48 protein-coding genes and 1 other RNA gene (1 of these 49 cut by a window edge) are annotated in these 44,809 nt (G+C 62.5%); 16 read left to right on the forward strand and 33 right to left on the reverse strand.

The window, feature by feature from the left end; genetic code table 11:
- The 4 genes in view from NKH99_RS19020 to mraZ are tightly spaced (at most 14 nt apart) and all read right to left on the reverse strand, a layout consistent with a single transcriptional unit that may run on beyond the window.
- Positions 1-191, reverse strand: the beginning of a protein-coding gene (locus NKH99_RS19020; protein ID WP_352524267.1) for a peptidoglycan D,D-transpeptidase FtsI family protein. The gene continues 1,537 nt to the left of window position 1, outside the view; the window shows 191 of its 1,728 coding nt (coding positions 1-191); it begins with the start codon at positions 189-191; its stop codon lies off the left edge, out of view.
- Between the two features lie 14 nt (positions 192-205).
- On the reverse strand, positions 206-583 hold the full coding sequence (gene ftsL / locus NKH99_RS19025; protein ID WP_023676771.1) for a cell division protein FtsL: 378 nt from the start codon (positions 581-583) through the stop codon (positions 206-208).
- Positions 584-587: 4 nt separating this feature from the next.
- Positions 588-1,619, reverse strand: a complete 1,032-nt coding sequence (gene rsmH, locus NKH99_RS19030) for a 16S rRNA (cytosine(1402)-N(4))-methyltransferase RsmH (protein ID WP_352767741.1) — start codon at positions 1,617-1,619, stop codon at positions 588-590.
- Positions 1,616-2,074 carry a division/cell wall cluster transcriptional repressor MraZ gene (gene mraZ / locus NKH99_RS19035; protein WP_254818997.1) on the reverse strand — a complete coding sequence of 153 codons (459 nt, stop codon included), beginning with the start codon at positions 2,072-2,074 and terminating at the stop codon, positions 1,616-1,618. The genes rsmH and mraZ overlap by 4 nt, the downstream gene beginning before the upstream one ends.
- A gap of 405 nt (positions 2,075-2,479) precedes the next feature.
- On the opposite strand from mraZ, the gene NKH99_RS19040 reads away from it, so the two are divergent.
- Positions 2,480-3,595 (forward strand): cystathionine gamma-lyase, encoded by a 1,116-nt coding sequence (locus tag NKH99_RS19040; protein ID WP_353014994.1) that lies wholly within the window; start codon positions 2,480-2,482, stop codon positions 3,593-3,595.
- A gap of 8 nt (positions 3,596-3,603) precedes the next feature.
- Here the strand turns inward: NKH99_RS19040 and NKH99_RS19045 are convergent, their stop codons facing one another.
- The 7 genes from NKH99_RS19045 to NKH99_RS19075 form a co-directional block, all read right to left on the reverse strand.
- Positions 3,604-3,897 carry a type II toxin-antitoxin system RelE/ParE family toxin gene (locus tag NKH99_RS19045; protein ID WP_352501067.1) on the reverse strand — a complete coding sequence of 98 codons (294 nt, stop codon included), beginning with the start codon at positions 3,895-3,897 and terminating at the stop codon, positions 3,604-3,606.
- The gene (locus NKH99_RS19050) at positions 3,894-4,175 is read right to left on the reverse strand and encodes a type II toxin-antitoxin system ParD family antitoxin (RefSeq protein ID WP_352767738.1); all 282 of its coding nucleotides are present in this window, start codon (positions 4,173-4,175) and stop codon (positions 3,894-3,896) included. Before NKH99_RS19050 ends, NKH99_RS19045 begins: the two co-directional genes overlap by 4 nt.
- A gap of 152 nt (positions 4,176-4,327) precedes the next feature.
- An RNA gene (rnpB, locus tag NKH99_RS19055) (RNase P RNA component class A) lies at positions 4,328-4,726 on the reverse strand.
- 59 nt (positions 4,727-4,785) lie between these two features.
- Positions 4,786-5,535: a lytic transglycosylase domain-containing protein gene (locus NKH99_RS19060; protein WP_352471549.1), complete on the reverse strand. Its 750-nt coding sequence runs from the start codon at positions 5,533-5,535 to the stop codon at positions 4,786-4,788.
- 184 nt (positions 5,536-5,719) lie between these two features.
- Positions 5,720-6,487, reverse strand: coding sequence for an N-acetylmuramoyl-L-alanine amidase (locus NKH99_RS19065; RefSeq protein WP_352767736.1), 768 nt, complete (start codon positions 6,485-6,487; stop codon positions 5,720-5,722).
- Positions 6,484-7,203, reverse strand: a complete 720-nt coding sequence (locus NKH99_RS19070) for a TerB family tellurite resistance protein (RefSeq protein ID WP_352471547.1) — start codon at positions 7,201-7,203, stop codon at positions 6,484-6,486. The genes NKH99_RS19065 and NKH99_RS19070 overlap by 4 nt, the downstream gene beginning before the upstream one ends.
- Positions 7,204-7,400: 197 nt before the next feature.
- Positions 7,401-7,607 carry a hypothetical protein gene (locus NKH99_RS19075; RefSeq protein WP_352778751.1) on the reverse strand — a complete coding sequence of 69 codons (207 nt, stop codon included), beginning with the start codon at positions 7,605-7,607 and terminating at the stop codon, positions 7,401-7,403.
- A 182-nt stretch (positions 7,608-7,789) separates the two neighbouring features.
- Here NKH99_RS19075 and NKH99_RS19080 point away from each other — a divergent pair, with 182 nt between their 5' ends.
- The 5 genes from NKH99_RS19080 (at position 7,790) to NKH99_RS19100 (ending at position 14,464) form a co-directional block, all read left to right on the forward strand.
- Entirely contained in the window at positions 7,790-11,710 is a 3,921-nt protein-coding gene (locus NKH99_RS19080) for a hydantoinase B/oxoprolinase family protein (RefSeq protein ID WP_353014996.1), read from the forward strand.
- A gap of 82 nt (positions 11,711-11,792) precedes the next feature.
- Positions 11,793-13,040 (forward strand): BtaA family protein, encoded by a 1,248-nt coding sequence (locus NKH99_RS19085; RefSeq protein ID WP_353014998.1) that lies wholly within the window; start codon positions 11,793-11,795, stop codon positions 13,038-13,040.
- A complete protein-coding gene (locus NKH99_RS19090) occupies positions 13,037-13,702 on the forward strand; it encodes a class I SAM-dependent methyltransferase (protein ID WP_352978138.1) in 666 nt (221 codons plus the stop codon). The genes NKH99_RS19085 and NKH99_RS19090 overlap by 4 nt, the downstream gene beginning before the upstream one ends.
- A 138-nt stretch (positions 13,703-13,840) precedes the next feature.
- The gene (locus NKH99_RS19095; RefSeq protein WP_353015001.1) at positions 13,841-14,143 is read left to right on the forward strand and encodes a type II toxin-antitoxin system RelE/ParE family toxin; all 303 of its coding nucleotides are present in this window, start codon (positions 13,841-13,843) and stop codon (positions 14,141-14,143) included.
- A 12-nt stretch (positions 14,144-14,155) separates the two neighbouring features.
- Complete coding sequence (locus tag NKH99_RS19100; protein WP_352453138.1) at positions 14,156-14,464, forward strand: HigA family addiction module antitoxin; 309 nt, start codon at positions 14,156-14,158, stop codon at positions 14,462-14,464.
- 24 nt (positions 14,465-14,488) lie between these two features.
- Here NKH99_RS19100 and NKH99_RS19105 read toward each other — a convergent pair whose 3' ends face one another.
- Positions 14,489-15,868 carry a serine hydrolase domain-containing protein gene (locus NKH99_RS19105; protein ID WP_353015003.1) on the reverse strand — a complete coding sequence of 460 codons (1,380 nt, stop codon included), beginning with the start codon at positions 15,866-15,868 and terminating at the stop codon, positions 14,489-14,491.
- A 405-nt stretch (positions 15,869-16,273) separates the two neighbouring features.
- On the opposite strand from NKH99_RS19105, the gene NKH99_RS19110 reads away from it, so the two are divergent.
- The gene (locus NKH99_RS19110; RefSeq protein WP_502898549.1) at positions 16,274-17,071 is read left to right on the forward strand and encodes a glycoside hydrolase family 25 protein; all 798 of its coding nucleotides are present in this window, start codon (positions 16,274-16,276) and stop codon (positions 17,069-17,071) included.
- Between the two features lie 80 nt (positions 17,072-17,151).
- Positions 17,152-18,324 (forward strand): lytic murein transglycosylase, encoded by a 1,173-nt coding sequence (locus tag NKH99_RS19115; RefSeq protein WP_352471540.1) that lies wholly within the window; start codon positions 17,152-17,154, stop codon positions 18,322-18,324.
- Between the two features lie 128 nt (positions 18,325-18,452).
- Here NKH99_RS19115 and NKH99_RS19120 read toward each other — a convergent pair whose 3' ends face one another.
- A complete protein-coding gene (locus tag NKH99_RS19120) occupies positions 18,453-19,673 on the reverse strand; it encodes an alanine racemase (RefSeq protein ID WP_353015005.1) in 1,221 nt (406 codons plus the stop codon).
- A 225-nt stretch (positions 19,674-19,898) separates the two neighbouring features.
- Here NKH99_RS19120 and NKH99_RS19125 point away from each other — a divergent pair, with 225 nt between their 5' ends.
- On the forward strand, positions 19,899-20,816 hold the full coding sequence (locus NKH99_RS19125) for a DMT family transporter (protein ID WP_352501075.1): 918 nt from the start codon (positions 19,899-19,901) through the stop codon (positions 20,814-20,816).
- A 36-nt stretch (positions 20,817-20,852) separates the two neighbouring features.
- On the opposite strand, the gene NKH99_RS19130 is transcribed toward NKH99_RS19125, so the two are convergent.
- From NKH99_RS19130 to NKH99_RS19145, 4 genes are all read right to left on the reverse strand, one after another.
- Entirely contained in the window at positions 20,853-21,542 is a 690-nt protein-coding gene (locus NKH99_RS19130) for an RES family NAD+ phosphorylase (RefSeq protein WP_352471536.1), read from the reverse strand.
- On the reverse strand, positions 21,543-21,980 hold the full coding sequence (locus NKH99_RS19135; protein WP_353015007.1) for an antitoxin Xre/MbcA/ParS toxin-binding domain-containing protein: 438 nt from the start codon (positions 21,978-21,980) through the stop codon (positions 21,543-21,545).
- 594 nt (positions 21,981-22,574) lie between these two features.
- Entirely contained in the window at positions 22,575-23,492 is a 918-nt protein-coding gene (metF, locus tag NKH99_RS19140) for a methylenetetrahydrofolate reductase [NAD(P)H] (RefSeq protein WP_023676795.1), read from the reverse strand.
- The gene (locus tag NKH99_RS19145) at positions 23,492-24,514 is read right to left on the reverse strand and encodes an ArsR/SmtB family transcription factor (protein WP_023676796.1); all 1,023 of its coding nucleotides are present in this window, start codon (positions 24,512-24,514) and stop codon (positions 23,492-23,494) included. The genes metF and NKH99_RS19145 overlap by 1 nt, the downstream gene beginning before the upstream one ends.
- 124 nt (positions 24,515-24,638) lie before the next feature.
- Between NKH99_RS19145 and tsaA the strand changes: the two genes are divergently transcribed.
- Both tsaA and NKH99_RS19155 read left to right on the forward strand, forming a co-directional pair.
- Entirely contained in the window at positions 24,639-25,175 is a 537-nt protein-coding gene (gene tsaA, locus NKH99_RS19150) for a tRNA (N6-threonylcarbamoyladenosine(37)-N6)-methyltransferase TrmO (protein ID WP_353015009.1), read from the forward strand.
- Complete coding sequence (locus NKH99_RS19155; RefSeq protein WP_352456194.1) at positions 25,175-25,486, forward strand: DUF2293 domain-containing protein; 312 nt, start codon at positions 25,175-25,177, stop codon at positions 25,484-25,486. The genes tsaA and NKH99_RS19155 overlap by 1 nt, the downstream gene beginning before the upstream one ends.
- A gap of 288 nt (positions 25,487-25,774) precedes the next feature.
- On the opposite strand, the gene NKH99_RS19160 is transcribed toward NKH99_RS19155, so the two are convergent.
- Complete coding sequence (locus tag NKH99_RS19160) at positions 25,775-26,392, reverse strand: MOSC domain-containing protein (protein WP_353015011.1); 618 nt, start codon at positions 26,390-26,392, stop codon at positions 25,775-25,777.
- Positions 26,393-26,599: 207 nt separating this feature from the next.
- Between NKH99_RS19160 and NKH99_RS19165 the strand changes: the two genes are divergently transcribed.
- Positions 26,600-27,166 (forward strand): methyltransferase family protein, encoded by a 567-nt coding sequence (locus NKH99_RS19165; RefSeq protein ID WP_353015013.1) that lies wholly within the window; start codon positions 26,600-26,602, stop codon positions 27,164-27,166.
- Between the two features lie 84 nt (positions 27,167-27,250).
- On the opposite strand, the gene NKH99_RS19170 is transcribed toward NKH99_RS19165, so the two are convergent.
- From NKH99_RS19170 to NKH99_RS19200, 7 genes are all read right to left on the reverse strand, one after another.
- Positions 27,251-28,372 (reverse strand): beta-ketoacyl-ACP synthase III, encoded by a 1,122-nt coding sequence (locus NKH99_RS19170; protein WP_353015015.1) that lies wholly within the window; start codon positions 28,370-28,372, stop codon positions 27,251-27,253.
- A gap of 121 nt (positions 28,373-28,493) precedes the next feature.
- Complete coding sequence (locus tag NKH99_RS19175) at positions 28,494-28,829, reverse strand: hypothetical protein (protein ID WP_352970816.1); 336 nt, start codon at positions 28,827-28,829, stop codon at positions 28,494-28,496.
- 108 nt (positions 28,830-28,937) lie between these two features.
- A complete protein-coding gene (gene tam / locus NKH99_RS19180) occupies positions 28,938-29,729 on the reverse strand; it encodes a trans-aconitate 2-methyltransferase (RefSeq protein WP_353015017.1) in 792 nt (263 codons plus the stop codon).
- Positions 29,726-29,989: a type II toxin-antitoxin system RelE family toxin gene (locus NKH99_RS19185; RefSeq protein WP_352471644.1), complete on the reverse strand. Its 264-nt coding sequence runs from the start codon at positions 29,987-29,989 to the stop codon at positions 29,726-29,728. The genes tam and NKH99_RS19185 overlap by 4 nt, the downstream gene beginning before the upstream one ends.
- A 2-nt stretch (positions 29,990-29,991) precedes the next feature.
- Positions 29,992-30,225 carry a type II toxin-antitoxin system RelB family antitoxin gene (gene relB, locus NKH99_RS19190; protein ID WP_353015019.1) on the reverse strand — a complete coding sequence of 78 codons (234 nt, stop codon included), beginning with the start codon at positions 30,223-30,225 and terminating at the stop codon, positions 29,992-29,994.
- Positions 30,226-30,283: 58 nt separating this feature from the next.
- On the reverse strand, positions 30,284-31,933 hold the full coding sequence (gene ettA, locus NKH99_RS19195; RefSeq protein ID WP_352453385.1) for an energy-dependent translational throttle protein EttA: 1,650 nt from the start codon (positions 31,931-31,933) through the stop codon (positions 30,284-30,286).
- A 284-nt stretch (positions 31,934-32,217) separates the two neighbouring features.
- Positions 32,218-32,400, reverse strand: a complete 183-nt coding sequence (locus NKH99_RS19200) for a hypothetical protein (protein ID WP_198023548.1) — start codon at positions 32,398-32,400, stop codon at positions 32,218-32,220.
- Here NKH99_RS19200 and NKH99_RS19205 point away from each other — a divergent pair.
- Positions 32,329-33,573, forward strand: coding sequence for a GGDEF domain-containing protein (locus NKH99_RS19205; RefSeq protein WP_352709723.1), 1,245 nt, complete (start codon positions 32,329-32,331; stop codon positions 33,571-33,573). The two genes, NKH99_RS19200 and NKH99_RS19205, sit on opposite strands and share 72 nt — an antisense overlap.
- Before the next feature lie 27 nt (positions 33,574-33,600).
- Here the strand turns inward: NKH99_RS19205 and NKH99_RS19210 are convergent, their stop codons facing one another.
- From NKH99_RS19210 to NKH99_RS19225, 4 genes are all read right to left on the reverse strand, one after another.
- A complete protein-coding gene (locus tag NKH99_RS19210; protein ID WP_352851534.1) occupies positions 33,601-34,215 on the reverse strand; it encodes a hypothetical protein in 615 nt (204 codons plus the stop codon).
- Positions 34,216-34,288: 73 nt separating this feature from the next.
- Positions 34,289-35,302: a ribonuclease T2 family protein gene (locus NKH99_RS19215; RefSeq protein WP_353015020.1), complete on the reverse strand. Its 1,014-nt coding sequence runs from the start codon at positions 35,300-35,302 to the stop codon at positions 34,289-34,291.
- Positions 35,303-35,422: 120 nt separating this feature from the next.
- The gene (locus tag NKH99_RS19220) at positions 35,423-35,872 is read right to left on the reverse strand and encodes a MarR family winged helix-turn-helix transcriptional regulator (RefSeq protein ID WP_353015022.1); all 450 of its coding nucleotides are present in this window, start codon (positions 35,870-35,872) and stop codon (positions 35,423-35,425) included.
- Positions 35,869-36,654 (reverse strand): alpha/beta fold hydrolase, encoded by a 786-nt coding sequence (locus tag NKH99_RS19225; RefSeq protein ID WP_352614290.1) that lies wholly within the window; start codon positions 36,652-36,654, stop codon positions 35,869-35,871. Before NKH99_RS19225 ends, NKH99_RS19220 begins: the two co-directional genes overlap by 4 nt.
- A gap of 268 nt (positions 36,655-36,922) precedes the next feature.
- Between NKH99_RS19225 and NKH99_RS19230 the strand changes: the two genes are divergently transcribed.
- The 3 genes from NKH99_RS19230 to NKH99_RS19240 all read left to right on the forward strand — a co-directional run bounded on the left by NKH99_RS19230 (position 36,923) and on the right by NKH99_RS19240 (position 40,758).
- The gene (locus NKH99_RS19230) at positions 36,923-37,858 is read left to right on the forward strand and encodes an alpha/beta fold hydrolase (RefSeq protein ID WP_353015023.1); all 936 of its coding nucleotides are present in this window, start codon (positions 36,923-36,925) and stop codon (positions 37,856-37,858) included.
- 78 nt (positions 37,859-37,936) lie between these two features.
- On the forward strand, positions 37,937-39,112 hold the full coding sequence (locus NKH99_RS19235; protein ID WP_352571797.1) for a CaiB/BaiF CoA transferase family protein: 1,176 nt from the start codon (positions 37,937-37,939) through the stop codon (positions 39,110-39,112).
- Entirely contained in the window at positions 39,109-40,758 is a 1,650-nt protein-coding gene (locus NKH99_RS19240) for a thiamine pyrophosphate-binding protein (protein ID WP_353015025.1), read from the forward strand. Before NKH99_RS19235 ends, NKH99_RS19240 begins: the two co-directional genes overlap by 4 nt.
- 40 nt (positions 40,759-40,798) lie before the next feature.
- On the opposite strand, the gene NKH99_RS19245 is transcribed toward NKH99_RS19240, so the two are convergent.
- From NKH99_RS19245 to NKH99_RS19260, 4 genes are all read right to left on the reverse strand, one after another.
- Positions 40,799-41,242: a CHRD domain-containing protein gene (locus NKH99_RS19245; protein WP_352471512.1), complete on the reverse strand. Its 444-nt coding sequence runs from the start codon at positions 41,240-41,242 to the stop codon at positions 40,799-40,801.
- Between the two features lie 147 nt (positions 41,243-41,389).
- Positions 41,390-42,361: an ABC transporter substrate-binding protein gene (locus tag NKH99_RS19250; protein WP_353015026.1), complete on the reverse strand. Its 972-nt coding sequence runs from the start codon at positions 42,359-42,361 to the stop codon at positions 41,390-41,392.
- 40 nt (positions 42,362-42,401) lie between these two features.
- Positions 42,402-43,538, reverse strand: a complete 1,137-nt coding sequence (locus tag NKH99_RS19255; protein ID WP_353015028.1) for an ABC transporter permease — start codon at positions 43,536-43,538, stop codon at positions 42,402-42,404.
- A complete protein-coding gene (locus NKH99_RS19260; RefSeq protein ID WP_352501094.1) occupies positions 43,535-44,413 on the reverse strand; it encodes an ABC transporter permease in 879 nt (292 codons plus the stop codon). The genes NKH99_RS19255 and NKH99_RS19260 overlap by 4 nt, the downstream gene beginning before the upstream one ends.
- Positions 44,414-44,809: the final 396 nt, after the last annotated feature.

Here is a 44,809-nt window from a genome sequence, read left to right on the forward strand (position 1 = left end):
AAACCCAGATAGACCAGCCGCCCGGCAATGGTCGAATAGATGCCGAAGAACACTGCCATCGTCATGACGATGCGGGTCCTGCCCTTGCCACCGGTCGCCTTGCGGGCACCTTCGACCACGATTGATCCGCCTGCACCGGGCTTCGAACCGCGCTTCAGCAGCCTGCCAATCTTTGGAAATCTGGCAGCCATTGGAAATCCGGTGATCATTGGACGATGCCTCCGGTCACCACGGGATCCTTGCCGCCGATATCGGCCATGCCGCCCAGCCGCTGCGATGAAAGGTCCTCGATGTTGACGGGTTTCGCCGGCAGATCGTCCAGCCCGACGATCTGCCGCGCATTGACCGGCTCGAGTCCGAGTTGCGATTTGTAGATTTCGGTGAGCTTCTGCAGGCGCGACGGCTGGGTGAGCAGGCTCCAGTCCGCCTTGAGCAGGTCGATCGTGTCCTCCTCATAACGGATCTGCGCCTGGATCTTGTGCACTGCCGCCAGTTGCTCCTCGGCCTCGCGCTTGGTCTTGTAGGTCAGGGCAGCCGCTGAAACCATGACGGCGATCAGGACTATGTCGCTGGTACGAAACACGTGCTCACCTCTCTCCCGGTCGATCGGCGCCGGGAAGCTTTGGGCCAGGCAGTTTTGGCAGGCCGAAAATCGAAAAATCGCCGGCGCGCGCCGGCGCCTCTGTACGGATCGCAGCGCGCAGCCTTGCCGAGCGCGCCCGCGGATTTGCCGTTATCTCGGCATCGCCAGGCGTTACGCCGCCGCCCTTCTTGGTGAAGGTGGCGGTGCGCGCCTGCGCCTCGGGCAGGTGCCGCGATCCGGTCGCTGAATCGGCTCTGTCGGCGATGAAGCGCTTGACGATGCGGTCCTCCAGGGAATGGAAGGTCACCACGACAAGCCGCCCGCCCGGTTTCAGCACGCGCTCTGCGGCAAACAGTGCCTTGGCCAGTTCACCGAGTTCGTCATTGACGAAGATGCGCAGCGCCTGGAAAACGCGGGTGGCCGGATGGATCTTGTCCTTTGGCGCGCGACCGATATGCGTCTCGATGGCATCGGCAAGATCGAGCGTGCGCTCGAAGCGGCGTTTTTCGCGACGGCTCTCGATCATGCGGGCGATGCGCCCGGCATGGCGTTCCTCGCCGAGAAAACCGAAGATGCGGGCAAGATCGCCCACCTTGAAGGTGTTGACGACGTCGGCGGCGCTCAGGCCCGCCTGCGCCATGCGCATGTCGAGCGGCCCATCGGCCCGGAACGAAAAGCCGCGCTCCGGCTGGTCGATCTGCATGGAGGAGATGCCGATGTCGAGCACGACGCCATCGGCACTTTCAACCTGTTCGTCGAGCGTCGAGAACGGTGCCTGGACAAGCCTGAGCTTGCCGCCGGACTGCTGTTCAAGGGCCCGCCCCGCCGCGATCGCATCCGGATCGCGGTCGATGGCGACGACCGAGGCTCCGCTTGCCAGAATGGCCTTCGTGTAGCCGCCGGCACCGAACGTGCCGTCGACGATCACCTCGCCTTTTGTCGGCGCCAGCGCCTCCAGAACTTCGGCAAGGAGGACCGGAATGTGACGGGCTGGTCCGCCAGCGGCATGAACTTCATCGCCGTCGCCCGCCATCATTCCGGCCGCTCCCCGGGCTTCGTCCCCTGCCGAAGTTGCAAAAGCCGGGCGCGTGCTTCCGTCCCATAGGCGCTGAGCCGTCCCGGCTCCCAGATCTGAAAGAAATTGCCGCGGCCAACGAAGGCCACTTCCGCTGAAATGCCGGTATGCTCGCGAATGAAATCGCTCATCGTGATACGGCCGTCCTGGTCGAGCTTCAGAAACGTTCCATCGCCATGGCAGAAGAACGACATGTCGTCCGCCGTCTGCAGGAACGGGTCTTCCTGGGCGATACGCTGCTCGTAGCGATCGAGCAGGTCGAGCCCACCGACATCCATCGCCGGGCGATCCAGGCAGCGTAGCGCATAAAGTTCCGAATAGCCGCGTTTCTGCACAACGGCACGGAAATGCGCCGGCACGGACACCCGTCCCTTCGCATCGATCCTGTTCACCGCGTTCGACAGAAACCGGTCCATTACGCGTTACGGCCGCTTGCGCCGCCGCACCCCTCTGCATCTTCCTGTCCGCGCCGCCCCAGCCCGGTCGGCGTCCAAAACCCACTTCGTTATAACGGGCGAACGCAGGCAAACGCGCAGCCGCCGCGGCTGCCCGATTGGCGTACGCTTCACCCTGACACGAAACGAAGGCTTGAGTATCGGAATGGGATATCATGGGGTGTTATGGGCGTCAACGGGAACAGTCTTCAAAACGCGCCTGCCACGACTGGGGAGAGCAGCTTTGACGGCACTCCCGTCTTTATCGTCTATTAAGCCTAACGAAGCGTTTAGAGCCGTGTGGCCCAACCGGAGCCGGCTTGCTGCGGATCGCTGCCGCGCATAGCCTCGGCATGTCCTTTTCCGGTCAGTAACGAGGTTGAAACCATGTCCGAAACAGCCAAGTCACGCGCCGCGGCACTTCCCCATCTGCGCCGCGGCGGGCTGGCCAAGGGCGACCCGATCCCCTTGCCCCTGACCATGGCCGCCATCTTTCATGCGCCCGGCGACGCCACCGGCTATGATCAATATGGCCGCTTCAGCAATCCAACCTGGGATGCGGTCGAGCACATGCTGGCGCATCTGGAAGACGCCCCATGCGTCGCCTTTCCCTCGGGGATGGCTGCCATCTCGGCGGTATTTTTCGGCCTGCTCAAAGCCGGCGACCGTATCCTGCTGCCGTCCGACGGCTATCACACGACGAGAGCGCTGGCAGAGCGCTTCCTCAAGTCCTTCGACGTCACTTACGATGTCCGGCCGACGTCGAGCTTCCTCGACGGCGGCTTCGACGGATACCGGCTTGCCTTCGTCGAAACGCCCGCCAACCCGGGACTGGATATATGCGACATCGCAGCCGTCGCCGAAGCCGTGCACAAAGCGGGTGCGGGGCTTGTGGTCGACAACACGACGATGACGCCTTTCGGCCAGCGCCCGCTCGATCTCGGCGCAGACATCGTCATTGCCGCCGACACCAAGGCACCAAACGGCCATTCCGATGTGCTGTTCGGCCATGTCGCCAGCCGCGACGCGGACATTATCTCGAGGGTGACCGACTGGCGCGAGACGTCGGGCGCCATCCCCGGGCCGTTCGAGGCATGGCTGGTGCATCGCGGCCTCGAAACGCTGGACGTGCGCTTCGACCGCATGTGCGCTTCCGCCGAAATGATAGCGCGACGGCTGAAAAACCATCGCGCGATCAGCGGCTTGCGCTTTCCGGGACTGGAGAGCGATCCATCGCACAATCTTGCCCGCGCCCAGATGGAGCGCTTCGGCTTTCTCATCTCGTTCGTGCTCGCCTCGGAGGACAAGGCCGAGGATTTCATCAACAATTGCGCCTTGATGCAGGCTGCGACATCGTTCGGCGGCGTGCACACTTCGGCGGAACGGCGATCAAAAAGGGGAGATGCCGTTCCGCCCGGCTTCGTTCGCCTGTCGGTCGGCTGCGAGCCGGTGGAAGAGCTTTGGCAGGCGATCGAGGCGTCGCTAGACGCAATCGGTGGCTGAATCGGCAATCACGAATTCAGATCGTCGGCATCAATCTTGCGCCGGCCGTGCAGCACGCGAACGATTTCGATCGCCTCTTCACTGACGCGGTACAGGGTGAGGTATTCGCCGACGATCAGGTGACGGATTCCGGTTGCGATGTCTTCGCGCGGCGCACCTGAGAAGGGGTGCAGGGTCAGCAAATCCCACCGCCTTTGCAAGAGATCCACGAGCCGAACCGCCGCATTTGGATTCTGTTCGGCAATGTAGTCGCCGATGGCTTCGAGGTCGATCAATGCCTGAGGAAGCAGGCGGTATTTCACTCCTCAAGGCCTTTGGTTCCGGCCATTTTCAGATATTTGGCGCGCAGCCGTTCCATGATTGGCGGCCCGTCCAGCCCCGGCCCGCTGTCGATCCCTTCCTGCACCAGCTTGCGCAATTCCTCGACCGTGTAGCCGAGCAGGTCGCGCCGGTCCTTCCATTGCCGCAGCGCGTCGCGGATCACCTCGCTCGCCGAGGCATATTCGCCGGCGGCGACCGCGTCGTCGACCGCCGCCGCCAATTCCGGCGACAGCGTGATGCTGCGTTTATCGACTCCCATGACGCGTTCCTCAGTACCGCCATCCAAATGGTACGATTAAATCGCACCATTTTCAAGAAACGCCGCGCTCGATTGCGGGCGAAAATTGAATCAACGGCTGCGCCCGAAGACGCAACCTGCTGATATCAGGAGATTTCCTTTTATCGGGGAAAACTGCCAGCTGGCCTGTAAGCCGGGTTCTGTATGGCCCTCGCCCCTTACGCGGCGAGAACGTGGCGGCCATTCATCTTGGGCGCATGTTGCCATACGCCTCACGCAACCTACCCGGACGGTGAGCCGGAAACAGCCCTCGAGGGTTTCCCCTCGCACCGCCCCTATTCGGTCTTGCTCCCGGTGGGGTTTACCGTGCCGCTCCTGTTGCCAGTCGCGCGGTGGGCTCTTACCCCACCCTTTCACCCTTGCCACGATTGGATCGTGGCGGTTTGCTTTCTGTGGCACTTTCCCTGGGGTCGCCCCCGCCGGCCATTAACCGGCACCGTGTCTCCATGGAGCCCGGACTTTCCTCACCCGCAGCCTTTCGGCTTCGCGGGTGCGGCCGCCCGGCCAGCTGGCAAGGCGTATAAAGGGGTTCAGGCCCGAAAACGCAAACGAAAAAGCAAGTTGTCGCTTGTCAGGCGGGCGCTCCAAGTGCAGCCAGCTGGACCTTGACCTTGCCGCAATAGGCTGCGGACACCGGGTTCATCCGTGTGGCGGCATGGCCGGCATTGTATTTCAGGATCGTGCCGCAGGTCGTGCCGCCGCCGAGATCCCGCGCCATGGCGAGGTACTTCATGCCGTATTTGATGTTGGTATCTGGATCATAGAGGCCCTGAACCGAACCGCTATAGCCCATCATCCGCGCCGTCGCCGGCTTGATCTGCATCAGGCCGATCTCGCCGGCGCTGCCGACCTGGTTCGGTTGGTAGTTGCTTTCGATCTTGATGACGGCGTTGGCGAGCGACACCGGGACGCCATAGCTGGCGGCATAACGCGCAATGATCGCCGAATACTGTCCGCTGGCGCCGACTACCACCGCCTGAGGCGCTGGCCTGCTCTTCGGAGCGACTGACGCCGTTGCCATGTGGTCGATGCTTTTGCGGTTACGCTTCACATAGTGTTTTGAGATTGTCTTTCTTGCAGCGGTTGGCTTTTTCGCAGGGGCCGGCTTTTTCGTCCTTACCGCAGTTGCTTGTTCCACTTTTGCGGTGGCGGTCTTCTCTACTTTTGCACCACGGGTGGCTTTCGGCACGGCGGTTTTGCCGGCTGCGGCACTGAAGCCCTGATCGGCCCGCTGGCTCAGCGGTGCGCTGTTTGCCGCACTGAAGGCAAAAGTCATTACGCCGGCAGCAATGGCTGCCGTTAAAACGGTCAATTTCTGCATGTGATCCTGTTCTGTTTGATCTGCACAAAGAACTTCGCGCAGATACCCTCAATCAACATCGGAACATTTGGGGGGATAGACGTCCGACAATCTGTACGGATCGCCTTTGACGACGGAATTGGCGCCAAAGAAGGCGACGCAAGTCACTTTGAGTAACAGATTGTAATTTTTAAGCTGCAAAAGATTATTTGAGAGAGGCTATCCTTACGGAAGCGAGCAGCCTTTCCAGCGTGCGGATCGTCGATCCATCAGCCATGCCATCGACCAGGCGCTGCCGGAAATGCCGCTGAAATGCCTCTACCACGATTTCGGTCTGCCGATCGAAGGCGCCGGTGATCTCGACGCCATAACCATAGAGCGCCAGCATCGACTGCAGCGCCTCTACCTCGGCGCCGGTATCGCCTGGCTTCAGCACGGCGCCGCGCCGGATCGGTGCTGCCGGCACAACATGGCCGATACCGACGGCAAACAAGGCCTTCCATGGAAATTTCTCGCCTGGATCGACCTTGCGCCCCGGTGCCACGTCGGAATGGGCAAGCACCCGCTGCGCCGGAATGGAATGGCGCTCGATGATGCCGGCGCACAGGCCGATCACCGCACCGATCTGCGGTTTTGCAAAGTTGCGATAGCCGAGCGTATGCCCCGGATTGACGATCTCGATGCCGATCGAACAGGAGTTGATGTCGCTCTGTTCGAACCACGAGCTCTTGCCGGCATGCCAGGCGCGGTCGCTTTCCCTTACCATCTGAACAATGCGGCCGTCCTCATGGACCAGGTAGTGCGACGAGACCTCGCTTGCCGGATCGCACAACCATGCCTCGGCACCGGCGCCGGTAGCCATGCCGGTGTAGTGCAGCACGATCATATCGGGTCCGAGCGTCCCGCGCCGTGGTCCGAAATTCGGCGATACCCTGACCTCGGCGCTCGGCTCATCGGGCGGAAAGCCGCTCATGCGTGCCGCAGGCCTCGCTCGATCATTTCATAGGCCGCGTTGATCGCCGCCAGCCTGGTCGTCGCGATCTTGATGAATTCCTGCGGCAGGCCGCGTGCGATCAGCCGGTCCGGATGATTGTCGGAGACCAGCTTGCGGTAGCGCCTGCGGACCTCCTCGAACGGCTTCCCGCGCTCGATGCCGAGCACAACATAGGGATCGGCGGCACCCAGATCGACATGCCGGGCCAGGATGCTCTGGTAATGCGCCTCATCGATGCGGAATATCTCGGCGATGCGATGCAGGAATTCGCCCTCGCGCTCATGCACCAGCCCGTCGGCCTTGGCGATGTGGAACAGCCCGTCGAGTATATCCTCGAGCATCAGGCAGTTCGAATGGCCCGAACCGCAAAGCTGCGCCATCCGCTCGGCATAGGTCTCGAAACCGGCAATGTCGCGTTTGGCCAAATCGTAGAGCCGCGCCACATTGCGCCTCTGTTCCTTCGGCACCTCGAATATTTCCTGGAAGGCGCGCACCTCGTCTTGCGTGACGATGCCGTCTGCCTTGGCCATCTTGGCCGACAGGGCGATCATCGCCACCGAGAAGGCGACGCGCCGGCGCAGATCGGCATCGCCGGAGAAAACCGTGCGCACGGCCTCGACCACTTCGGCGACGCCTGACGACGCTGAAGATGAAACGCGTGTGACGAAGTCGCCAAGGCGGTCCCAAATCGACATGGGGGCTTCATAGGACCAACCACCCATCGCTATCAAGCCAAGACAGTGCCGCAGGGGCTGGCCCAATCGATTTGACGCAATGCCTGAGGCGGCTGGCGCCAGCGCTCACGTCGTCGCACTCGGCCGCCAGGCGCTGGTATCGTAAGCAGCAGAAAGGCCGGCCTGTGAGGCCAGCCTTTCCTTGGTTGTCACATTGACTACTGAGCCGGAGCAGCCGGCGCAGGCGCCGGAGCCGGAGCCGGCTCGGCAGGCTTGTTGGCGTCAGGAGCAGCCGGCTTCATCGTCTGGTCGGATGCCGGCGGGTTGGTGCTCTGCGTCGTGGTGTTGTCGGTGCCGCTGTTGCTGCAGGCGGCAAGGCCAAGCAACGCAAGCGCCGACACCGACGCAAGAATGAGTTTGTTCATGGTATCTCTCCTCTAATCACGCCTCCGTTACCGGCGGCGGTCGAGGACACAATGCGTAAGCTGCGCATGAGTTTCGTAACGTTGCATTTCTGCCTGTAACATATTCCAATCATTTGACGATTGCCGGTCAGGGCCTCGCAAGCTAACAGATCGAACAGGGAAAAATCCCGGGAGCCGCCGCAGTGACTGCAAAATGGGATTTCTGGATCGACCGTGGCGGCACCTTCACCGACGTAATCGGCCGTGACCCGGAAGGCGCGCTGCACCCGCGCAAGCTGCTGTCCGAGAATCCCGAAGCCTATGCCGATGCTGCCATCCATGGCATTCGCGAGCTGCTCGGCGTCCAACCCGGCGCTCCAATCCCCTCCGCTCTGATCGGCGATGTCAAGATGGGCACCACGGTTGCCACCAATGCGCTTCTCGAGCGCAAGGGCGACCGTGTGCTGCTGCTCATCACCAAAGGCTTCCGCGATGCGCTGAGGATTGCCTATCAGGCCAGGCCCGATATCTTTGCCAAGCAGATCATCCTTCCCGAACAGCTCTATGAGCGTGTCGTCGAGATCGACGAAAGGGTTCGCGCCGACGGCAGTGTCGAGCGCCTGCTCGACATTGCTTCCGTACGCCCGGCTATTGAGCAAGCCAAGGCGGACGGCATCGATGCGGTCGCGATCGTCTTCATGCATGCCTGGAAACATCCCGATCACGAAAAGGCAGTTGCGAAGGTCTGCAGAAAACTCGGATTTTCGCAGGTCTCGGTCAGTCACGAGGTCTCGCCGCTGATCAAGCTGGTCGGCCGCGGCGACACCACCGTGGTCGACGCCTATCTGTCGCCGATCCTGGCTAGGTATGTGCAAAGGGTTGCCGGTGAGCTGGGCGTGGCTCCAATCTCCCCCCTCGTCGTGGGGGAGATGTCGGCGAAGCCGACAGAGGGGGGCGCTGTCCCGCCAGCATCTCAGCATCTTAGTGACGCCAATCATGACACAAAGCACCCTACGGCGCCCCCCTCTGCCCTGCCGGGCATCTCCCCCACAGGGGGGGAGATCGGCCAATCTCCTCGCCTCATGTTCATGATGTCGTCGGGCGGCCTCACCGCCGCCGACATGTTCCAGGGCAAGGACGCGCTGTTGTCCGGCCCGGCCGGCGGTGTCGTCGGCATGGTTGAGACCGCAAAACTCGCCGGTTTCGGCAAAGTCATAGGCTTCGACATGGGCGGCACCTCCACCGATGTCGCCCATTACGATGGTGACTACGAGCGCGCCTTCGACACCGAGGTCGCCGGCGTGCGTATCCGCGCGCCGATGATGCGCATCCACACCGTTGCTGCAGGCGGCGGCTCGATCCTCCATTACGAGGCCGGCCGCTTTCGCGCCGGGCCGGATTCGGCCGGCGCCAATCCCGGCCCGGCCGCCTATAGGCGCGGCGGCCCGTTGGCCGTCACTGACGCCAATGTCATGCTGGGCAAGCTGCAGCCCGAGTTCTTCCCGGCTATTTTTGGACCGGGCCAGGACGAACCGCTCGACGTCCAGACTGTTCGCGAAAAATTCACCGCACTTGCCGCCGAGATCGGCGACGGCCGCTCGCCGGAAACCGTCGCCGAAGGGTTCATCACCATCGCCGTCGAAAACATGGCCAACGCCATCAAGAAGATTTCGGTGCAGCGCGGCTACGATGTCACCGAATACCTCCTGAACTGCTTCGGCGGTGCCGGCGGCCAGCACGCTTGCCTGGTCGCCGATGCGCTCGGCATGGAGGCGGTGCTGATCCATCCCTTCTCAGGCCTGCTCTCGGCATACGGCATCGGCCTATCCTCTGTATTTGCGTCACGCCAGCAGGCGCTGCTGAAGCCGCTGGCGGACAATTCCGGGCCGGCGATCGATGAACTCATCGCAACGCTGCGCAAAGCCGTCATCGACGAACTCGCCGCGCAAGGCATCAGCCAAGACGCGGTCGCCTCGAGACCGGTGCTGCAGATCCGCTACGACGGCACCGATACCGCGCTGCCTGTGAACTTCGGGCACGGCTCGATTGCGCAGGCCAAGGCGGACTTCGAACTGGCGCACAAGGCGCAGTTCGGCTTTGTCTACGACGACAAGCCGATGATCGTCGAATCGATCGGCGTCGAAGGTACCGATACCGGCGGCACCGGCCGCGACGAACAAAGCCTTCCTGGCGTTCGCCACTCCAGACCAGCGCAGAAACGGGTGCGCCTCTACTCTGAAGGTCAATGGCGCACCGCTGGGGTTTATTTCCGTGAATATGAGAACGGCATCCCTGATCTCGACCCCGGCTGCCAGATCGCCGGCCCCGCTTTGATCATCGAGCCGAACCAGACCATTGTCGTCGAGCCGGGCTGGCAGGCCGAGATCACCGCCAAGGACCACGTATTGATGCGGCGCGTCGAGAAGAAGCGCCGACACGCCGCACTCGGCACCGAAGCCGATCCGGTGATGCTGGAGGTTTTCAACAACCTGTTCATGTCGATCGCCGAACAGATGGGCGTGACGCTGCAAAACACCGCCTATTCCGTCAACATCAAGGAGCGGCTCGACTTCTCCTGTGCCGTTTTCGACCGGGATGGCGCGCTGGTCGCCAATGCACCGCATATGCCGGTGCATCTCGGCTCGATGGACCGCTCGGTGGAGACCATCATCCGGCTCAATTCCGGCGACATTCACCCCGGCGACGTCTTTGCGCTGAATGCGCCTTACAATGGCGGCACCCATCTGCCTGATATCACAGTGGTGACACCGGTGTTTTCCCTCCCCCTTGAGGGGAGGGTGGCCGCGAAGCGGCCGGGTGGGGTCCTCGCAGAAGGCACCACAAGTGCGTCGAGCACTGCCGCAACGACCCCCTCCGGCGGCTTCGCCGCCACCTCCCCCTCGAGGGGGGAGGAGATCCTCTTCTACGTCGCCTCGCGTGGCCATCATGCCGACATCGGCGGCACCGCGCCCGGCTCGATGACGCCGCTTGCCACAACCGTCGACGAGGAAGGCGTGCTGTTCGATAATTTCCGCATCGTCGATCGCGGCCGGTTCCGCGAGAAGGACCTGGAGACGCTACTCACCAACCACCCCTACCCGGCGCGCAATCCGCACCAGAACATCTCCGACCTCAAGGCGCAGATCGCCGCGAACGAAAAGGGCGTCGCCGAGCTGCGCAAGATGGTCGCGCATTTCGGCCTCGATGTGGTCGAAGCCTATATGGGCCATGTCCAGGACAATGCCGCCGAAAGCGTGCGCCGCGTTCTGGAGCGGCTGCCCGACAGTTCCGAATACGAATATCCGACCGACACCGGCCAAATGATCAAGGTGAAGATATCGGTCGACCGGCGGAAGCGCGAAGCGACGGTCGACTTCACCGGAACGTCGCCGGTGATGAAGAACAATTTCAATGCGCCAGAGCCAGTCGCCCGAGCCGCTGTGCTTTATGCCTTCCGCGTCATGGTCGAAGACAACATTCCGATGAATGCCGGATGTCTGCGGCCGATCAACATCATCATTCCCGACGGCTCGATGCTGAAGCCCGCCTATCCCGCGGCAGTCGTCGCCGGTAATGTCGAGACCTCGCAGCACGTCACCAACGCGCTGTTCGGCGCCATGGGCGCGATGGCCAATGCGCAAGGCACGATGAACAATCTCACCTTCGGCAACAAGCAGTACCAGTATTACGAGACGATCTGCTCGGGCTCGCCGGCTGGCCGGATGAACGACGGCCGCGGTTTTGCCGGCACCTCCGGCGTCCACACCCATATGACCAATTCGCGCCTGACCGATCCGGAAGTGCTGGAACTGCGTTTCCCGGTATTGCTCGAGGATTTTCATATCCGCGAAGGCTCCGGCGGCGAAGGCAAATGGAATGCCGGCGACGGCACCAGGCGCACTATCCGCTTCCTCGAAAAAATGGAATGCGCGATCCTGTCCTCGCATCGCAACCGCCCGCCGCGGGGACTGGACGGAGGCGGCGATGGCGAGGCCGGTTCGACCAAGGTCCGCCGCAAGACCGGCGCGATCGAGACGCTGAAAGCCTGCGATCAGACCATCCTCGACGCCGGCGAGGCGGTCATCGTGACGACGCCGACCCCAGGTGGATTTGGCAAGGCCTGAACTCGCGTCAACAGGCTGTCACTGGCCTGTCATCACCCTGCGCTACCCGCTTGCGGCAAAGCAAACGGGGAATCGCCTTGCCATGACGGACATTTCTGGAGAACTGGTTTTTCGCCGCGGCAAGGAAGTCGGCAAGGCCGTCTACCAGAACCGCCCGCTGTCGAAAGCCGGCATCTCCGAGCGCCTGTTCGCCTTCCTGTTCTCCGGCCTCGTCTATCCGCAGATCTGGGAAGACCCCGAAATCGACATGGACGCGATGCAGCTCGGGACGGGCCACCGCATCGTCACCATTGCCTCCGGCGGCTGTAACATCCTTGCCTATCTCACCCGCTCGCCGGAAAGGATCGATGCCGTCGACCTCAACGCTGCCCATATCGCGCTGAACCGGATGAAGCTCGAAGCCGTCCGTCACCTGCCGTCCCAGGGCGACCTGTTCCGTTTCTTCGGCGCGGCTGAGACCGGGCACAATTCACAGGCCTACGATCGCTTCATCGCACCGCATCTCGACCCGGTCAGCCGCCATTATTGGGAGCGCCGCAACTGGCGCGGCCGTCGCCGCATCGCTGTCTTCGACCGCAATTTCTACCAGACCGGCCTGCTTGGCCTGTTCATCGCCATGGGCCATCGCACCGCAAAATTTTTTGGCGTGGACCCGGCCGGCATCATGGACGCCAAGAGCATCGCCGATCAGCGCCGCTTCTTCGACGAAGAGCTGGCGCCGGTCTTCGAAAAACCGCTGCTGAAATGGGCGACCTCGCGAAAGGCTTCGCTGTTCGGCCTCGGCATTCCGCCGGCCCAGTACGATTCGCTGATCACCTCCGGTGACGGCACCATGGCCAGCGTGCTGAAGGCACGACTGGAAAAGCTCGCCTGCGACTTTCCGCTGAAGACCAATTATTTCGCCTGGCAGGCTTTCGCCCGCCGCTACCCTAATCCGGGCGAGGCCGCCCTGCCCGCCTATCTCGAAAAGCGCAACTACAAGACGATCCGCAACAATCTCGATCGCGTTGCCATCCACCACGCCAATCTGATCGAGTTCCTCGCCCGCAAGGATGCCGGCTCGGTGGATCGCTTCGTGCTGCTCGATGCACAGGACTGGATGACCGACCACCAGCTCAACGGGTTGTGGGCCGAGATCACCCGAACCGCCTCCACCGGCGCCCGCGTCATCTTCCGCACCGCCGCTGAACCCAGCCTGCTGCCCGGCCGCGTCTCGAATTCGCTGCTCGACCAATGGCGCTACGAGAACGACGCCTCGCGCGAGTTTTCGGCGCGCGACCGCTCGGCCATCTATGGCGGCTTCCATCTCTATGTGAAGCGGTCCGTATGAGCACGACCGACTTGCCGGCCAGCCATGCCGAGCTGATGGACGGCGTCTACCGCTGGCAGCGTCATATCTACGACCTGACCCGCAAATACTATCTGCTCGGCCGCGACCGGCTTATCGCCGGACTGGATGTGCCGGCCGGCGGCACCGTGCTCGAGCTCGGCTGCGGCACCGGCCGCAACATCATCCTCGCCGCCCGCCGCTATCCCGGCGCGCGCTTCTTCGGCCTCGATATTTCGGCCGAGATGCTGGAGACGGCCACTGCCGCCCTCGCGCGCGCAGGCCTCTCCGGCCGCATCACGCTGGCGCGCGGCGATGCCACGAATTTCGACGCGAAAGCGCTGTTCGGCGTCAAAAGTTTCGACCGCATTTTTGTCTCGTATTCGCTGTCGATGATTCCCGGCTGGGAGAAGACAGTGTTCGCGGCTCTTGCTGCCCTGTCACCGGGCGGCTCGCTGCACGTCGTCGATTTCGGCCAGCAGGAGGCCCTGCCCGGCTGGTTCCGCACGCTGTTGCGCGGCTGGCTGAAAAAATTCCACGTCGAGCCGCGTGAATCGTTGCGCGCGGTTCTGGATTCGGAATCTGCAAGAACCGGCGCAAGCCTTCGATTCAGAACACTTTATCGCGGCTACAGCTGGCTCGCCGTAATCAAGATCGCCATCTAATATCAATTTGGCCGTGGAAGGTTTTGGGGCTCCAATCCTACTAAATGGGGGCCGTGGCTGAAATCAGTTAATTGGCTAAATCACACATTGCCATATGACCCAAGGAGTGGTACATTATCTCCTCGCCGGAAGCATGGGATGATCATCGGCTTTAGAGATGGATGGCTGCGGGCTTTCTTCGTGGACGACACCCACTCCCGCAATATTCCGTCCGATCTCGAAAGCCGCTTGTTCCGCAAGCTCCAGATGATTGACGACGCGGCGATCGATCAGGATTTGCGTGTGCCGCCCAGCAACCATTTCGAGAAGTTGCGCGGCAATCTCGAAGGCTTCCATTCGATCCGTGTCAACAAACAATGGCGGCTGGTCTTCCGCTGGGACGGGGGCCGGGGCGAGGCGTCGGACATCTATCTCGACGACCACAGCTATATATATATATAAGTGAGGTGAGACATGTTGATGACCGCACGCAAGCCAGCAACGGTTGGCGAAATTCTTACGGAAGAATTCATGCAACCACTCGGCCTGACACAGGCGGCTTTGGCCGAAGCTATGAGCGTCCAGCGCAAGCATGTGAACGAATTGTGCAACGGCCGCCGCAACGTGACGGCGGCTACCGCGCTCATTCTGGCGCGGGTGTTTGGCAACAGCCCGGATTTCTGGTTGAACGTCCAGCGCCGTAACGATCTTTGGACGGTTATGAATTCACCCGACGAGCGGGCGCGTGTTGATCGCGCCAAACCTTTGGCGACAGCCGCATAGACAAGACTGCGACCGCCGCATTCCTCAGTGTAGCGCCTTGACCAGCCCCGCTACCATCGCCTGCGGCCGGTAGCCGAGCCTGGCCGGCGTCAGCCCGAGCCGCACCACAACCAGCTGCTCCGAGGGGATGATGGCAACCGTTTGCCCATCATGCCCCTCCATCCAATAGGTGTCCTTGGGCGGGCCGGCGGTAGTGCCGGCGCCGGGGTTTTCTTCGTCGCCCGGTCCTTCTATCCATAATTGCCCCTTGCCGTAGACTTTCGAGGCAGTTGCCGGTTCCCGCATCCAGTCGACGAAGCCGGCGGGCAGCATCTCCTTGCCGTTCCAGACGCCGCCCTGCAGCAGGAACTGGCCGAAGCGCGCCCAGTCGCGTGCCGTGGCGTAGAGGTAGGACGAGCCGACGAAGGTGCCGTGCTCGTCGGCCTCCAGCACTGCACTCTGCATGCCGAGCGGATAGAACAGCGCGGTCCTCGGCCACGCCAGTGCCTTGTCCTTGTCGCCGATTGCGTCCTGCCACAGCCTGGACAGCATCACCGCCGTGCCGCTCGAATAGGAAAACACCTTGCCGATCTCGCCGGTCAGCGGCTTGGATCCGGCAAAGCCCGCCATGTCCGGTTCGAGATAGAGCATGCGCGTTACGTCGGCGACGTCGCCATAATCCTCGTTGAATTCCAGCCCGCTCGACATCGCCATCATGTCGGCGAGGCTGATCACGGCGCGGCCATCTCCCTTCCAGGGACCGAACAGACCCTGGTTGGTCATCGCCAGCTTGCCCTCCTTCACCAGCGTGCCGACGATCGCCGCATTTACGGTCTTGGTCATTGACCAGCCCAATAGCGGCGTCTTTTCGGAAAAGCCGTCGCCATAACGCTCAGCGACGATGCGGCCGTTCTTGACCACCACGACCGCCCGCATGCCGGCGCCGGTCATGGCTGGATCGTCGAGGACTTTCGCGACCTCGGGATCCTGCGAGGCACCGGCCTTGTCGCCCTCCGGCCAGATCAGATCGGGCAGCGGCGCCGGCGTCGGTGCAGCTCCGGCGACAGCCTTGGCGGCGGCAATATCGCCGTCGGGAACCGAGGCGCAGCCGAGCCCCTCGCGGGCGACCGCGACACTTTTGCCGAGCGCGCCGAACAGGCCGGCCGAAACCGTTCCCTTCTCCTTGTCGACCGACACTCTCATCAGCTTCAGCAGCGGATGACCCGGCGCCTGCACATCGACGGCGAGCACGTCGTTGGCGTCTCGCCCGGCGATGAAGACGTTCGAACAGACGATCTTGGCGGCATAGCCGGAACCGACGCGGATCAGTTCCGGCGGCGCGAAATACAGCCAGCCGGCGAGTATCGCGGCGGCCAGCACAGCCAGGCCGAGCAGCCATTTGACGAACTTCAGGAGGATCTGCATTTTTTCGAATTCCCCTGAGCGCGATCTATGTCATCGATTTGCCGCCATTGTTTCGGCAAAATCGCGGCTCTTGTCGAGCGCCGTCAACCGAATATCAACCATGATCGGCGATCACAGGTGCATGTCGCCCAGAAGTGCGCAGCGGTTTTGGGACAACGACATGCATAGACAAAAGAGCCAAGCGCGTCGAGGCGACGCGCTTAGGATAGACCGGGCGATCCTGTGGGGTGACCGTCCGGCGGGGCTTGAATGCATGCGTCCCAAAACTGCGTAACGGTTTGGGAATGCATGAAACGAAGATCCAGGCGCGTCGCGTAAGTCGGTTTCAGACACGCTGCGCCCGGTCGAGGGGCACCCGCGGAAAGACCCATCAGCGGCCGGCTGAAACCGGCTCGGGAAGTAGCGATGCGCCGTTTCGCGGTTCTCATCACGCTGACGCTGCTTGGTGCCTGCTCGACGGTCGAGGATCTGACGCCATCGCTGTCGTCGTCCAGCGCCTCGATGGTTGCGGTACGCGCGCCGCGTTTTGCCGATTCCGACCCGCATGAATGGGACAGCGGCGCACCGTGGAGCTATGCCGTCCACGGCACCGACGTCTCCAAATACCAGACATCGATCGACTGGCCGGCGGCCAGGGCCAGCGGCATTTCCTTCGCCTTTATCAAGGCAACCGAAGGCGGAGACCGTTTCGATGAAGCTTTCAACGAGCATTGGAGCCGCACCAGGGCGTCGGGCATCCCCCGTGCCGCCTATCATTTTTTCTACTTTTGCACGCCGGCCGCTACCCAGGCGCGCTGGTTCATCCAGAACGTGCCCAAAGACAGCTCGGCGATGCCGCCGGTTCTCGACATGGAATGGAACCCGAAATCGCCGACCTGCAAGCTGCGGCCCGATCCCGCCACGGTACGCAGCGAGATGAGCACGTTCCTCGAAATCGTCGAAAAATACTACGGCAAGAAGCCAATCATCTACACGTCTGTCGATTTCTTCGAAGATAACGGTTTATCGGGCTTCCGCAATTACCCCTACTGGCTGCGCTCCGTCGCCGGGCACCCGCGCCAGAAATACGGCAGCCATCCCTTCACCTTCTGGCAGTATACCGGAACGGGTGTCGTGCCGGGCATGGCCGGAAACGCCGACATCAGCGTCTTCAACGGCTCCGAAGCCGCGTGGAAGAAGTGGTTGCGGCAGAACACCCGTTGACACCAGGCCTGCCGCCTGCTTTTCGACACAGCCAACGACGAATGCCTGCAACCGCCGGTAATCTTCTTGGAAGGATAGCGATGCGATTGCGCTTTGGACTTCTCGCGGCGCTGCTCCTGACCGCCGTGCCGGCCGCGGCACAGCAATGCGGCGGGGATTTCGAGTCATGGAAGCACGGCGTGGCGGCGGAGGCCAGGGCGGCCGGCGTCGGCGCTGCCGGCCTTGATGCGCTGGAAAACGCCACCCTCGATGAGAAGGCGTTGGCACGCGACCGCGCCCAGGGCGTCTTCACCCAGACCTTCATCGAATTCTCGAACCGCATGATCTCGTCCCATCGGCTGAAGCAAGGTGCGGCCAATCTGCAAAAATATGCCGAGGTCTTTGTCCGCGCCGATCGCGAATACGGCGTGCAGGCGCCGGTCATCGCCGCCTTCTGGGCCCTGGAGACCGATTTTGGCGCCGTGCAGGGCGATTTTCATACGCTGAACGCGCTGGTGAGCCTCTCGCATGACTGCCGCCGTCCGCAGCTGTTCCGGCCGCAGATCGTGCCGCTGCTGATGTTGATCGATCGCGGCGTGGTGCCGGCCGACGTCACCGGTGCCTGGGCCGGCGAGATCGGCCAGACGCAGATGTTGCCTTCCGACTATCTCGGCCACGGCGTCGACGGCGACGGCGACGGCCTGGTCGACCTGCGCGGCAGCGCGCCGGACGTGATCATGAGCACGGCCAGCAAGATCCAGTCGCGCGGCTGGAAGCGCGACCAGCCCTGGATCGAGGAAGTCCGTGTGCCTGACGATTTGCCGTGGGAGCAGACGGGACGCACCAACAAGCTGCCGTTGACGCAATGGAGCCAGTGGGGCGTTACAAGGCCCGACGGTACGCCGCTTCTCGACAACGGCCTGAAGGCCGGCCTGGCGCTGCCCATGGGTCGCAAGGGGCCAGCCTTCCTGACCTACGACAATTTCGACGTCTATCTCGAGTGGAACCAGTCCTTCACCTATGCCCTGACCGCGGCAAATCTTGCCGCCCGACTGGGGGGCGCGCCGCGATTCGATCCGCGCAACCCCGAACCCGGCCTCGACGCCGACCAGATGAAGGCGCTACAGACCAAGCTCGAGGCGAAAGGCTATGACGTCGGCACCGTCGACGGCATCCTGGGCACCAACACCCGCGAAGCGATCCGCAAGGAGCAGAAGCGGCTGGGCCTGCCGGTCGACGGCTGGCCGACGCCGGAGCTGCTGGCCAGGCTGTGAAGGAGGTGAATGGTGAATGGTGAATGGTGAAAAGAATAGCACCGGAGCCGCATTGAGCACCAGAGCTACCACCATTCACTATTCACTATTCACTATTCACTATTCACTATTCACTATTCCACCATCCACTAATCCGCCATCGTCTCCAGGCTGGCGAACCCCTGCGGCGCATCGCCTTCGTCGAACGGCGTCGCCACCTCGACGAATGTGTCGGGATAGAAGCCGTTGAACCGTGTTCTGAGCGACAGCGAATAGGCGCCGATATGGCCGATCTCGATCCAGTCGCCGGTATCGACTGTCTCGGGCAGCCAGAACGGCCGCGACAATATGTCGACGGAATCGCAGGTCGCGCCACAGACCTTGAACGGCACGATGGTCTTGTCCTCGCCATTGCGCGAGCGGATCGCCGGATCGGGGATGAAGCGTGCCGGCAGCGTGATCTTGCCGGTCCATGAATCCGACAGCGATGCCCAGATGCCGTCATTGATGTAGAGCCTTTTGCCCTTGCGCAGCAGCACGCGCACGATCAGCGACAGGCAGCGCGCCACGATCACCCGGCCGGGCTCAGCCACCAGCGGCAACTGGTCGAACTGGTACTCCTGGAGGTCGCCCGACAGCCGCGACATGATCTGGCCGAGCGACGGCATTTCCGGCTTGCGGCTGTTCGGATCGTGACCGTATTCGGCGGGAAAGCCGCCGCCGACATCGAGCCCGGCAATGTCGAAGCCGACGCGGTTGCGCACCCAGTCGGCGGAGGCCAGCGCCCGCTCATAGGTGTCGGGATCCTCGATCTGGCTGCCGACATGAAAGCACAGCCCGACCTTGTAGCCCGTCCGGTTCAGCCGTTCGGCGAGTTCGACCGCATTGGCCGGTCCGGCACCGAACTTCTTCGACAGTTCGTAGGCTGCCGAGCCTTTCGTCTGGATGCGCACGAACACGGTAATCGCGCCCGGATCGATGTCGAGCGCCCGCACCACCCTGGTCAGCTTGGTGACCTCGTCCTCATGGTCGAGCGAAATGACGCGGATGGCGTATTTTTCCAGCGCCAGCCTGATGTCCGACTGCGCCTTGACCGGGTGCATGTAGAGCATCTCGGCGTCGGGCGAGACGGCGCGCACGGCGGCGAATTCGCCGGGCGAGGCCACATCGAAGGCACTGACGCCGGCCTCGACCAGGGCGTTGAGCACGATCTGCTCGCCATTGGTCTTGACCGCATAGGCGGTCTTGCCGGGAAACATGCCCATGAACTGTTTGGCGTCCGCCTTCAGCACCTGCGGGCGGAAGCAATAGATCGGATCGTCCGGGCGAAGCGCCAGCGCTGCCTCGCGGGCATTTTCGAATCGCTGCATGGACGAATCCCTTGACTGAGGCTGCGCACAATTAATCCAAGCTAGCGGCTAATGAAAACAATTCTATGTCTCGCCGCCCTGGCTTCGCGGCGCTACGCCGGTGCTGCACGCCGGTTATGAGCGAGCTAGGCCATCGCTCAGGTTTCGGGTGGCCCTTGCGGCCGGATCGGGTATGGCGTGAACAGACGCCTGAAGAGCAAGGCATCTCGTCTGGGAGGACGACCAATGGCGATAGCTGCCACCACCACGATGCGCGGTCCGATGGTGCTCAAGGACTGGGCGCAGCTTCTGCTGCTCGGCGCCATCTGGGGCGGCTCGTTCTTCTTTGCCCGTATTGCGGTAGCGGAACTTCCGCCGCTGGTGCTGGTGCTGTTCCGCGTCACCATAGCTGCGATCGCGTTGCAGCTCTATCTTGCGGTCCGTGGCCCGTCGTTTCGCCTCGCCTTGCCGCATGCCGGCCTGTTCTTCCTGCTGGCGCTCGCCAACAACGTCATCCCTTTCTCGCTGATCTTTGCCGGCCAGACCGAGCTTGGCGCCGGTGTCGCCTCGGTGCTCAATTCGACGACGCCGTTCTGGACGCTGATCCTCGCCAACGCCCTGACCAGCGACGAGAAGCTGTCGTGGAACAAGCTTGCCGGCATCGCCCTCGGTATCGCGGGAACGGCGGTGATGATAGGCCCCGGCCTCGTCGCCGGGCTCGGCGGTCCGGTCTGGGCGAAATTCGCGCTCATCGGAGCATCGCTATCCTATGCGGTTGCGCTGATGATCGCCCGCCGCTTCAAGGGTGTGCCGTCACCGGTCATTGCCACCGGCCAATTGACCTGCTCGACCATCATTATGATCCCGGTCGTTCTGTTCACCTATGATGCCGCCAATCTGTTTTCGGCCTCGCCGCCGGTCTGGGCGGCGGTGCTGGCACTGGCGCTGCTGTCGACGGCCTTCGCCTACATCCTCTACTTCAATCTCGTCGCCTCGGCCGGCGCCACCAACGCCTCGCTGGTCACGCTGATCGTGCCGGCCAGTGCCATCCTGCTCGGTTTCCTGTTCCTGGGCGAGCGGCTCGAACTGTTCGAACTCGGCGGCATGGCGCTGATCGCCCTCGGCCTCGTCACCATCGACGGTCGCCTGTTCGGGCGGCGTTAGAGATGGCGCAGCGAAGTTGTCGCTCCCGATCGTGCGCTATATGGGCGTGATCGCGGGAACAGATGAACCCTGCCATTCCAGACGCCAGATACCGCCTTGCCTGAGATTCTGAACGAGATCGGGAAGGAAGGCGGCAAGGCAGGTCCCGCCGACATGTCTCACGGAAGGATACACAAGACCGGTCGCGGCGTCTTGCTTGCGGAGTTGCTTCGCCAGCGCCTGACCGGCAGGATAGGCTAAGGCGGTATCCGGATCGAGCACCGGGTCCTTGCTGAACTCAGCACCGCGCAGATCGTGAAACGAGCCTATGAAGTCGGCAACGAGCTCCGCGTAGTCGGTGACGTTTTCGAAACGTTCGATTGCGGCAAGCTCGCGCGTCAGATGAAAAGAGACCTCGCCGAGTGCGGTTTCCGCATCGAACCCACAGTACCAGACGCCCCTGGCATCATCGTTGAAACGATTGCCGCCCGGACGGGTGTAAGCGAAAGCCGCATTGATGAAGGTGTAGCCCGGCCTCCCGAAAACCAGTTCGCGCGGATCGAGGTCGGGCAATCCCCCTTGCTGCGCCTGAAGACGGCCGCTGGTGGCCCCTTCGAGCTCCGCAAGGTCCTCCAAATCTCCATGATTCCTGGCCAACGGCATCAGGACCGGTTCCTTGAGCCTGCCTGTCGAAATGAGCCGGATCGTGTCGCGCTGGGAAATGTCAGCGCGCGGCGGGATCTGCATTCAAAGTCCACCGCGCAAAGCGTCGATGTGTTGGCGAACCTGCAGCAGCTTCGGAATGCCGCCCTCGATCATCACGTCCAGGGGGCGCCGGCCACCATAAAGCGGCCCTTTGTTCGGCAACCGCACCCATTCATCGGCAAGCGCTTCAGAGAACAGAAGCCGCAGTCCCTTGAAGATGCCGATCAGGGCGCTGATGCGTGTCAGCGAATCCTGGGAGAGAACGCCCTCCCACTCGCCTTTCTTCATGCGGAACCAGGTTCTCTCCGACACCTCGCCGATCAAGGTACAGATCTCGGTGCTGGTCAGATGCCAGATGTCTGCGAGCCTGACGATGCCGGCAACAGCCGCTGGCGTGAGCCGCGCCCGTGCCGAGGCATCCGCCAGATTTGCCGGCAAAGCCTGATTTGCAGGATCGCGAACCGCATAAGCGACACTCATTCCGGCCTCCATCAATTGGCAGGCAATATACTGCCAATTGGCAGAAAATTCAAGTCCTGGCTATCTCACAACGCTGCTGGTTGCCCACCGCATTGGTATAGCGTGCAGCATCCGGTTGGATGCGCAAAGGATGCGTCGAATCTTCAGTCGTTCGAAAATCGATTCCGATTTTCCGCCGCGGTAGCGCTGCCATTCTCGCTGCTGCCACGGCTTTGCCACAAATTATTCACAGGTCCCGAGCCGGCTTTTGACAAAGAGTTTCAATGCCTAACGGCAAACGGCAGCTCGCCAATTCCACAATCTCGTCGCATTGCAGCAAAGTTTCTGCTTGCCTGTGGCACAAATGACCCTAGACTCTCGCCATAGCTCTTTAAGAGGAGGCTATGACATGGGACTGACGAGGCCGATCAACGCATTGATGATTTGTGCTGCGTTTGCATTCATCGGCGCCCTCATTATGGGCGTCCTTCCATAAGGCCGCTGAGCGGGGGAAGACCAGCACCGAATACTCCAAACCATTTGAAAAGGCCGGGCATTTTGCCCGGCCTTTTGCATTCCCCCGACCTTTGACATTTCAAAAAGGCGCCTGCCGCCTTACGCCGCGGCTGATCCCGCCGCCTCGACTTCGTGCGACCTGATGCCGATCATGTGGCAGATGGCGAAGACCAGATCGGCCCGGTTCATCGTGTAGAAATGGAAATCGCCGACGCCGCGCTCGACAAGGTCCAGCACCTGCTCGGCGGCCACGGCAGATGCCACCAGCGCATGCGTTTGCGGATCGTTCTGCAGCCCATCGAAACGCTCGGCCAGCCATGCCGGCACCAAGGCGCCGCACCGCGCCGAGAAGTTGGCGACTTGGGTGAAATTGTGCACCGGCAATATGCCCGGCACGATGGGTATGTAGATGCCGGCCCGCCGTGCCCGCTCGACATAGCGCTCATAGAGATCGTTGTCGAAGAAGAACTGGGTGATCGCCCGCGTCGCTCCGTTGTCGGCCTTGCGCTTCAGCATGTCAAAATCGGTGGCGAAATCCGGACTCTCCGGATGTTTTTCCGGATAGGCCGAGACCGATATGTCGAAATCGCCGGCGCCCTTCAGCGCATCAACCAGTTCGGCGCCATTGGCATAGCCTTCCGGATGCGGCCGGTAGGCCGCGCCGACGCCCTCGGCCGGATCGCCGCGCAGGGCGACGAAACGCTTGACGCCCATATCGGCGAACTCCCGGATCACCGCATCGACCTCGTGACGCGCCGCATCGACACAGGTCATGTGCGCCGCCGGCGTCAGCGTCGTTTCATTGAGGATGCGCTTGACGGTGCGGGCCGTCCGCTCGCGGGTCGAACCACCGGCGCCATAGGTGACCGAGACGAATTTCGGCTTGAGCGGCTCAAGCCGGGTGACCGTGTCCCACAGCCTTGCTTCCATCTCATCGTTTTTCGGCGGAAAGAACTCGAACGAAACCCTGACCTTGTCGCCAATGTCGGGGCGGCGGGAGAAGCGGAACTGGTTCATCAGGCGGTTTCCCCTATCGGATACGCATTGGCCGGTTGTCTGTCGTTGGAAGGCTCGGCAATCAGCATGCGCCGATCGCGGCCGAGCCAGAGTTTGACGGTGAGCTTGGCCTCGTTGCCGCCGCGCGGCTCGAATTCCTGGCTGTCCTCGAGGTCGAGGCCGGCCTCGGAAAACCAGTCGCCAATTTGCCGGTCGGAAAAGCCGAGACGCATATGCGCGTGCTCCTCGCGCAAGAACTCCAGCGCGTGCGGCGCGAAATCGACGATCACCAGCCGGCCGGCCGGGCGCAACAGACGCGCCGCCTCGCGGATGGCGCGGGCGGGATCGTCGAGATAATGCAGTACCTGATGGATGGTAACGAGATCGAAGGCGTCGCGTTCGACCGGCGGCGCGAAAATGTCGCCCTGGCGCACCTGCGCATTCGAAACGCCGGCCTTGTCGAGATTGGCGCGCGCCACCGTCAGCATCTCGCGCGACATGTCGATGCCGACACCGCGCCGATAGAGCGGCGAAAAGATCTCGAGCAGCCGTCCGGTGCCGGTGCCGAGATCGAGCATCGACTGGAACGGCCGCTTGCCGACGAGCTTGATGAGGGCTGCTTCGACGGCGCGATCCGGCACATGCAGCGAGCGGATATGGTCCCAGCTTGCGGCGTTGACCGAGAAATATTCGGCGGCCCGGTCCTGCCGCTTGCGCTTGACTGCGGCCAGCCGTTCGAGATCACGCTCGACCTGCGGATCGGCGCCGCGGATGCCGGAGACCAGCCTAAGTACGAAATCGCGCGACGCATCGGAATCCGATAGCCGGAAGAACGCCCACGAGCCCTCCTGGTAGCGGCCGATCAGCCCGGCCTCCAGCAGCAATTTCAAATGGCGCGAGACGCGCGGCTGCGACTGGCCGAGGATTTCGGTGAGATCTGAAACGGTCAGATCGCCGCGCGACAGCAGCGCCAATATGCGCAGCCGGCTGGATTCCGCCGCCGCCTTCAATGTATCTACCATCGTGTCGAGAGCGACATGCATGCGAGCATTCTCTTTGAAAAGATATAAACATATGTTTATGTCGGTTTGGATAGGCTTGCAAGCGCTATGTCGCTTCCGGACAAGAAAATGACGCATGCGTGGCGGATCGCGCAAAAACGGACGCATGATCGGGGCGAGAACCATGTTCGAGACGCGCAGCGGCGAAAAGCTCCTGGAAACCGACCCGGCAACGATGCCGCCGGATGGCCATGTCGTCTTCATCGGCCGCATCGCTTCGCCTTGGATCACGCGGGAGGCTTGCCCCAAAAACATGAAGGCCGCGCGGGAGACGGAACAGCCGGCGGTTCTCACGATCGATCCGCTCTATCGGGATGGCCTGCTTGGGCTGGAACGCGCCAGCCATGTGATCGTCCTGTCCTGGCTGCACCATGCACCGCGGCAACTGATTGTCCAGAAACCCCGCCATGCCACAGAGCCGAAAGGCGTCTTTTCGCTGCGCTCCCCTGCCCGGCCGAACCCAATTGGGCTGCATGTCGCAAAGCTGGTTGCCGTCGACATCAACACCGGCCGCGTCGATCTCGATGCCATCGACGTGCTCGACGGCACGCCGGTCATCGACATCAAGCCTTATTTCGCCTCGACCGATGCCTTTGCCGATGCGACCATCGCCGGGCGGGACGAGCCAGGGCCGGTGGAGTGATGAGCGCGCCGACCGGCCGCCGCCGCGCCATCGCCAAGGCACTGACAGCGCTGCTGCCGCTGGCGCCCTATGCCGACATGGAAAAGATCCGTGCCGATGCCGGCGCCGTGCACATGAAGACCTTGCCGCCGAGCATTGCCGTGTGGCTGGCGACGATAGCGCATATTCGCCACGCCCACACCGACTACGAAAAGCTGCTGGCCGAAGGCTATGACCGCGATTCCGCGCGCTTCTTCGTCATCGAACAGACCAACAATGTGCTCACCCGCTGGCGCGCCACCCGTCTGCTCGACGATGAGGATGAGGCGTAGAGCGACGGCAGGCACACGCGTCGAGTTCTGCGCTCTTCACTGTTGTGATTAGCGAAATCGAGAGGTGACGGCCAATCTCCCCCCTCGTGGGGGAGATGTCCGGCAGGACAGAGGGGGGCGCTGTCCCGCCGACCTCAGGTCGGCAGCATCGGAAATTTCAAGGCCTGAAATAAAAAACCCGCCTCGCGGGCGGGTCGTTGGAACCCAATTGGCACTATACGCAAAGTAGCATAGCTGCCGGCACAAAGCAAGAACAAAATACGCCGTGACTAGAGGTCGCGTTTTGGACTAGGCCCGGTAAACCCACTGCTCCGGCACGCGCACCGAAATTTCCTCGCCGGCCGCGATCGTGCCGGGCTTCTCGACCCAGGCGACGAGCCCGCGCAACCGCTTCGCCGCCTTCGGGAACAGCAGCGCGCCGGCCGCATGGTCGGCCATACCGGCATTCTCGGCGACCGACCTGCCCGCGATCCGGCAAGGCCCGTTCTGCGCGTCGACCTTGACGGTCGCGCCGCCTTTGAAGAACAGCAGCGTGCCGGACGGCAGCATGGAGAGGCGCGGCAGGCCATCGATCAGGAGATTGGCGCCGATCCATTCCGGCTTGATCTCGGCGATGCCCATCCGTTCGGCGACGATTGCCAGTTCGTCCGCCGCCACGATCGACAATTGCCGTTCGTTGCGCATCTCAGTGCCGCGCGAATACCAGGGTTCGCGCCCACCGGAGCGCCGCGTCGTGCCGGCATGGAAATCGCCTTCAATGCCGTCGAAACCGAGTTGCAGCGTATCCACCGCTCGTGTCTCAAAACGATCGAATGATGCGAGATAGAGCGCCGCCACCCTGGCGGCGAGTTTTCGCGACGGGACGATCTCGACCGGAGTTTCGGCTTGGGGAAACATATCCGGCATTGGTTTCATTCCTAGCTGCCGGATGCAGTTAGCCGAAGTCGATTCATAGGGTCCAGTCGAAAGCGTTGATGCTCCAATCAAGACGGCTGATACGGGTCGGCACCACCAGCGTCATGGTTGAACCAGCCTCGTGCAAAAGCGTGCCGCATTGCTGCCGCGCTGCATCGGTTGATAATATCGATCAGGTCAAGCCCGCGGAGGTTTATCATGCATCCCGCATCGGCAATCGCACAGCTCTGGCTGCTCTGGGTGGTTTCATGGGCCGCGGCCGCCTTCTGGGCCGACCGGGCCGAAAAACGCGCCGGCTTCGGGGTGGAGCTTCCATCCCGCGCCGTCATGGTGCTCGGCACGATCCTGCTCTTCATCCCGGCGCACGGTTATGCCGGCCCGCTGAGGCTTTGGACGCCGAACCTTGCCGAAGCGTGGATCTGCGTGGCGCTGATTGCCGCCGGTCTGGCATTTGCCTGGTGGGCGCGGCTGCATCTTGGCCGCCTGTGGTCGGCCACGGTCACCGCCAAGGCCGCGCATCGCGTCGTCGACACCGGCCCTTACCGGCTGGTGCGCCACCCGATCTATACCGGCCTGCTTCTGGCGATCCTCGCCACCATGGCGGCGAAAGGCACTGTCTGGGGCGTTGCCGGCGCCATCCTCATCAGCGTCGGCATCGTCATGAAGGCAAGGCTGGAGGAGCGTTTTCTGCGCGGTGAACTGGGTAGCGCTTACGACGACTATGCCAGGCGCGTTCCGATGCTGGTGCCGTTCGCGCCGAGCTAATGCATGTCGCCCAAAAGCATGCCCTCGGGCTTGAACCGAGGGTGTGCAGCGGTTTTGGGACAACGACATGCGTAAAACAAAAATCTAAAGCATGCGCAATAGCGCGCCGCCGATCGAGTAGCCGGCGCCGAAGGCGCAGAGCAGGCCGTAGTCGCCGGCCTTCATGTCGGCATGATTCTCCGACAGGGCGATGATGGCGCCGGCGGCGGCGGTGTTGCCGAGGCGCTCCAGCACCATCGGCGCGCGGTCGTGGTCGACGTCATGGCCGAACGACAGTTTCAGGATCATGGCGTTCATCCGCGCATTGGCCTGATGCAGCCAGAAGCGCCGGATCGCTTGCGGCGTCAGCCCGTGCTCGGCCAGGAATTCGACGATGAATTTGTGGCCGGCAACGGTGACTTCCTTGAACACCTTGTTGCCGATCTGCTTGATCAGATTGCCTTCCAGATCGATCATGTACGGATCGTCCTGGGTGGCGCGGGTATAGTAACCGAGATTGGTGCGGATGCTGTTCGACATCTGCGTCCAGGCGCGCGTATCCAGCACCTCGAAGCGGCCCGGCCGCTTCTCGCCCTGGGCAAGCCCTTCGACGATCATCGACACGGAAGCGTCGCCGAAGATGAAATGCGTCTGCCGGTCGCGAAAATTGAGGTGCCCGGTGATGATCTCCGGCGTCGTCACCAGCACGCGTTTATGCGCCCCTGCCCGCACCAGATTGACCGCGATGTGCAACGCCGCCGCTGCCGAAGAGCAGCCAAGCCCCATATCGAAGCCGGCTCCTTTCGTGCCCAGCGCCTGCTGCATTTCGATGGCGATCGCCGGATAGGGCCGCTGATGGTGCGAGGCCGAGCAGATCACCAGGTCGATGTCGCCAGGCTTCAGCCCGGCATGATCGAGCGCCTTGCGGGCCGAAGCGATGCCGAACTCGGCCTCCAGCGACAGCGCATCGTCGGGCCGCGCCGCGAAACGCGGCGCCATGCGGGTCGGATCGAGGATGCCTTCCCGTTCGATGACATGGCGGGTCTGGACGCCCGAGGCATGGACGATGAAGGCACTGTCCGATTTCTGTACCAGCGGCTCGCCCGACACCTCGCGGCGGACGTTCTCCATGTCCACCCAGGCGTTGAAGCTGGCGACGAGTTCCTCATTGGTGATCAAGGCTTCGGGGATTTCAACGCCGATGCCGCTGATGATGACGCGATGCATTTCCAGTTCGTCCCGTGCGCAGGCGTTGCGGCTTCATGTCGACGCCGCAAAAAGCTCGGCGCAACCTCTTTTGCACCTAGCCAGTTTATGCCCGTTTAAATCAAGTCCCTGGGACGGGTCTTTACCAGGCGCAGAGCTTGGTATTGGTCTGCGGGTTGTTCCAGCAGGCACCGTCATCGCCGCTGCGCACGAATTGCCCGGGCAGCGGCACGTTGCGGCGGCCGAGATTGACATAGCCATAGGCAAAACCCGGTCCGTCGATTTCCAGGACGTAGGTCGGATAACCCGGCGCCGAGATGCGAAAGCTGCCGGCATCGTCCAGCGCCCGATAGCTGCACGAGAAATAGCCGTCGTCGCTGGTGAAGCAGCGCGCTCGCTTGGCCTCCGCCGATAGAGACAAGGCAAGCACAGCGGCCGCACAAATGCTGCCGCCGAAACCCATCTTTTTCAGTGTCATCATCCACCCCCATGGCCCATAAAGGGCCGTGCCCCAGCGAGATGCGCATGACGGCGAAAGCCGGTCAAGCATCCGCTGCTGGCTGTTTTTGGGTGTAGCTAAGCGTTTCTAAGCGGAACGCCGCGCCACGATGAAGAGACGGGGAAAGCGCAGCAACACCTTGCCGCTTGCCGTTTTCGGATAGGCTTCGCTGATCCCGGCCGCGTAGCGCTTCAGGAAAAGCTGCCGCTCGTTTTCGTCGAGAGGATCGAGGAACGGCTTCAGCCCCGTCGACTTCACCCACTCGACGATCGCTTCGGCATCGGCCAGCGGATGGTTGTAGATCGTGTGCCAGATATCGAGCCGATCCGAGAATGGCGACAAAAGGTCGTAATAGAACGCGACCGGCGGCAGCGGCGCGCGGGCCGCGCGCTCGAGCTTTTCGGTGAACGGCATCTCGGCCGCGGTCTCCCGCATCAGCCGGTGCGAAGGCTCGGCCATGTTGTCCGGCATCTGCACGGCAAGCGCGCCGCCGGGCGCCAAAAATCCCATCAACCGCTGGAAGACCGCCGGATGCTCCGGCAGCCATTGAAACACCGCATTGGCAAAGATCACGTCGACCGGTTCGGTCGGCTGCCACGCCGCCGCATCCGCCAAGGCAAAGCTGACACCGGGCAGGCGCGCCCTGGCCTTCTCGATCATGTCGGGCGAGGTATCGAAGCCGCTGATCTGCGCCCGCGGCCAGCGCTCGACCAGCAATTCGGTCGAATTGCCCGGCCCGCAGCCAATGTCGACCACCCGGCGCGGTTCCGGCACCGGCACCTGCGCAACGAGATCGCGCGCCGGCCGGGTGCGCTCGTCCTCGAATTTCAGGTAGAGGGCGGCGGACCAGTCGGGTCTCACCTTCGCGACTGTATTCATCGATAGACCTCGCGACGGTCGCCTACTTGAACCACCCAAATCGCGACAGCGCTATCATCGATCCTTGTCAGAATTCGGAATGAGCCCACACGATATTTCCAGAGACCTGCCAGTGGTCCTGTTAGCGCTTCGCCAAGTTCGCGTGGATTATCGCGCGAGGCGCGCCTGTTTTCCAGGAAGTCCACAATCCGACGCTGATCGGACCTTTGCAATCTGGAGATATCCTTCAGTGCACGCTTCTCGACACGAATTGTCCACACGATCAACCGTCACTGCGGTCGCTTGCGTCCAATCCCAGTCGTTCCTTAGCTTCGGCCAGAGAAAGCCATTCACCTTCACCATCGTTAAGGCGCTCGAGGGCGATTAGTCCGTCTTCCAGATCCTGAATTTGCTCGACAATGGCCTCAACGACTACGTCATGTTTTGTCCGGCCAGCTTTCCTTGCGACGATCTCGAGGCGTTTTTCCAGCGCGGTAGGAAGCTCGACATTAAGCATGTTTATCTCCTTCCGGCAATTCTACGAGCAGCCTGGGGCGCTTGCAACCAATCCGTTGTTACCGCGTCAGCCGCTTATACGTCATCCTGTGCGGATTGACCGCCTCAGGCCCAAGCCGGCGGATCTTGTCCTGCTCGTAATCCTCGAAATTGCCTTCGAACCATTCGACGTGGCTATCGCCCTCGAAGGCGAGGATGTGCGTCGCCAGGCGATCGAGGAACATGCGATCGTGCGAGATGATGACGGCGCAGCCGGCGAAGCTCTCGAGCGCGTCTTCAAGTGCAGCCAGCGTTTCGGTATCGAGATCGTTGGTCGGTTCGTCGAGCAGCAGCACATTGCCGCCGGTCTTCAGCATCTTGGCCAGATGCACGCGGTTGCGCTGGCCGCCGGACAGGTTGCCGACCTTCTGCTGCTGGTCGCCGCCGCGGAAATTGAACGACGCGCAATAGGCGCGGGTGTTGGCTTCGAACTTGCCAAGCTTGACCACTTCGGCGCCGCCCGAGATCTCTTCCCAGACCGTCTTGGTCGGGTCGAGCGCGTCGCGGCTCTGGTCGACATAACCGAGCTTGACCGTCTCGCCGACGCGAATGGTGCCGGCGTCCGGCTTTTCCTGGCCGGTGATCATGCGGAACAGCGTCGTCTTGCCGGCGCCGTTCGGGCCGATGACGCCGACGATGCCGCCGGGCGGCAGCTTGAATTCGAGATCGTCGATCAAAAGCGTGTCGCCAAAGCCCTTCGACAGGCCCTCGACCTCGATCACCACATTGCCGAGCCGCTCGCCATGCGGAATGACAATCTGGGTATCGCTCGGACGCCGCTTGTCGGCTGCATCCAGCAGATCCTGGAAGGCCTGGATACGGGCTTTCGACTTGGTCTGCCGGGCTTTCGGGCTGGACTGGATCCACTCGCGCTCGCGGCCGATCGCCCGCTGGCGCGCATCGTCCTCGCGGCCTTCCTGCTTGAGCCGCTTGGCCTTGGCTTCGAGATATTTGGTGTAGTTGCCTTCGTAGGGGATACCGCGGCCGCGATCGAGCTCGAGGATCCAGCCGGTGACATTGTCGAGGAAGTAGCGATCGTGGGTGATGATCATCACCGCGCCCGGATAGGCCCGCAGATGCTTTTCCAGCCACGCCGTCGTCTCGGCGTCGAGATGGTTGGTCGGCTCGTCGAGCAGCAGAAGGTCGGGCTGGCGCAGCAGCAACTGACAGAGCGCGACGCGACGGCGTTCGCCGCCCGACAGCTTGGTGACATCGGCCTCCTTGGGCGGGCAGCCGAGTGCCTCCATCGCCATCTCGACCTGCTGTTCGAGATCCCACAGGTTGAGCCGGTCCATCTCGTCCTGCAGCTTGGCCGACTCGTCCGCCGTCTCGTCGGAATAGTTCATCATCAATTCGTTGTAGCGCTCGATGATGGCGGTCTTGGCGGCGACGCCTTCCATGACGTTTTCGAACACGTTCTTGTTCGGATCGAGCGCCGGCTCCTGCGCCAGGTAACCGACGGTAGCACCCTCGGCCAGCCAGGCCTCGCCGCTCCACTCCTTGTCGATGCCGGCCATGATCTTGAGGATCGTCGACTTGCCGGCGCCGTTGGGGCCGAGGATGCCGATCTTGGCGTCCGGGTAGAAGGACAGATGAATGTTCTCGAGCACCTTCTTGGTGCCGTAGGCCTTGTTGAGGCCGGCCATGTGATAGATGAACTGGCGTGCCACGCGCGCTTTCCCTGAAAAGTCGACTGATGTCGGATTGGATGGAAGTTGGGGGCTATGTAAGCGATGCGGCCGCGAACGGCAAACAGTTTTGGCCCTAAAGCAATTCCAGGAAAAGCGTGAAACGGTTTTCCGTCCGGAATTGCGTCAAAACAAAAAAGATGGAGCGGTTCAGCGGTTCCGTGAAACGATGACCCGCTCCAGGCGGATTTGGTCGCACCCGCAAACGCTTAGCCGCTTCATTTCGTGCCGGCGCCCAGGCGAAAGCTCCGGTTAACCATTCCGCGTCAAACAATGTTGGATGGGAAATCGCTGGCAGCCGCGATTTCGGGGAGAGAGATCGGGCCGTGTTGAACAGTTTCCTGCTTTTTGCCGAAGCGGTTCTCTATTTCGGCATCATGGTCACGCTTTTCCGGTTCAGGGGCCGCATCGGCCTCGGCGTCTTTGTTTGCGCCCTTGGCGTCATGCATTTCTTGGAAACCTATCTCGCCAGCGTCTTCTACGTCGCGCTGCCGTTCGGCATGGTATCGCCGGGTTCGGCCGTGCTGTTTTCCGGCAAGCTGGTGATGCTTCTCCTGCTCTACATCAAGGAGGACGCGGCAACTGTCCGGCAGCCGATTTACGGCCTGCTGCTCGGCAATGCCCTGATGGTCGGGCTCGTGCTGATCCTGCGCCTGCACGACATCGCACCGCTGCCCGACGGCAAGCTTCCCGACATCGGCTTCATCGATGAGATGGGCTGGCTGATGGTGTGGGGCACGACGCTGCTGTTCGTCGATGCCATCCTGATCATTCTGCTCTATGAAAAGCTCGGCAAATACCTGCGCAAGGCGCTTTTCACCCGCATCCTGGTCTCCGTCGCCTGCGTGCTCACCTTCGACCAGGCAGGCTTTTTCACGGCGCTGCATTTCGTCACCGGTGCGCCGGTCGCGGTGTTCTTCGGCGGCTGGTTTGCCAAGATGGCAGCGGCCCTGGTCTACAGCACCATGCTGGTCGCCTATATCAGGTGGTTCGAGGCGCGGCAGGTGCCGGCGCCGCGCGGGCTTTCCGACATTTTCGACACGCTGACCTATCGCGAGCGCTATGAGGCGCTGGTCGAGCATGTTGGTCGCGACGGCCTCACCGGCCTCCTGCACAGGGGGCGCTTCGACAGCGATGGCGAGGCCGCCGTCGCCGCCAGCCTGCGGACCGCCAGGCCGCTCAGCCTGCTGATCATCGATGTCGACCACTTCAAATCGATCAACGACCGCTTCGGCCACGCCGAGGGAGACAAGGTGCTGAAAGCCCTGGCGATTTTGCTTGGCGAACTTGTCGGGACCGAAGATCAATTGTTCAGGATCGGCGGTGAGGAATTCGCCATCCTCGGCTGGCGTCCGCAGCCGCTCGCCAGGCTGCTGGGTGAAACCGTCAGGCAAGCGGTCAAGACGTCCGCGAGCACCAGCCGGTTCGACATTACCGTCAGCGCCGGCATCTCGACGGTCAGCGAGACGACCCGTTGCCTTGCCGATCTCTTTGCGCTGGCCGACCAGCGTCTCTACAAGGCCAAATCCACGGGACGCGATCGCGTTGTCGGCGAACCGGGCGGCAACGAAGCAGACGCCCGCAACACATGGACCAGGCCGGAGCGCAGCGCCGGCGCGTAACGCTGCCCAGGCCTGCGATTGGCTCAATCAGGATTGTTTGCGCCGCTGCCATCCGCCGATCGCAACCGAAACCGCCATCAGCGCGATCGCCAGCCATTTCAACGCGGTAATAATCGGGCCGGCTTCGACATCGTAGGCAATGAACAGAAGAATGCCCGGCACCAGCAGGCCGCAGAGCACGAGCGTGATCCGGTTGATCTGCCATGACACTTTTGCCGCAAGCGCCTGGTCGCCGGGCACGGCGACAAGCGCGGCCCGCATTGCCTTCGGCGCCACCAGCGTGGTCGAAAGACGCAGCGAAATCGGCAGGCCGATGCCGATGATCAGGAAGGCGCATGCCGCCAGGAGCAGCGAAAACTTGAGCGCACTGGTTTCGGCCGGTACCGGGAACAGCAGCGCCGCCAGCGGCAGGAAGACACAGAACATCCCGAGCGCGGCGATGGCGATGAAGATCGCCGCGTTGACCAGCGTAAACAATTGGTAGGTGCCGCTGCCGACGGGTTTGGCGAGCGTGGTCATGCGCGCCCACTCCACTTCGGTGTAGGAAAAGCCCGGCCACTCCATATGGCCGTCGCGGATCGCCGTCATGCCCTTGGCCCAGAACGCCAGCCGCGCCAGCGCGCCGCCCGTCATACCACTCATCGCCACCCCCTGCGAATGATAACCCCGGGATCATACCATCCCCGGCGCAAAGCGACAGTCGCGTACGGCCTGTTTACTGGAACCCGATGGCATCGACCGCGCCCTTCGGGCAGCCGGCCTTGGCTGTCGGCGCCGAGGCAAGCAGCAGGGCACCGAGCGAAGCGTTCGAAGCGATCGGGCCGGTCAGGCCGAGCGTCAGTTCGCCGATCAGCCGCCTGCCGTTCGAGGGATCGACCACGCAGGACACGCGGACCCGGTCGCCCGCGCCTTTGCCGAAGGCACTATCGAAGGTGCTGCGGATCTGATCGGATGTCAGTTGCTTGCCGATGTTCTTGATGAAGAGATCGCGCACCGGCGACGCATTCATCGCGCGCATTAGGTTCAAGGCGTCGGCGAAATACTCCTGCTGGCTCTTGCCGTAGCAGGTGCCGTGCTTGATCCACTCATGCCTTTCGAGGGCGGACGCGGTGCCCGGCATCACCTGGTCGAGTTCCGCTCGCGTTTTCGGGTCAAGGGTGACCGGCGGCAAATCCCGCCAGTGTGCCGGATCGTCGTTCGCCTTATCGCTTGCCGCGACCTGGCAATAGAAATTTCCGTTCGGCTGCGGCCACAACCCATGCAAGGTGAAGTGGGTCGCCTCGAAACCGGCGGCGGTCTGCGCACGGCATTCGGTTTTGCCGGATTTGGTCTCACAAAAAGCCGGCTGCCAGCTCAGCGCGAAGACATATTCCGGCTTTCCGGACGCCAATGGCTTGTTCGGCTCGGCAGGCGCCGGTGCAGCCGGCACCGTCGACGCGCTGCCGCCCGAAACGTGACCGCAGCTGATCTTGACCCAGCGGCGCTCCGGATCGGCGCCCGGCACGCGAATGAGGTAGTGGGTGGGCGCGTCCTTGTTGCCGGCCAGCAGATCATAACTCTGACCAGCCGCGGTCGAGACATTGCCGGGATTCTTGCCGCTCTTGATCGCCTGCGTTGCCGGACAGGCGGCATCGGCGACGAAAGAGCCGGTCATCTTCACATCGGCCCGCGCCGCGCTTGCGCCAGCAAACGCAAGAAACACCGCCCCCCATATCGCCCAAATCCGCATTCCGGCACTCCTCGTGATTCACGCCGCAAGCTAGAAACTTGCGACATGTCAGAATTACGATTTCTTTCGCCGGCCGTAAAAACAATCGCCAGCGCATTGAGACGGCTCCCGCGTGGTCGATCAGGATCCGCCCGCCTCCACCCGTTCCGTCAGGGTGCGCAGCAGATCAAGCGAGGCTTTCAGCGCGTCGGCGTCCATACCCTCCGAAACGCGGTTCGCCCAAACATGCTGGCGTGTGCCGATATTCTTGACCGCTGCCCGGCCGGCATCGGTTATCGACAACAGCTTGGCGCGGCGATGCGCCGGGTTGTCGGCGTAGGCGGCAAGCCCCTCCGCAGCCAGTATGTCGGCAAGCCGCTGTACACTCTGACGGGCGAGACCCATGTCGCGGGCGATGTCGGCCACAGATTTCGGCTCCTTCAAAACTGCACCCAAAACCTGCCAGCGCGCTGCCGTCAGCCCGATTGGAGCGGCCAGCCGGTCGGCCGCATCCAGAAAACTGCCGTTCATCCTGAACACGGCAAGCACCAGTTCGGTGAGCACATTTGCCGCTTCGGTCCTGGTCGTCATTTCTGGCCGGCCTCGATGGTCGCGACGAAATTATTAACGGCTTCGGCTACGACCTCGGGCTTGTCAAGCATCACCCAATGGCCGCTGCCCGCCACGATCTGGCGCGGAATGTCCGTGCGCAGCCGGTAGAGCGCGGCTGGAGTGTCACTGGCCTCGGTAGCCAATACGAACATAGGCCCGCGATACGCATCGACTGCCGGCTCCGGGTTCCATTCGGCCAGTGCCTTGCCGACACCTGCCCTCGCCGCCGGATCGACCACTGCCGCATCGGCCAGAACACGCTGGCGAACAGCCGCGTTAGGGCCGGCAATCGACGTGTAATAGGCGTTCAGGACATCACGGCCTTGCGGACCGGCCAGATCGCGGACAAAGCCGTCACGAATCGCCTGCGGCAGCGCACGAGGATCGGTCGCCGGGTCGACGAGCAAGACACCGGCTACCCGGTCGGCATGGCTGGCGGCATAAGCGAGCGCCACGCCACCACCGCCGCTGTGCGCGACAATGAGAAACCGCTTCAGGCCAAACGCGTCGGCCACGGCACCGACATCCATTGCGCGACCGTCATAACCATAGTCACCATCCTGCGCCGGCGCGGAGGCGCCATGACCGCGAAAATCGAAGGCTACCGCCTCGCGGCCTTCGACGGAGAGTTGCATCACCCGGTCCCAGTGGGAAGCGCGGCTGCAATCCCCATGCAGGAACATGATCGGCAGGCCATTGCCGGCGTTGATCCTATAAGTGGCAAGCTGGCCTTGCGGGCCTGGAACAGTGGACGTCATCATGGTCATCTCTCCCTGGTATCCTGACTGAACGCAGCAATCCCTGACAACAGGGTGGCCGTCGTGAAGGCGAAGCCCGCCAGCAAGATTGCACGCCGCGAAATGGCCCCGGTGGTTTTCATAGTCATACCCCCAATCTGCCGCCGACCATTTGACAGCATGCTGTCATGTAATCACATTGACAGCATGCTGTCAACTACCGTCGAATGGGTACCCTACGTCCTTGACGTCGATCGCTGCGTCGCCCAACAGTCGCCGACGGGAGCGAGACATGCCATTTGACAAGCAGAGGATGCTGGCATCGCCGACCGGCGCCGAGCTCAACCTTTATGTGAAACACGCCATCGGCCAACCGCGCGCCATTGTCCAGGTCAATCACGGGTTGGCCGAGCACGCGGCGCGCTATGCCCGTTTCGCCGATTTCCTTGGCGAGCGCGGCTATCAGGTCTACGCGCACGACCACCGTGGCCACGGCGCCACCAAGGCGCCCGACGCGCCACCTGGCAGGTTCGCCGATGCGGATGGCGGTGCCAAGGTCATCGCCGATGTCGCCGCAGTCCATGATCTCATCGCCAGGGAACAGCCGGGCCTGCCGGTCATCATCTTCGGTCACTCCTTGGGCGCGTCGGTCTCGCTGAACTTTGTCCTCCGCCACTCGGCGCGCATCCATGCCGCCGCGATCTGGAACGGCAATTTCTCGGCCGGACTGCTCGGCCAAATCGCGCTGGCCATGCTTGGTTGGGAAAAGTTCCGGCTTGGCTCAGACGTGCCGTCGCGCCTGCTGCCCCGGCTGACGTTCCGGGCCTGGGGCAAGGCGGTGCCCAATCACCGGACGCCGTTCGACTGGCTGTCGCGCGATGCCGCTGAAGTCGAGAAATACATCGCCGACCCGCTTTGCGGCTGGGATGCATCGGTGTCGATGTGGCAGGACATCGTCATGATGACGCTGCATTGCGGCAGCGACCGCAATTTTTCCGGCGTGCGGCGCGACCTGTTCGTCAATCTGGTCGGAGGCGAGCAAGATCCGGCCTCGGACGGCGGCAAGGCGGTCAGCCATCTTGCCGGCCGGATGCACATGATGGGTTTTTCGAATCTCGTTTCAAAGGTTTACGCCAAAACCCGCCACGAAAGCCTGAACGACGTCAACCGAGACATCATCATGGAGGATTTTGCCGCCTGGGCCGACCGCGTGCTGAGGGCACAGTGATACTGGCCCATTGCAAGGGCCGTGACAGCGGCGCGCGGGATTGATAGAGGCTGCGCTTTCGATCAACCACGGTGATCCATGACTGAGCCTCCGCTCAAAGGCATCCGCGTCATCGAACTCGCACGCATCCTCGCCGGGCCATGGGCCGGACAGCTGCTTGCCGACCTCGGCGCCGACGTGATCAAGGTCGAGAGCCCGGACGGCGGCGACGACACCCGCAAATGGGGACCGCCCTTCGTCATCGGCCATGACGGCGAGAACCTTTCGGCCGCTTATTACCATTCCTGCAACCGCGGCAAGCGCTCCATTGCCATCGACTTCTCGACGCCCGAGGGTGCCGAGACGGTGCGCCGGCTGGTCGCGACATCGGATGTGCTGATCGAAAACTTCAAAGTCGGCGGACTGAAGAAATACGGCCTCGACTATGACAGCCTGAGGAAAATCAACTCGCGGCTGATCTATTGCTCGATCACCGGTTTTGGCCAGTCGGGACCGTACGCCCCGCGTGCCGGCTATGATTTCATCATCCAGGGCATGGCCGGCATGATGTCGATCACCGGCGAAGCCGGCCGCGAACCGCAAAAGGCGGGCGTCGCTATTTCGGATGTTTTCACCGGGCTTTATTCGGTCATCGCCATCCAGGCGGCGCTTCGCCATGCCGAGAAGACCGGCGAAGGCCAGCATATCGACATGGCGCTCTACGACACCCAGATCTCGACGCTCGGCAACCAGAACCTCAACTATCTCGTCTCCGGACAGTCGCCGGTGCAGATGGGCAATGCGCATATGAACATCGCGCCCTACGAAGTGGTGCCGGTAAAGAATGGTCACATCATCCTGGCGGTCGGCAATGATGGCCAGTTCGCAAAGTTCTGCGCTGCCGTCGGCCTCGATGAGCTGGCGTCGAACCCTGACTTCGCCACCAATCCCGCCCGCGTCGCCAACCGGGCAAAGCTGCGCGAGCATATGATCGAGGCGCTGAAAGCCTTCGATCGCGACCCGTTGCTGGCCAGACTTGAGACTGCCGGAGTGCCGGCCAGCCCGATCAACAACATCGGCCAGATGTTTGCCGACCCGCAGACCATCGCGCGCGGCATGCGGCTCGACCTCGATGATGGCCATGGCAATCTCTTGCCCTCGGTGCGGGCGCCGATGGTCATGTCCGGCACGCCGCTGGTCTATGAACGTCCGTCACCGCGTCTCGGCGAACACACCGAAGAAATCCTTGCCGAACTGGAGAGGTCAGGAAAATGAAGACCGGCGGACAACTCATCGTCGATGCGCTCGAAGCCAACGGAACGGACCGTATCTATTGCGTACCCGGCGAATCCTATCTGGCGGTGCTCGACGCGCTGCATGATTCACCGATCCGCACAATCGTCTGCCGCCAGGAGGGCGGTGCCGCAATGATGGCCGACTGCCATGGCCGCCTGACCGGCAGGCCCGGCATCTGCTTTGTCACCCGCGGCCCAGGCGCCACCAATGCCTCGGCCGGCATTCACATCGCGATGCAGGATTCGGTCCCCCTCATCCTGTTCATCGGCCAGGTCGCCAGCCACGCCAAGGGGCGCGAGGCCTTCCAGGAGGTCGACTACGTCAGGTTCTTCGGCGATATCGCCAAATGGGTGGTCGAGATCGACGACGCCGCACGCATACCCGAATTCGTCACACGCGCCTTTGCGGTGGCGACGTCCGGTCGCCCGGGCCCGGTCGTCATCTCGCTGCCCGAAGACATGCTGACCAGCCTCGCGGAGGCACCGGACGCCCGGCATTATACCCCTGTCGAGACGCGGCCTGGCGAAGTCGAGCTCGACGCACTGGAACTGTTGCTCAACCAGGCAAAGCGGCCCTTCGTCATCCTCGGCGGTACGCGCTGGGACGCGCAGGCCGTTGCACGGATGCCGACGATAGCCGAAGCCTGGTCGCTGCCGGTCGGCTGCTCCTTCCGCCGCCAGATGCTGTTCGACCATCTCCACCCGAACTATGCCGGCGATGTCGGCATCGGCATCAATCCCAAGGTAGCAACCGCCATCAAGCAGGCCGACCTCGTGCTGCTGATCGGCGGCCGTATGGGCGAGATGCCGTCATCCGACTACACGCTGCTGAAGAGTCCCTACCCCGACCAGACGCTGGTCCATATCCATGCCGACGCCGGCGAACTCGGCCGCGTCTACCGGCCGGCGCTGGCGATCAATGCCTCGCCTGCCGCTTTCGTCGAAGCCTTTGCCGGACGCAAGCCGGCCGCAACGCCGGTCTGGGCGGCTGAGGCAGCGAAGCTGCACGCCGCCTATCTCGACTGGTCGACGCCTCCGGAGAGCGGCCCCGGCGCCGTCCAGATGGGGCCGATCATGAATTATCTCGAAACGATGCTGCCGGACGACGCCATCCTCACCAACGGCGCCGGCAACTACGCCACCTGGGTGCATCGCTACCATCGCTTCCGGCGTTTCGGCACGCAGGCAGCACCCACATCCGGCTCGATGGGCTACGGCACGCCGGCGGCGGTCGCCGCCAAGCAGCTTTTCCCCGACCGCGACGTGATCGCCTTCGCGGGCGACGGCTGTTTCCTGATGAACGGCCAGGAATTCGCCACCGCCGTGCAATACGGGCTGCCGATCATCGTCATCGTCGTCAACAATGGCATCTACGGCACCATCCGCATGCATCAGGAGCGCGAATATCCCGGCCGTGTCGTCGCCACGGACTTGAAGAATCCCGACTTTGCTGCTTTGGCTCGTGCCTATGGCGGCCATGGCGAGACGGTGGAAAAGACCGCCGACTTCGCGGCGGCCTTCGAGCGAGCGCGGGCCAGCGGCAAGCCGTCAATCGTAGAGATCCGGCTCGACCCTGAAGCCATCACGCCGACCCGCACTATGACCCAGATTCGCGACAAGGCCTGACAAAACAGGATGATTGCCCTGTTTTGTCGTCGTGATCTGCCTATTTGGCCTTCTCGATCTGGCCGCGGATCTCGCCGTCCGCGTGGGCCGCGGTGTGGATGTTGACGTAATATTTGCCAGCCTCAAGATCGGTCGCCTGGGCATCGGTCAATGTCGCCGAACCCTTGATCGGGCTCTTCAGCTTGCCTTCGAACGGCACCACCGGATCGGCGTTTTGACCCTTTGCCGCCGGGCCGTGAATGTGTGCGGCCTTCGCCGGCCCGCTGAGGCCGGAATATCTCACGGTCCAGCTGAGTTTCTTGGTGGCGGTGTTGAACCTGAGCGTGGCGGTGCCCTTGCCCTTCGTGGTGACGGGCGGGTTCTGCTGAGCACCATCGAGCGTCGCCGTCATCTTCATGGTTTCGGCCAAGGCCGGTGAAGCAGAGAAGATGGCTGCAGAAATGGCCAGCGCCGAAAGCATCGGCGTGAAGGACTGGATGCGCATGGAAACCTCCGTTGTGACACCCTTGAGGCGGATGCACCGGCACAACGATTTTGCGAGCGGATGTTTCCGCCGGTAACGTTTATTTTACCTCCCACTAAAAAGGGGCGGTCGCCCGCCCCTTTTCCGCTACAAGCCAGTTTGACAGCCCTATTTGATTGCCTTGTCGGTGATCGCCGTCGTGTAGGCGCCGGTAGGCTCCTTGCTGATGATCTTCTGGTCGAGCAGCGCCTTGGCGGTGCGCTCGTACGTCGCCGGATCGAGCTTGCCATCGGCATTGTCGATCAGCTTGGCGACTTCGCCCATCATGCGCTTCTGGTGATTCTCGTCCTGGCCGCCATTGTCCATGACGATGCCGGCCGCTTCGTCGGAATGGTCGACGGCGTATTTCCAACCCTTCATCGAAGCGCGCACGAAACGCACCATCTTGTCCTCGAAGGCCGGATCCTTGAGCTTGTCCTCCAGGGCATAGAGCCCGTCTTCGAGCAGATCGTTGCCCATGGCGGAATAGTTGAAGACGGTCAGCTCTTCCGGCTTGTAGCCGGCGTCGATGAGCTGCCAGTACTCGTTATAGGTCATGACCGAAATGCAATCCGCCTGCTTCTGGATCAGCGGCTGCACGTCAAAGCTCTGCTTGAGCACGGTGACGCCGTCCGGCCCGCCATCGGTCTTGAGGCCAAGCTTGTTCATCCAGGCATAGAACGGATACTCGTTGCCGAAGAACCAGACGCCGAGCGTGTGGCCCTTGAAGTCGGCTTCTGTCTTGACCGGACCGTCCTTCGGGCAGACCAGCTCCATGCCGGCCTTCTTGAACGGCTGGGCGATGTTGACCAGCGGCACGCCCTTCTCGCGCGCAGCCAGCGCGCCGCCCATCCAATCGACGATGACGTCGGCGCCGCCGCCGGCGATGACCTGCTCTGGCGCAATGTCCGGGCCGCCGGGCTTGATGTCGACGTCGAGGCCCTCGGCTTCATAGAAGCCCTTGGCCTTGGCGACATAATAGCCGGCGAACTGTGCCTGGGTGACCCATTTCAGCTGCAGCGTCACCTTGTCCGCGGCCATCGCCTGGAACGCGGCAAGCGACATCACGCCGGCCAGCATCGAAACAACAAGTCTTTTCATGTTTTTACCCTCTGAAGTTAGCGCCCTAAACCCACCGCCCCTATCCACCACGGACAGAGGGATGCCAAAACGTGACTGCTCTCTCGAAAAGAGCGACCACGCCATAAAAGACCGAACCCGCAAGTGCTGCAACTGCGATTTCCGCCCACACCATGTCGATGTTCATCCGCCCGACTTCCGTCGAAATGCGGAATCCCATGCCGACCACCGGCGTGCCGAAGAACTCGGCGACGATGGCGCCGATCAGCGCCAGCGTCGAATTGATCTTCAACGCATTGAAGATGAAGGGTGCCGCCGCCGGCAGCCGCAGCTTGAACAGCGTCTGCCAGTAGCTCGAGGCATAGGTGCGCATCAGGTCGCGCTCCATATGGCCGGAGGCGGCAAGCCCGGCGACGGTGTTCACCAGCATCGGGAAGAAGGTCATGATGATGACCACCGCTGCCTTCGACTGCCAGTCGAAGCCGAACCACATGACCATGATCGGCGCGACGCCGATGATCGGCAGCGCCGACACCATATTGCCGATCGGCAAAAGCCCGCGCCGCAGAAACGGCACCCGGTCGGCGGCGATGGCAACGAGGAAGCCGGCGCTGCTCCCCACCACATAGCCGAAGATAACAGCCTTGAAGATGGTCTGCCTGACATCGGCCCCCAGCACCGGCAGCGAGCCGACGATGCGTGCACCGATGGCGCTTGGCGGCGGCAACAGGATGAAGGGAATGCCGGCACCACGCGTCACCGCCTCCCAGATGATCAGGATCCAGGCGCCGAAGATGGCCGGAATGATCAGGCGCAGGGCGGTTGACGCCCAGCGCGACGTCGGGCGAAACGACGACAAGATCGTTACGCAGCGCCAGGCCAAAAACCACGCCGCGACGAGCAGCAGATAGAAGGATGCGCGAGCGCTGCCCTCATTGCCGGTTATGCCGGCGAGCAGCATCCACGCTGCGCCATGCGCGCCAAGGAACAGCAACACCACCCCGATCATCGGTGGAAAGTTGTCGGCCTCGATTGCCACGAGCAGCAAAATGAAAATCAAAACCGCAGTTGCCATGCCGTAACCGGGCGTAGCGCTGACGAGCGGCCAAAGAAGCAGCGCGCCGGCAAGCAGGACAAGCGCTGCATACCCCTGCCAGGATCGAGGCGTGATTGAGGAAAGGCTCAGGATGGAGCTCATGCCGGCCTCCCGCCCATGGCGCGGTCGACAAGGCGCCCGGCGATGCCGACGACCATCACCAGCAGCGCCGCGACCACCGACCCGGCAACCAGAGCCGACCAGATGTCGATGGTCTGGCTGTAGTAGGCGCCGGCGAGCAATTTGGCGCCGATGCCGGCGACGGCGCCGGTCGGCAACTCGCCGACGATGGCGCCGACCAGGCTGGCGGCCACCGCCACCTTCATCGAGGTAAACAGGAACGGCACCGAAGCCGGCACCCGCAATTTCCAGAAGGTCTGCGAGGCACTGGCATTATAGGTGTGCATCAGGTCGAGATGGGTAAGCTCGGGCGAGCGCAGTCCCTTCACCATGCCGACTGCCACCGGAAAGAACGACAGATAGGTCGAGATCAGCGCCTTCGGGATAAGCCCGGTGATGCCGATCGCCGCCAGCACGACGATGATCATCGGCGCCACCGCCAGGATCGGAATGGTCTGCGAGGCGATGATCCACGGCATCAGACTGCGGTCGAGCGTCGCCACATGCACGATGCCGACGGCGATGACGATGCCGAGCGCCGTGCCGAAAGCAAAGCCGAGCAGCGTCGACGACAGCGTCACCCAGGCATTGTAGACAAGGCTGCGGTTCGAGGTGATGCTGCGCAGAAAGGTGTTTTCGAAAAAATTCACCGCCACCTGATGCGGCGCCGGCAGCGTCGGCTTCGGCTGCGCCAGCGTCTTGCCGATGAATTCCACAATACCCGGTGTCTGATTGGCGCGGCGGTCGAGATCGCGCTGGAACGGCGTGTTGAGGATGACGGCCATGACGTACCAGACGACGACAACGCCCAGGAGGATCGAGGTCACCGGAACGATCTTGTCGCGAAACGAGTCCATCTAGCAGGCCTCGCCGGGTAAGCGCCCTCCTCTCCCCAACGGGGAGAGGGTGACTGGAGCGAAGCGGAGGCCGGGTGAGGGTGACCGCGCTTTTGTCATCCTAGGGCGGAACCGCCGCGAAGCGGCGTGCGTATCGGGAGCGCCCCACCACGCTTTCGTCATCATAGGGCGAAGCAAGGAGCGAAGCGACGCGGCGCAGACCCTAGGATCCATGCCATTATCTTCCCGCTCCGCAACGGTGCTGAAAATGGCTCCCTCCGCACCGCTCTGCGTAACGCTTATTCTCGACCGCTTGCGCGTTTCGCCCGACATCACGGCATGATGGGGTGGACGGCGCCCGACGGCATCGGATGTGCCAGAATGAGTTCGTTGAGATCTCAAACAAGGGAGCCGTCC

Origin of the sequence: Mesorhizobium sp. M0854, from assembly GCF_040319815.1 — a bacterium.
GTDB lineage: Bacteria > Pseudomonadota > Alphaproteobacteria > Rhizobiales > Rhizobiaceae > Mesorhizobium.

Coding starts and splice junctions, on each gene's coding strand:
- NKH99_RS19155 (WP_352456194.1), top strand. CDS start 25,175: ATGAGCGCGCCGACCGGCCGCCGCCGCGCCATCGCCAAGGCACTGACA.
- NKH99_RS19225 (WP_352614290.1), bottom strand. CDS start 36,654: ATGATGACGTCCACTGTTCCAGGCCCGCAAGGCCAGCTTGCCACTTAT.
- NKH99_RS19255 (WP_353015028.1), bottom strand. CDS start 43,538: ATGAGCTCCATCCTGAGCCTTTCCTCAATCACGCCTCGATCCTGGCAG.
- NKH99_RS19050 (WP_352767738.1), bottom strand. CDS start 4,175: ATGGGAGTCGATAAACGCAGCATCACGCTGTCGCCGGAATTGGCGGCG.
- NKH99_RS19060 (WP_352471549.1), bottom strand. CDS start 5,535: ATGCAGAAATTGACCGTTTTAACGGCAGCCATTGCTGCCGGCGTAATG.
- NKH99_RS19120 (WP_353015005.1), bottom strand. CDS start 19,673: ATGCAGCGATTCGAAAATGCCCGCGAGGCAGCGCTGGCGCTTCGCCCG.
- NKH99_RS19160 (WP_353015011.1), bottom strand. CDS start 26,392: ATGCCGGATATGTTTCCCCAAGCCGAAACTCCGGTCGAGATCGTCCCG.
- NKH99_RS19085 (WP_353014998.1), top strand. CDS start 11,793: ATGACGGACATTTCTGGAGAACTGGTTTTTCGCCGCGGCAAGGAAGTC.
- NKH99_RS19130 (WP_352471536.1), bottom strand. CDS start 21,542: ATGCAGATCCCGCCGCGCGCTGACATTTCCCAGCGCGACACGATCCGG.
- NKH99_RS19230 (WP_353015023.1), top strand. CDS start 36,923: ATGCCATTTGACAAGCAGAGGATGCTGGCATCGCCGACCGGCGCCGAG.
- NKH99_RS19245 (WP_352471512.1), bottom strand. CDS start 41,242: ATGCGCATCCAGTCCTTCACGCCGATGCTTTCGGCGCTGGCCATTTCT.
- NKH99_RS19095 (WP_353015001.1), top strand. CDS start 13,841: ATGATCATCGGCTTTAGAGATGGATGGCTGCGGGCTTTCTTCGTGGAC.
- NKH99_RS19260 (WP_352501094.1), bottom strand. CDS start 44,413: ATGGACTCGTTTCGCGACAAGATCGTTCCGGTGACCTCGATCCTCCTG.
- relB (WP_353015019.1), bottom strand. CDS start 30,225: ATGCTTAATGTCGAGCTTCCTACCGCGCTGGAAAAACGCCTCGAGATC.
- metF (WP_023676795.1), bottom strand. CDS start 23,492: ATGAACCAGTTCCGCTTCTCCCGCCGCCCCGACATTGGCGACAAGGTC.
- NKH99_RS19115 (WP_352471540.1), top strand. CDS start 17,152: ATGCGATTGCGCTTTGGACTTCTCGCGGCGCTGCTCCTGACCGCCGTG.
- tsaA (WP_353015009.1), top strand. CDS start 24,639: ATGATCGGGGCGAGAACCATGTTCGAGACGCGCAGCGGCGAAAAGCTC.
- NKH99_RS19145 (WP_023676796.1), bottom strand. CDS start 24,514: ATGCATGTCGCTCTCGACACGATGGTAGATACATTGAAGGCGGCGGCG.
- NKH99_RS19040 (WP_353014994.1), top strand. CDS start 2,480: ATGTCCGAAACAGCCAAGTCACGCGCCGCGGCACTTCCCCATCTGCGC.
- NKH99_RS19125 (WP_352501075.1), top strand. CDS start 19,899: ATGGCGATAGCTGCCACCACCACGATGCGCGGTCCGATGGTGCTCAAG.
- NKH99_RS19165 (WP_353015013.1), top strand. CDS start 26,600: ATGCATCCCGCATCGGCAATCGCACAGCTCTGGCTGCTCTGGGTGGTT.
- NKH99_RS19215 (WP_353015020.1), bottom strand. CDS start 35,302: ATGCGGATTTGGGCGATATGGGGGGCGGTGTTTCTTGCGTTTGCTGGC.
- NKH99_RS19200 (WP_198023548.1), bottom strand. CDS start 32,400: ATGCATGACGCCAAGGGCGCAAACAAAGACGCCGAGGCCGATGCGGCC.
- mraZ (WP_254818997.1), bottom strand. CDS start 2,074: ATGGACCGGTTTCTGTCGAACGCGGTGAACAGGATCGATGCGAAGGGA.
- NKH99_RS19065 (WP_352767736.1), bottom strand. CDS start 6,487: ATGAGCGGCTTTCCGCCCGATGAGCCGAGCGCCGAGGTCAGGGTATCG.
- NKH99_RS19105 (WP_353015003.1), bottom strand. CDS start 15,868: ATGCAGATCCTCCTGAAGTTCGTCAAATGGCTGCTCGGCCTGGCTGTG.
- tam (WP_353015017.1), bottom strand. CDS start 29,729: ATGAATACAGTCGCGAAGGTGAGACCCGACTGGTCCGCCGCCCTCTAC.
- NKH99_RS19240 (WP_353015025.1), top strand. CDS start 39,109: ATGAAGACCGGCGGACAACTCATCGTCGATGCGCTCGAAGCCAACGGA.
- NKH99_RS19220 (WP_353015022.1), bottom strand. CDS start 35,872: ATGACGACCAGGACCGAAGCGGCAAATGTGCTCACCGAACTGGTGCTT.
- NKH99_RS19075 (WP_352778751.1), bottom strand. CDS start 7,607: ATGAACAAACTCATTCTTGCGTCGGTGTCGGCGCTTGCGTTGCTTGGC.
- NKH99_RS19170 (WP_353015015.1), bottom strand. CDS start 28,372: ATGCATCGCGTCATCATCAGCGGCATCGGCGTTGAAATCCCCGAAGCC.
- rsmH (WP_352767741.1), bottom strand. CDS start 1,619: ATGATGGCGGGCGACGGCGATGAAGTTCATGCCGCTGGCGGACCAGCC.
- NKH99_RS19135 (WP_353015007.1), bottom strand. CDS start 21,980: ATGAGTGTCGCTTATGCGGTTCGCGATCCTGCAAATCAGGCTTTGCCG.
- NKH99_RS19100 (WP_352453138.1), top strand. CDS start 14,156: ATGTTGATGACCGCACGCAAGCCAGCAACGGTTGGCGAAATTCTTACG.
- NKH99_RS19210 (WP_352851534.1), bottom strand. CDS start 34,215: ATGAGTGGTATGACGGGCGGCGCGCTGGCGCGGCTGGCGTTCTGGGCC.
- NKH99_RS19175 (WP_352970816.1), bottom strand. CDS start 28,829: ATGACACTGAAAAAGATGGGTTTCGGCGGCAGCATTTGTGCGGCCGCT.
- NKH99_RS19110 (WP_502898549.1), top strand. CDS start 16,274: ATGCGCCGTTTCGCGGTTCTCATCACGCTGACGCTGCTTGGTGCCTGC.
- NKH99_RS19090 (WP_352978138.1), top strand. CDS start 13,037: ATGAGCACGACCGACTTGCCGGCCAGCCATGCCGAGCTGATGGACGGC.
- NKH99_RS19205 (WP_352709723.1), top strand. CDS start 32,329: ATGGTCACGCTTTTCCGGTTCAGGGGCCGCATCGGCCTCGGCGTCTTT.
- NKH99_RS19070 (WP_352471547.1), bottom strand. CDS start 7,203: ATGTCGATTTGGGACCGCCTTGGCGACTTCGTCACACGCGTTTCATCT.
- NKH99_RS19235 (WP_352571797.1), top strand. CDS start 37,937: ATGACTGAGCCTCCGCTCAAAGGCATCCGCGTCATCGAACTCGCACGC.
- NKH99_RS19250 (WP_353015026.1), bottom strand. CDS start 42,361: ATGAAAAGACTTGTTGTTTCGATGCTGGCCGGCGTGATGTCGCTTGCC.